This window comes from Burkholderia sp. KBS0801, assembly GCF_005937855.2.
GTDB classification, from domain to species: domain Bacteria; phylum Pseudomonadota; class Gammaproteobacteria; order Burkholderiales; family Burkholderiaceae; genus Burkholderia; species Burkholderia ambifaria.
Genome location: NZ_CP042178.1, coordinates 285,560 through 342,687, shown reverse-complemented (window position 1 = coordinate 342,687; position 57,128 = coordinate 285,560). Strand labels below are relative to the sequence as shown.

Here is a 57,128-nt window from a genome sequence, read left to right as displayed (position 1 = left end):
GTAGAGGCCGGGCACGAGCGCACCGTCCGCATTGTCGAAGCGCGCACGCACGCGGATCGTCCCGGACGACGTGTCGAGCCGGTTGTCGACCGAATCGATCTCGCCGCTGCGCGAGTAGCCGGTTTCGTTCGCGAGACCGAGCTCGACCGGCACCTTGCGGCCGTTGCGCGCGCCGTTGATGTATTGCAGGTAGGTCTGCTCGTCCGCGTCGAACGATGCGTAGATCGGCGACACCGACACCAGCGTCGTCAGCGGCGCGGCCGACGCACCGGCCGACACGACGTTGCCGAGCGTGATTTCCGCGCGCGACACGCGGCCCGAGACCGGTGCCGTGATCCGCGTATAGCCGAGGTTGATGCGTGCCGTTTCGAGCGCGGCTTCGGCGGCCTTCAGGTTCGCGCTCGCCTCGCGCGCGGCGTTTTGCTTCTCGTCGTAGTCGCGCTTGGCGATCGCGTTGTCACCGATCAGCCGCTGCGCGCGCTGCCAGTCGCTCTGCGCGTAGCCGTTGCGGGCCTGCGCACCGGCGAGCTGTGCCGCGGCACGGTCGACTTCCGCCTGGTACGGACGCGGATCGATCACGAACAGCACGTCGCCTTTCTTCACGAGCGCGCCGTCCTTGAAGTTCACCGCGACGATCGTGCCCGACACCTGCGGGCGCACGTCGACTTTCTCGACCGCCTCGAGGCGGCCCGAATAGCTTTGCCAGTCGGTGACGGTCTGCGGCACGACGGTCGCGACATCGACTTCGGGCAGCGGCGCCGCCGCCTTTTCGGGCGCGTTCGCGTTCACGCGCATCGCGCCGAACGTGCCGAGGCCGACGACGGCGAGCGTCACGATCGCCGCGGTGGCGATTCGGGAACGGGAGGTGCGTAGGATGGCCATGTGGATCTCCAGTAAGCGTGGATTGGTCTGGTTATTCGGAACGGTTCGGCTGGCGCGCCTGGAAGCGGCACTGGAAGAAGCGCACGGCTTCCTCGAGCGCGGCTTCGTGCGTCGCGAGCGCCGCGTGCGTGACGTCCGGGTAGCGGATCACCTGCGTGAGCACGCCCGATGAAATCAGGCAGCCCGCATATTTCTCCGCTTCGACGTGCAGCACGTCGTTCTGCGCGGTGACGACGAGCGTCGGCGGCAGGCCCGCGAGGCGCACCGATTCGAGCGGCGCCGCATACGGATGCATGCGCTGCGCCGCCTGCGGCAGATAGGCGCGATAACAGGCCGCGCATTCGCGCGCGGTGATGTCGGATGACAGGCGTTCGGCGTCGCCGATGCGCGTCATGCTCGGGTCGAGCATCGGCCCGAACAGCGCCTGCGCGGCGATCGACACTTCGCCGCGATCGCGCGCGATGAACGTCAGACAGTTCGCGAGCTGGCCGCCCGCGTCGTGGCCCGCGACGCCGATCTTCTTCGGGTTGCCGCCGAACGCGCGGGCGCGGGTCGCGGCCCACACGGCGGCGCGATACGCATCCTCCGGCGCGGCCGGAAAGGGAAAGGCCGGCGCGAGCGAATAATCGACCGACACTACGAGAGCTGGTAAGCGTTCTGCTAAAAAGCGCGCAGCGAAATCGGCGTCGTCGAGCGAGCCGCGCACGAAACCGCCGCCGTGGAAGTAAAGCACTACCGGCAGTCCGGTCTTGTCCGCGCGCCGATAAAGGCGCAGCGAGATGTCCTGCGCGTAGCCGGGGATTTCCACCTCCGCGACCGTCAGTGCCGCGCCGGCTCTGGCTTCGGCGGGCAATGCGGCTTTCAGGAATTTGCTGAATTCAGAAGCGTCCATGACGATGCAGGATCCATTTCGAGATGGAACGAATTCTGGGTCCGGCAGACATCGGGATAAATGCCTATAATCCGGCAACACAATTCAACACCCCCGAACAATCCCAGGCTGCGTTTACCCACGAGGTAGCGCAGCCTTGTTGTTCCGGTCATAAGATTGCGGAGGTTGTGATGGACCGGCTTCAGGCCATGCAGGTGTTTACTCGCGTCGTCGATACAAGCAGCTTCACCAAGGCAGCAGAAACGCTCGGCCTGCCGCGGGCGTCCGTCACGACGATCATCCAGAATCTGGAAGCTTTCCTCGGCGTGCGCCTGATGCACCGGACCACGCGCCGGCTGTCGCTCACGCCGGACGGCGCCGCGTACTACGAAAGGTGCGTGCGGATCCTCGCCGATGTCGAGGAAACCGAAGCGAGCTTCCAGGCGAACAATCGCAAGCCGCACGGAAAGTTGCGTATCGACATGCCGGGCTCGATCGGACGGCTGCTCGTGATCCCGTCCCTATGCGAATTCCATACGCGCTATCCGGACATCGATCTGCAGCTCGGCCTGTCCGACCGGCCGGTCGACCTGCTGCAGGAAGGCGTCGACTGCGTGATCCGCGTCGGTGCGCTGCAGGACTCGTCGCTCGTCGCGCGCCGCGTCGGCCTGTTCGAATGCGTTTCGGTCGCGGCGCCCGCGTATCTGGAGAAGTACGGCGAACCGCAGACGATCGAGGACCTGAGCGATCACAAGGCCGTCAATTACTTCTCGAGCCGCACGGGCCGCACGATCGACTGGACGTTCCTGACCGACGGCAAGGAAGTCGAGGTCAAGATGAACGCGATCGTGTCGGTCAACGACGCCGACGCGTACGTGACCTGCGGGCTCGAAGGCTTCGGGCTGATCCAGCCGCCGCTGTTCATGGTGCTGCCGCACCTGCGCGACGGCCGGCTCAAGGAAGTGCTGCCCGGCCTGAAGCCGCTGCCGATGCCGATCTCGGTCGTGTATCCGCACAGCCGGCACCTGTCGCCGAAGGTGCGCGTGTTCGTCGACTGGATCGCCGAAGTGTTCGACCGCTGCCCGCTGCTGAGCGGCAAGGGCAGCCTCGACGCGACGTGCAGCAAGCGCACGTTCGAGGAAGCCGAGCGCGCGCCGGTGCTCGACACGCCGGTCATCAACGAGTGGGTCGCGTAAAGAGCAACGGTGGGGCAAGCGCTCCGCTTGCCCTCTACGCTTCATCCGCGCGCTCACCGGCCTGACGAGCGCGCGGCGCGGCCGGACCGCCTCACGACCCGCGCGAGCGCCCTCGCCGCGCCGACGCGTTGCCCGCGCACCTGCCGTCCACAGTGACGTTCGACCACGCCGATCTGGCTGCTGAGGAACGCAATGGTCTGCTCGATCCCGCCGCGCACGCTCGGGTGGCATCGAGCCAGAAGCTGGTATTCCGCCATCAGCGTGCGCGCGAGTTGCCGCCGGCGCTGCACCAGCGCCTGGACATGCTGCAGTTGCGGGTCGGCAAGCGGCTCGGCAAACCGGGCGCTCGACGGCTCGTCATCGAGCATGCACGCCAGTTCCGTCATCATGCGCGCATGGGCCCCTTTCCCCTCGAGCGGCAAGTCCAGCGAGCGTGCGATAAACGCGCGGGCCTGATGCAGGTGAACGACCGCCACCGGCAAGCGTGCCGCCTGCAGCGCGCACGCCGCTTCGCACTCGTAGCCGCCGGCCGATTCCACCACCACCAGCGTCGGTGACCACTCGGCAATCGCATCGGTCAACGATTCGATGCCGAACGTCTCGTTCCGGTAGCCGAACACGAGTCGCATCGACGAAGCGCACACTTCGATGATCTCGCGCGTCACGCCGACGCCGACACAAATGCGCTCGGGCATGAGGTCCCCACCGCCCGGCTGGTTCACGTCGCCGATCATCGACGCCCCCTTCCCGTGCGCCGGGAGCAGCAACCGGGGTGACCATTGCGAGAACTGATATAATTAAACCGTAAACTCGAATGGAACCGGTTCCATTTTCGCTTCGGTTCCGTCGATCGTGCGGCCGTTCTCCGCCACCGTGCGTTGGATTGCCGACGATTCGCGGCCGCATCGACCCGGCAAGCGGCGCGGGCACCCTCGATGGCCATTCGATGTTTTTTTATCGACTTCACGATCAGGATTCCTCATCTTCAGGTGGTTCATGCGATTCCGAGTCGATCAGAAACCGGTCTCGATCCTGACCGCGCAACCATACCGGTTCCCGCCCCACTCCCGACCAGGACTGCCCCGTTTCCGGGTTGAAGTATTTCACCCGTCGCCGCTTCCCCGGCGCACCGCTCTGGGCGGGAAACACGTCCTTGACGCCAAATCCGAATTCCTCGATGCACTGCCGGATTTCGAGCAACACCATGGTCGCAATCGCGAGTCGCTCCCGAACCAGTTGCTCCTCGAGCAGCGCCTTCTTTTCCATGAACGACTTGTACACCAGCATGACCATCCTCCCCGAGCAACTCCTCCAGAATCCGATTGATTTGGATTACTAAAATGCTACGACACTCGATCCGAAGCTTCCATGTTCATGGCTGCCGCGTTCAGAATTGTTGACAATTCCCCGAATCGGACCCATGCGAACATGCCCCGCGGATCGCCGGCCGACATCCGGCGCCAAGCTGGGCGCGAATCCGCGCTATCCGCGTTGCGTCCGCCTCGATATCACCACACGCGACAAATAGGTGCACCCACCATGCACGTTCTATATCTCGAGGACGACACGACGTATGTCGAACTCATCAATTCGATACTGGGAGAGGCGGGACACAGCGTGCATTCCGTCGCCAACGGCCATGAGGCGATCCGCCATCTCGAACGCACGGTCGTCGATCTGCTGATCCTGGACTGGGAGGTACCGGGCCTGTCCGGATTCGAAGTGCTCAAATGGGCACGCGAACGGATCGGCGGCACGCTGCCGATCCTGTTCCTGACGATCCGCGCGCACGAAAACGAGGTTTTTTCCGCGATCACGGCGGGCGCCGACGACTACATGATCAAGCCGATCAATCATTTCGAATTGCTGGCGCGCATCAACGCATTGCTGCGCCGCGCCTATCAGGGCGGCGATATCCAGCAGGACGTACTGGACATCGGCATCTACCGGATCGATACGAAGGCGCGCGAGATATGGGTGAACGGCACCCCGGTGAAGCTGACGCCGCGCGAATTCGAACTCGCCGTCCTGCTGTTTCGCCATTTCGGCCGGATCATGCCTCGCGAAGCGCTGATCCGTTCGCTATGGGGACGCGACATGGCCGGCGCGTCCCGCAGCCTCGACACGCACATCTACCGACTGCGCACGAAACTCGCGCTCCAGCCGTCGAACGGCGTGCGTCTCAGCGCGGTCTACACGCTCGGCTACCGGATCGAAGCGGTCTGACGCGCGAGCATTCGATGCGCGGCACAGAAGAGACCTTTGCGCCGGCAAGGACAATCGCATCAGCCAACGCGCGATACGCGTCGCGCCGCTGTCGCCCTTGCGGCATGGGGCCGCGGCGCGGTTCGCCGCCCTGATGGCCGTGTGGAATGCGATTGTTCCGCGCTGACGACAATTCAATTCGCGGCTGTGCCATTTATCGCAACCGAGCGGACACCTAGAGTAAACCCTGTCGCGCACCTCGTTGCGCATCGAACAGCCCCGTTTGACGGGACCGGAGCCAGCGCCCGCGCGCCAACTCCGACCAACACAGGAGTTACGTCATGAACCGCCGCCATCTTCTCTCCGCGCTCGCCCTCGCACTCGCCGTGTCCGCACCGGCCTTCGCCGATACGAACACCCCGCAAGCCGGCGACTACGGCAACGCGTCGTCGTACACGCAACACAACAATGGTCCGCGCACCCGCGCCGAAGTCAGCGCGGAAGTCGCGCAGGCACGCCGCGACGGCACGCTGGCCTGGCTGCGCAAGGCGAATTCGTATCCGCAAGGGCTCGAACTCGCGCAAGGCCCGTATCGCTCGATGCCGGAAAGCAACCAGCTCGCTGGCGGGGGCCGGTAAACGTGCAACGCCGCGCAGCGGATGATCCGGTGCGCGGCGTCGTGACATCGCTGTCGAACACGCGATGAGTCAGTCAATTAGTTAGTCAGTTGCAGGAGCCTGTGATGAACGATCAACTTCCTTCGCCGCTCGATCATTGGGACGACACCACGCCGGTCTGGACGCCGTTCCGTTCGGCGCCGCGGTCGTCGCACTGATCGCCACGTCGACGTCTCGCTGATGCCGTCGTGCTGCCGTCAACGGCGCGGCACGCCGTCACGCCACTCGCCCCAGTGCGTGACGATGTCCTGTGCCAGAGGCAATGTCGCCGGCCAGTACGGCGTATCGTGCGTTAGTTGCAGCAATGGGCGTAGCGACACAATTGGCAACGTTCTCCGAAGTAAATCCGGTGGACGAGTCGCATCAGGGACGGTCACATCGATTGACACCGGCCAATAACTCTGGCGCGTCGCGCTCGCCATCATTCCCGATGTTCCATTGGCCGCCGTGGCCCAAGCTGTTTCAATCCCGATCGTCACGCCGGTTGAGCAGGCGCAAGAACAGGTGTGCGCCACAAGAAACCGCGGCCTTTCCCACCTCTCCTTCACACTTCCCAATATTTGTTCGTTCCGTCGACCGCAATTGGGTGCATCGTCGGTCCGCTTCGGGCACTTAGCATCGGCACTCCAAATGATGTCCCTATGGAGCGTGCCTATGAATGCGTCGCCACAGCTTGATGTATCGCTCGACGAACCGCCAATCTGCCGAACATGACGGATTCTGCGTTCAGGAAACGGATGCTTGAATTGCGGGACGAAGCCGTCGAGATCACACTGCAACGGCACCGGGAACTGATGCGATGGAATCCGGCCACCGAAGCTCGAGTCGTCGAGTGGTTCGGCTCGGCAAACATGGATACACGACGCAAACTCACGACGGGGCTCGACGCCCTTGCCAGAGTAATGGCTCGCCTCGGCCCAAGGAATTTCGTCCGCGTCGGTTCCAATGCCGACCGGGCAACAGAATGTCTGCCGAACATGGAAAATGTCGACATCGAGGTTGCGCATGTCTGTCGCCCCGACACTGCAACTCATACGATCGCCATCAATCTCCCGTTCTGCTCGCTACCAGAGCGATCGGCTGGAAACCTCTCCTCGCAGCAACTAACGATTGTTCACGAATGCGCCCATTTTGCGGACACCTTCGACGCCGGGGACCACCCGGCGGCATACGGTCGCCGGGCCTGCGCCCAGTTCGCCAAACGCTATCCGGGCATGGCAATCGGCAACGCGGACAACATCGCGTGGTTCATTCTGGCGCGGTGAACTGGAGCGACCGATGAGATATGCCCTCGCCGTCATACTCGGCGCCTTCCTGTCACTTCCGATCCAGGCCGATGCATGCAAGGTCTTGTTGACCGACAGCATGGAACTGCCACTGAATTCGGCCGAGATAGCCAATAGCGACAGGCTCGCCGTCGCCAGGCACTACCTGACCGCCCGAGAATGGACTCGCGAAGGGGCGACGGCCTCGATCGACGCGGCCGCCTACGATTGGGAAAACCGGCCCAAGCAGCTCGCGCGACAACGCGGTGCGCAGATGAAAGCCTTTCTCGTGCAACTCGGCATGTCGCCCGATGACATTTATGTCGACGAGCGAATCGTATCTGGCAGGAACGGCAGGCTCGATCCCGACGACAAAAAGCAGCTTTGGATCCAGTTCGTTCCGAAATGCCCGCCAGCAGGCTGTCAATATCTCTGCAACTCGGCAGGTACACCGGGTGTCGCGAGTCATGCACTGACACCCGCGACGCCCGGGCCTGAGCCTCACTCGATCCGCTTTTCGTGCGGCGACATCCGAGAGCCCGCACCGGCACGTTTTGTGACGATGGAACGCTGGACCGCACGCACACGCAATCAGACGTTGCTTTTTCATGATCGAGACCGGAAGCCGTTGATGCACACCTGCTACCGGATCAGCACCAGTGCAACGCAATACATCGGCATGACGGACGAGCACGGCGAAACGGCGACCATGCAGTTATTGGGCCCCGAATACACGCGCATCGAACTCAAGCTGGCCCAACCCGCGCCGTGATCCTCAGCACGGTTCCCACAAGCCTCAATCCGATCGCTCCGGGCAATATCGACGCGCCCGGAGCCCCGCTATGCGTGGATGACGGAATAACTTCGGCGCGTCGCCACACCGTTACCGGCGCGGCACGCCGTCACGCCACTCGCCCCAGTGCGTGACGATGTCCTGGACGAGCGGATTGCCCGCGCGGTACAGGTTCTCGGTCGCCGGCGCGAAGCCGCCCTGGTCCGCGTAGTTCAGCAGGTTGTCCGCGCTCGTCTGCCCCGCATACGGCCGGTCGAAGTCGGACCCCGTGCGCAACACCGCGACGCGCGACAGGTCGACCCGCTTCACGCTCGCCGCACGCTTGAGCGCTTCAAACGTCGCGTTGTCTTCCTGCGCGGTCATGCAGTAGGTGCCCTTGCCGTCGGTCAGGATCTTCGTCCACTGACGCGCGCGCTCGCCGATCAGCGTGCCCGAGAACCACGTGTTGCCCGATGACGTGTCGCACTGGATCACCGTCGGCGGCCGGTTCGCCGGCGCATACGTGAACTTCGCGCGCGCGGCCTGGGCCTGCGCGCTGTCGGCGAGCACGACGTTGCGCGACAGCGCATACGCGGCATCGGTCAGCTGCGGGTTGAGCTGGAACACTTCGGTGCGGTAGTCGAGCGGCGGCTTGTCGTTCGGACTCTTCGTGTTGATGCCGAGAAAGCCCGTGTTCCAGCCGGCCGGAATCTCGCGCGCATCGAGCTCCCACTGCAGGCTGAAATCCACCAGGTATTTCGACCATGCGGCAGAGCCGACGGTGCCTTGTGCGGGGTCGACGCCCGCGATGCCCGAGATCAGGAAATACGTGCGGCGCAGGTCGAAGCGCTGCGAGAACGTGAGCGCCATGATCGTCGCCGACGCATTCGCATAGCCCATGCCGGTCGTGACCACGCACACGTCCTGCTTGTTGCAGTGGACGTTCGGATAGTCGGGCGACAGGCCCGGCACGGCGATGTCGCGCCACGGGCCGATACGGTCGAGCCACGCCTGACCCTCCGGACCGAACATCGTGATGATCATGACCTTGACCGGGCGGCCCTGTGCACCGGTCTCGGCGAATGCGGCGTTGCCCGCGTTGTTGCCGGGGTTGTCCTGCGCGATCGACGGCGCGGTCGCACAGGCCGCGAGCGAGAATGCGGCAGCGGAAAGGATGGAGCGAGTCAGCATCGGCGTTCCTTGTTTCGGGATGTTGGGTGAGAACGACTGTCGGAGACTGCGCGACGAGTATAGAACGCGCGTGCGCGATGCGGAACCCGACTACGAAACGGCGGGCGGTGCGGTGGTGTCGGTGCCACGCGGGTGCCACGCGGGTGCCACGCATGACGGCCATCGTCGGAATTCGCGCGCGATTGCGCTGCAACCGGAGTCCGCTGCGCGAAACAACGTCAGGAATACTATGCGTTTTATCGACACGCCGGCCGTGCTCGCACAACCGCCACGCCAAGCAGCGCAACGGGCCCGACCGACAGCGCGATCGTCAGCCCGAACAGGAAATCGTTCACCGGTCCTCGATGCCTTCGACGGAAGGCATCGATTCTAACCACGTCAAAATGATCCGCGGCGTGAATGCGGCGTCAGGCAACGTCGACGCGTGAAGGCCCGTCCACCATCTCGCCGATCACGGCCGCGCGGTCGAAGCCGTCGGCGCGGAAGCATGCGAGGACTTCGTCGACCGCTTCCGGCGCACACGCGACCAGCAGCCCGCCCGATGTCTGCGGATCGGTCAGCAGCGCCTGCGCGACGGGCGGCAGCCCGTCGGCGAGCCGGACGTCGGTGCCGTACGCGGCCCAGTTGCGGCCCGACGCACCGGTGAACACGCCGTCGGCGACGAACGCCTCGACGCCCGCGAGCCACGGCAGCGACGCATAGTGCACGCGTGCGGTGAGGTTCGCGCCGCGGGCGAGCTCGAGCGTGTGGCCCAGCAGCCCGAAGCCCGTGACGTCGGTCAGCGCATGCACGCCCGGCAGCGCGGCGAGCTCGGCGCCCGGCCGGTTCAGCTTGGTGGTGGTGGCGACCATCTGCGCGTAGCCCGCGGCATCGAGCTGGTTCTTCTTCAGCGCGGCCGACAGCACGCCGACGCCGAGCGGCTTGCCGAGCACGAGCACGTCGCCCGCGCGCGCGGCCGCGTTGCGCTTCACGCGCGACGGATGCACGACGCCGATCGCCGCGAGTCCGTAGATCGGCTCGACCGAATCGATCGAATGGCCGCCCGCGACCGGAATGCCGGCCTCCGCGCACACCGATTCACCGCCGCGCAGGATCGCCGCGATCGTCTCGTGCGGCAGCACGTTGATCGGCATCCCGACCAGCGCGAGCGCGAGAATCGGCTTGCCGCCCATCGCGTAGACGTCCGACAGCGCGTTGGTCGCCGCGATGCGGCCGAAGTCGAACGGATCGTCGACGATCGGCATGAAGAAGTCGGTCGTCGCGACGATCGCCTGCTCGTCGTTCAACCGGTAGACGGCCGCGTCGTCGGAGGTCTCGGTGCCGACCAGCAGATCCGGAAACAGCGCCGGCGGCGTCGCCCGCTTCAACAGCTCGGACAGCACGCCCGGCGCGATCTTGCAGCCGCAGCCGCCCCCGTGCGACAGGCTCGTGAGGCGCGGAACGGCGGGCGGGGTAAGGGTGGCTTCGGTCATCGTCGGCATCCGGTGAATAACAACGTTCCATTATCGACAATTCCGCGCGAGCGCGCCCGATACCCACATAATTGACGGCGCCCGCCGCTCCCGCCCCCATCTTCGTTCATGGATCACCTCTTCATCGGCCTCGTGCTGTGCTCCGCGCTGCTGCACGCGATCTGGAATGCGTTCCTGCACGTCAGCGAGGACCGGCTCGTGCAGCTCGGCACGATGTCGCTGCCGTATCTCGCATTCGGCGCGGCCGGCGCCGCGCTGCTGCCCGCGCCGGCGCCCGCCGCGTGGCCGTACATCGCCGCGTCGGCCGCGCTCGAGGTCGCATACTGTTTCACGCTCGCGCGTGCGTACCGCAACGGCGAGTTCGGCCAGATCTATCCGATCGCGCGCGGTATCTCGCCGCTGCTCGTGTCGGTGCTCGCGCTGGCGGCGCTGCACGAGCAGCCGACCCCGTTCGGCTTCGCGGGTATCGCGCTGGTGTCGTTCGGCATCATGTCGCTCGCGCTGCGGCGCGGCTTCAGGTTCTCCGGGGAAGGCGTGCCGTATGCGCTGCTCACCGGCGTGTTCATCGCCGCGTATTCGATCTGCGACGGGATCGGCTCGCGAGTTTCGGGCAGCGCGCTCGGCTACATCGCGTGGGTGTACCTGCTGTGGAGCGGGCCGCAGCTCGTGCTGGTCTGCGCGGTGCGCGGCGGCCCGCGCGCGGTGCTCGGTTCGCGCACCGCGCTCACGCAGGGCGCGATCGCCGGTACGATCTCGCTCGCCGCGTACGGAATCGTGATCCTCGCGTACCGGCACCTGCCGGTCGCGACCGTGTCGGCGCTGCGCGAGACGAGCTCGATCTTCGCGGTCGCGATCGGCTGGTTCGTGATGCGCGAGCGGCCCGGCGCGCAGCGGCTCGCCGCATGCGCGCTGGTGGTCGCGGGCGCGGCGCTGATCCGGCTTTGAAGTGGGGACCAACGGACCCGCATGACGCTGCCGGGCCCATCGAACCGGCTCCGCACCAATCAGCGGATCGGCAGTCGACACGCGGCGTGACTCATCATGCCCGAAAACGGTTCGGCGGCCGTCGCGAAACGCGCTGGCCGCATCGCGCGCCGCCGCACACGAATATTCTCCGCACTGCGGAGAGCATGATTCGGCCCGGCGGCGGCGCGACTGTGCATCCCCTCACACCGTCGCCACGATCTCGCCGAACGCCCGCTCGTCGATCGCCTGGGCGAGCGTCGCGAACGCAGTCGCGATCTCTTCCTCCGGCACGCATGCATAGCCGAGCAGCAAGCCCGACGCCGCGCGTTCGCGTTCCGCGTAATAGCCGGACAGCGGCCGCACGACGATATTGCGTTCGAGCGCGGCCTGCGCGACCGCGCGATCGTCGACCCCGTCCGGCAGCCGCGTGACGAGATGCAGCCCCGCGTCGCTGCCGAGTGCGTGCAGCGTATCGCCATAGCGACGCGCGACCGCATCGAGCAGCACCTCGCGGCGCTGCCCGTACAGCGTGCGCATCTTGCGGATATGCGACACGAAGTGCCCTTCCGCGATGAACTCGGCGAGCACGGCCTGCTGCAGCAGTTGACCCTCGCGGTACAGCTCGGCGCTCGCGGTCGCAAAGCTTTCCGCGAGCGGCTCCGGTGCGACCAGATAGCCGACCCGCAGCCCCGGGAACAGCGTCTTGCCGAAACTGCCGACGTAGATCACCTGCCCGGCCGTATCGAGCCCCTGCAGCGACGCGAGCGGCCGGCTGCCGTAGCGGAATTCGCTGTCGTAGTCGTCCTCGATGATCCAGCAGCCGTGCTGGCGCGCGTATTCGAGCAGCATCCGCCGCCGCGCGAGGCTCATCACCATCCCGAGCGGATACTGGTGCGACGGCGTGACGAGCATCAGCTTCGGCGGCTCGGCCAGATCGGCGGCCGATGGCGCGATCCCCTCGTCGTCGACCGGAATCGGCCGCGTGGTCAGTCCCGACACGTTCAGCACGCTGCGCACGCCCCAGTAGCACGGATCCTCGGTCCAGATGGCGTCGCCCGGATCGGTCAGGAGCCGCACCGCGAGGTCGATCGACTGGTGGATGCCGGTCGTGATCACGATCTGCTCGGGCGTGCAGCGCACCGAGCGCGACGTGCGCAGGTAGTCGGCCAGCGCCTCGCGCAACAGCGCAAGCCCGCCGCCCGGCGCGTAGGTCAGCAGGTCCGGGCGCAGGCGTCGCCAGTACTTGTTGTGCAGCCGCGTCCACACGCGCGCCGGAAAGCGCGACACATCGGGCACGCCCGGCATGAACGCGCCGCCCTGGCGCTTCGACACGCCCGCGCCTTCGACGAGCCGCGTGCCGCGCACCGACAGCCGCCGCGCCGACGATGGCACCAGCGCCGGGCCCGCGGCCGGATCGGGCGGCGCGCCGACGATTTCGTCGGGCGCGCTGTCGGCGACGAAGGTGCCGCGCCCCGTGGCCGAGTTCACATAGCCTTCGAGCGCAAGCTGTTCGTAAACCTGCGTGACCGTGTTGCGAGCGATCCCGAGCTCGGCCGCGAGCAGCCGCGACGACGGCACGCGCGTGCCGGCCGGCAGTTCGCGCGACAGGATCGCCTGCTGCAGCAGCCGATGCAGCTGTCGGTAGATCGGCTGTTCGCCGCCGCGCACGAGGCGCTGCGCCAGCCAGTCCGACAACACGCTTGCACGCATGATTGGCTCCTGATTATTTATTGAAATGGCTCTGATTGTCAGAGCCAAATGTGATTATAGTCGCCTCCATGGGCTGCCAACGCGGCCGATTTTTATCCCACCGGACAGACATCAAGGAGATGACCGTGAAGAATGCCGACCTGCAGGCCCGCAAGAACGCCGCCACCCCGCGCGGCGTCGGCGTGATGTGTGATTTCTACGCAGCCCGCGCCGAGAATGCGGAGCTGTGGGATGTCGAAGGCCGCCGCTTCATCGATTTCGCCGCCGGCATCGCGGTGCTGAACACGGGCCATCGCCACCCGAAGATCGTCAAGGCGATCGCGGAGCAACTGAACAGCTTCACGCACACCGCTTACCAGATCGTGCCGTACGCGTCGTACGTCGAGCTGGCCGAGAAGATCAACGAACGCGCGCCGGGCGACTTCCCGAAAAAGACGGCCTTCTTCACGACCGGCGCCGAAGCCGTCGAAAACGCGATCAAGATCGCACGCGCCGCGACCGGCCGTCCGGGTGTCATCGCGTTCTCGGGCGGCTTCCACGGCCGCACGATGATGGGCATGGCGCTGACCGGCAAGGTCGCCCCGTACAAGCTGAACTTCGGCCCGTTCCCGGGCGACGTGTTCCACGCCCCGTACCCGAACGCGCTGCACGGCGTGTCGACGGCCGACTCGATCAAGGCGATCGAGATGCTGTTCAAGGCCGACATCGATCCGAAGCGTGTCGCCGCGATCATCTTCGAACCGGTCCAGGGCGAAGGCGGCTTCAACCCGGCGCCGGCCGAGTTCGTGCGCGCGCTGCGCAAGATCTGTAACGAACACGGCATCCTGCTGATCGCCGACGAAGTGCAAACCGGCTTCGCCCGCACCGGCAAGCTGTTCGCGATGCAGCACTACGACGTGCTGGCCGACCTGATCACGATGGCGAAGAGCCTCGCGGGCGGCATGCCGCTGTCGGGCGTCGTCGGCCGTGCCGACGTGATGGACGCGGCGGCGCCCGGCGGCCTCGGCGGCACCTACGCGGGCAACCCGCTGGCGGTCGCATCGGCGCACGCGGTGCTCGAGATCATCGACGAAGAGAAGCTGTGCGAGCGCGCGACGCAACTCGGCGACGTGCTGAAGGCGAAGCTCAATTCGCTGCAGGCCGACGTGCCGCAGATCGCCGACGTGCGCGGCCCGGGCGCGATGATCGCGGTCGAGTTCCTGAAGCCGGGTTCGGGCGAGCCGGACGCCGACTTCACGAAGCGCGTGCAGGCGCGTGCGCTCGAGCGCGGGCTGCTGCTGCTCGTATGCGGCGTGTACTCGAACGTCGTGCGCTTCCTGTTCCCGCTGACGATTCCGCAGGCCGTGTTCGACGAAGCGCTCGTGATCCTCGAGGAAGTGCTGAAGGAGACGGTCGGCGTGCCGGCCTGAGTTCCCGCCCACTTCCACTGATTGCGCCGCCGCCGTCTTCATGACGGCGGCGGCCGTTTCATCCGTCCTTTTTCAAAGCAGGCTATTCATATGAGCACGGTTCAGGAAACCCTGGCACTGAAAGATCCGTCGCTGTTCCGCCAGCAGGCGTACGTCAACGGCGAATGGCAAGGCGCGGCGAACGGCGAGTCGTTCGAAGTCCGCAACCCGGCGACCGGCGGCCTGCTCGGCACCGTGCCGGCGATGGGCACGGCCGAGACGCGTCACGCGATCGAAGCCGCGAACGCCGCATGGCCGGCGTGGCGCAAGAAGACCGCGAAGGAACGCGCGGCGATCCTGCGCAAGTGGCACGACCTGATGATGGAAAACGCCGACGACCTCGCGCTGATCCTCACCACCGAGCAGGGCAAGTCGCTGGCCGAGGCGAAGGGCGAGATCGGCTACGCGGCATCGTTCCTCGAGTGGTTCGCGGAAGAAGGCAAGCGCGTGTACGGCGACACGATCCCGACGCCGGCGAGCGACAAGCGCATCGTCGTGACGAAGGAAGCGATCGGCGTGTGCGCGGCGATCACGCCGTGGAACTTCCCGGCGGCGATGATCACCCGCAAGGTCGGCCCGGCGCTCGCGGCGGGCTGCCCGATCGTCGTGAAGCCGGCCGAGGCGACGCCGTTCTCCGCGCTCGCGATGGCCGTGCTGGCCGAGCGTGCGGGCGTGCCGGCCGGCGTGTTCAGTGTCGTCACGGGCGACCCGAAGGCGATCGGCGGCGAGCTGACGTCGAACCCGATCGTGCGCAAGCTGTCGTTCACCGGCTCGACGCCGGTCGGCCGTCTGCTGATGGCGCAATGCGCGACGACGGTCAAGAAGGTGTCGCTGGAGCTTGGTGGCAACGCGCCGTTCATCGTGTTCGACGATGCCGATCTCGATGCCGCCGTGCAGGGCGCGATCGCGTCGAAGTACCGCAACAGCGGCCAGACGTGCGTGTGCACGAACCGCTTCTACGTGCACGAAGCCGTGTACGACCAGTTCGCGCAGAAGCTCGCGGCGGCGGTCGGCCAGCTGAAGGTCGGTCGCGGCACGGAGCCGGGCGTCACGCAGGGTCCGCTGATCAACGAAGCGGCCGTGCTGAAGGTCGAGGCGCACATCGAGGACGCGCTCGCGAAGGGCGCGACCGTCGTGACGGGCGGCAAGCGCCATGCGCTCGGCCACGGCTTCTTCGAGCCGACCGTGCTGACGGGCGTCACGCCGGCGATGAAGGTCGCTAAGGAAGAGACGTTCGGGCCGCTTGCGCCGCTGTTCAAGTTCAGCAGCGACGACGAGGTGATCCGCCTCGCGAACGACACCGAGTTCGGTCTCGCCGCCTACTTCTTCAGTCGCGACATCGGCCGCGTGTGGAAGGTCGCCGAAGCGCTCGAATACGGGATGGTCGGCGTGAACACGGGCCTGATCTCGAACGAAGTCGCACCGTTCGGCGGCGTCAAGCAGTCGGGCCTCGGCCGCGAAGGCTCACACTACGGCATCGACGACTACGTCGTGATCAAGTACCTCTGCCTGGCTGTTTGATGGTTCAAGGCCTGTCGCGTCCGTGACAGGCCCTGACCGCCCGGCCGGAACCGGGCGGTCACGACGCGGGCCGGTACCCCTCTCCGCCGTGTCCGCGTCACCTCCGCGCCCCGCTTTCACCGAAACACGTTCACCGCATCCACCAGCCGCGTCGCCTGCTGCTTGAGGCTCTCCGACGCCGCCGTGCTTTGCTCGACCAGCGCCGCGTTCTGCTGCGTGATGTTGTCCAGATGCACGACCGCCTGATCGACCTGCGCGACGCCGGTGCTCTGCTCGGCCGTCGACGAGCTGATTTCCGCGATCAGGTCCGACACGCGCTTCACCTGCGTGACGATGTCCTCCATCGTCTTGCCGGCGCCATCAACGATGCGTGCGCCGGATTCGACGCGGTCGACGCTCGCGCCGATCAGCGTCTTGATTTCCTTCGCCGCGTTCGCGCTGCGCTGCGCGAGCGCCCGCACCTCGCCGGCGACCACCGCGAAACCGCGGCCCTGATCGCCCGCGCGCGCCGCTTCGACCGCCGCGTTCAGCGCGAGGATGTTGGTCTGGAACGCGATCCCGTCGATCACGCCGATGATGTCGGCAATCTTGCGCGAACTCGCCGTGATGTCGTTCATCGTCGCGACGACCTCGCTCACCGCCTGCCCGCCGCGCTCGGCCGCGTCGCTCGCGGACACCGACAACTGGTTCGCCTGCAGCGCCGTCTCCGCATTGCTCGACACCGTGGCCGTCATCTCGGCCATCGATGCGGCCGTCTGCTGCACGCTGGTGGACGCCTGCTCGGTACGCGCGCTCAGGTCGTTGTTGCCTTGCGCGATCTCGTTGCTCGCGCGCTGCACGTTGTGCACCTGCTCGCTGACGTCGTCGACGAGCCAGCGGAACATCAGCCCGAGCTGGTTGATCGTGCGCAGCGTCATGCCGATCTCGTCGACGCGATCCATCGCGACGCCGGTGCGGCTCTCGCCGGTCGCGACGCGCAACGCCTGATCGCGCAACTGCATCAGCGGCCGTGCGATCTGTGCGTCGAGCCACAGCCCGGCGGCAACCGACACGCCGGCCGTCGCCGCCGCGAACGCCGCGAGCCCACCACCAGTCAGCCCGCAGGCCCAGCCCGCGCCGACGACGGCCGGCACGAGCACGCACAGCGTCGAATGCAGCCGCGCCCGTACCGACATCGTCTGGAGCAGTGACGCAATGCGCATCAGCCCGGTCCGGACGATCAGCCCCTTGTGGAAACGGCGGTTACCCGCCTTGCCTTCGCGGAACGCGCGATACAGCGCGTCGGCCGCCGCGATCTCGTCGCGCGACGCCTTCGTGCGCACCGACATGTAGCCGGTCGGCTGCCCGTTGCGCATCACCGGCACCGTATTCGAGCGCACCCAGTAGTGATCGCCGTTCTTGCGGCGGTTCTTCACGAGTGCGGTCCACGGCTCACCGTTCTTCAGCGTCGCCCACATGTCGGCGAACGCCTCTTTCGGCATATCGGGATGCCGCACGACGTTGTGCGGCTGACCTTCGATCTCTTCGGGAGAAAATCCGCTGACCTGGATGAACGCGGCATTCGCGTACTTGATGTAACTGTCCGCGTCGGTGGTCGACATCAGCGTCGCGTCGTCGGGAAATTCGAATTCGCGTTGCGTGACAGGCTGGTTATTGCGCATGGTGTGGAGTTCCGGGTTGCGGATCTTGCGTCCGCTTGTGGATGGGATCGAGACCGTACGCAGCGCGGTCGGCCCGCGTGCGTTCGGTCACACTCCTGCGCTTTCGGCAAATCTGACGAAAACCTTATGCCGGGCCCGGGTAAATATGCATTAGATTTGCATCATCTTGATTCAGCCGAACATTTGGTTTATACGTGAATCAAAAAATCCATTTTTATCCGATACCCATTCGAATCTCGTCGAATCGGAAACCCGAGATTCGCCGCCGACGATTACCGAAACACGTTCACCGCATCGACGAGCCGCGTCGCCTGCTGCTTGAGGCTTTCCGACGCCGCCGCGCTTTGCTCGACCAGCGCGGCGTTCTGCTGCGTGATGTTGTCCAGATGCACGACCGCCTGGTCGACCTGCGCGACGCCGGTGCTCTGCTCGGCCGTCGACGAGCTGATCTCCGCGATCAGGTCCGACACGCGCTTCACCTGCGTGACGATGTCCTCCATCGTCCTGCCGGCATCGTCGACCCGCCGGGCACCCGACTCGACCCGGTCGACGCTCGCGCCGATCAGCGTCTTGATTTCCTTCGCCGCGTTCGCGCTGCGCTGTGCGAGCGCCCGTACCTCGCCGGCAACCACTGCGAAACCACGCCCCTGTTCGCCCGCGCGCGCCGCTTCGACTGCCGCGTTCAGCGCGAGGATGTTGGTCTGGAACGCGATCCCGTCGATCACGCCGATGATGTCGGCGATCTTGCGCGAGCTCTCAGTGATGTCGCGCATCGTCGTGACGACCTCGCTCACCGCCTGGCCGCCGCGTTCGGCCGCATCGCTCGCGGACACCGCAAAGCGATTCGCCTGCAGCGCAGTCTCCGCATTGCTGTCGACGGTGGCCGTCATCTCGGCCATCGACGCGGCCGTCTGCTGCACGCTCGACGCGGCCTGTTCGGTGCGCGCGCTCAGGTCGTTGTTGCCCTGCGCGATCTCGTTGCTCGCGCGCTGCACGTTGTGCACCTGCTCGCTGACGTCGTCGACGAGCCAGCGGAACATCAATCCGAGCTGGTTGATCGTGCGCAGCGTCATGCCGATCTCGTCGACGCGGTTCATCCGCACGCCACGCCGGCTTTCGCCGGTCGCGACGTTCAGCGCCTGGTCGTGCAGCTGCTTCAGCGGACGCACGATCTGCGCATCGAGCCACAGCCCGGCGGCAACCGACACACCGGCCGTCGCCGCCGCGAACGCCGCGAGCCCGCCACCGGTCAGCCCGCAGGCCCAGCCTGCGCCGACGACGGCCGGCGCCAGCACGCACAGCGCCGCATGAACGCGCGCGCGCACCGACATCGTTTGCGGCAGCGACGCGATGCGCAGCAGCCCGGTCCGGACGATCAAGCCCTTGTGGAAGCGGCGCTGGCCCGCCTTGCCCTCGCTGAACGCGCGATACAGCGGGTCGACGGCCGCGACCTCGTCGCGCGGCGCGCGGGTGCGCACCGACATGTAGCCGTGCGGCGCGCCGTTGCGCATCACGGGCACCGCGTTCGCGCGCACCCAGTAATGGTCGCCGTTCTTGCGGCGGTTCTTCACGAGCGCGGTCCACGGTTCGCCGTTCTTCAGCGTCGCCCACATGTCGGCGAACGCCTCCTTCGGCATGTCCGGGTGCCGCACGACGTTGTGCGGCTGGCCGACGAGTTCGTCGGTCGAGAAGCCGCTCACGTGCGCGAACGTCGTGTTCGCGTAGGTGATGATGCTGTCGGCATCGGTGGTCGACATCAGCGTGACGTCGTCGGGGAATTCGAATTCTTGCTGGGTGACAGGCTGGTTGTTGCGCATGCAGGGCTCCGAAAGGCGGATCCGGCACAGGATCCGCGCGGCGCGAAAATCACGCTCAGTAGCCGAAAAACGGTTTATCGCTTCACGACGGTCTCCTCCAACTGTCGGCAATTTCCGGAAAAACCTTAATCCGGATGCGCGTAAAATTTCGAATTCGGCCTTCAGGATGATTTCGATCAAATAATCCCGTGATAAACACGCCCGGCGCTTTGCGGGATGCAATTCGATTGCGTTATGGGATAGCGTCAAGCGACGCACCAATTCAGGCAATCGTTGCGCGTAACGAAACGACTCAGCCTGATCGGCTTCATTCAACCGGCATTCTCGAACGTATTTCCGTTCGCCCGATACCACCCACACGGAGAACGACATTGCAGAGCCCGCCGCAGCCGCCAGCCGCGCCGAAGATCCTCGTCAGCATGTGCGTGCTCGGTCACCCCGTCCGATACAACGGCTCGGCGAAGACCGCCGCGCACGAAACGCTCGCACGGTGGCAGCGTGAAGGGCGTCTGGTGCCCGTGTGTCCCGAACTCGCCGGGGGCATGAGCGTGCCGCGTCCACCCGCCGAAATCGCGAACGGCGAATCGGGGCAACGCGTTCTGGCGGGTGCCGCGCGCATCGTCGACGTGCACGGTACCGACGTGACAGCGCAGTTCGTCGACGGTGCGCAAACCGCACTTGCGCTGGCACGCGCGCACGATTGCCGCTTCGCGATCCTGGCGGACGGGAGTCCGTCGTGCGGAAGCCGTTTCATTTACGACGGGAGTTTTGCGGGCCGGCGGCTTGCCGGCGCCGGCGTGACGGCGGCGCTGCTGCGCCAGCATGGCGTGGAGGTATTCGCGGACACCGAGATCGACGCGCTCGCCGCGCGCCTCGCGCAATCATCGTCCGCTGAATGACGATGTGGCCGGCACGAAGATCGGGCGCGGCCACATCGTTCGAAAAGGAAACACGGTAAAGCAGCGCGCATGCCGCGCGCGCTTCACCGCATCACGGGATCACACGCGTTCGATCGCGATGGCGATGCCCTGGCCGACGCCGATGCACATCGTGCACAGCGCGAAGCGGCCGTTGGTGCGATGCAGTTGGTACATCGCGGTCGTGACCAGACGCGCGCCCGACGCGCCGAGCGGATGGCCGAGCGCGATCGCGCCGCCGTTCGGGTTCACGCGGGGATCGTCGTCGGCGACGCCGAGCATGCGCAGCACCGCCAGCCCCTGCGACGCGAACGCTTCGTTCAGCTCGATCACGTCGAACTGGTCGATCGTCATCCCGAGCCGCGCGAGCAGCTTCTGCGTGGCCGGCGCGGGGCCGATGCCCATCACGCGCGGCGCGACGCCGGCCGTCGCGATGCCGAGCACGCGTGCGCGCGGCGTCAGGCCGAAGCGCTTCGCGGTAGCCTCGTTCGCGAGCAGCAGCGCCGCGGCGCCGTCGTTGACGCCCGACGCGTTGCCGGCCGTCACCGAGCCGTCCGGACGCACGACGCCCTTCAGTTTCGCGAGCGCTTCGAGCGACGTTTCGCGCGGATGCTCGTCACGCGAAAAGACGACCGGATCGCCCTTCTTCTGCGGAATCGTAACCGACACGATTTCCTCGGCGAGCGTGCCGTCCTGTTGCGCTCGCGCGGCCTTCTGCTGGCTGCGCAGCGCGAACAGATCCTGATCGGCGCGGCTGATGTGGTAGTCGACCGCGACGTTCTCGCCCGTCTCCGGCATCGAATCCACGCCATGCAGCTGTTTCATCAGCGGATTGACGAAACGCCAGCCGATCGTCGTGTCGTAGATGTCGGCCTGGCGCGCGAACGCGCTGGCGGCCTTGCCCATCACGAACGGCGCGCGCGTCATGCTTTCGACGCCGCCGGCCACCATCAGCGCGGCCTCGCCCGACTTGATCGCGCGCGCGGCCACGCCGACCGCGTCCATCCCGGAACCGCACAGCCGGTTGATCGTCGAACCCGGCACACCCTGCGGCAGGCCCGCGAGCAGCGCGGACATGCGCGCGACGTTGCGGTTGTCCTCGCCGGCCTGGTTCGCGCAGCCGTAGATCACGTCGTCGATCGCCGTCCAGTCGACGTCGCGGTTGCGCTCGACGAGCGCCTTGAGCGGCACCGCGCCGAGGTCGTCGGCGCGCACGCCGGACAGCGCGCCGCCGTAACGGCCGATCGGGGTACGAATCGCATCACACAGAAAAGCTTCGGTCATCAGTGTCTCCGGTCTCATGCAAGGCTGGGAAATGAAGGAAACGCGCCCCTTGCATTGCCCGCCGGGATGCGCTTAAATGTTCTATATACGAACATAAGATCGTGTATCGAACGTTCAACGCATCATAGGGAGTGCGGGGACGACCTGTCAAGCGCCCGGTCGGCGGGGCGGTTGGCGTGTCAGGCCCCATGCGCTATCTTCTCGGCTGCACGACAATCCGACCGTTCATGACAACCGAAGACATCCAGACGAAACCCGGCGACTCCTATGTGCAGTCGTTCGCGCGCGGCCTCGCGGTGATCCGCGCGTTCGACGCCCAGCGCCCGGAGCAGACGCTCACCGAGGTCGCCTCGGCCACCGGGCTGACCCGCGCGGGCGCGCGCCGGATCCTGCTGACGCTGCAGACGCTCGGCTACGTCGAAGCGGACGGCCGGCTGTTCCGGCTCACGCCGAAGATCCTCGAGCTCGGCTTCGCGTATCTCACGTCGATGCCGTTCTGGAATCTCGCCGATCCGGTGATGGAGCAATTGTCCGCGCAGATCCACGAAAGCTGCTCGGCCGCCGTGCTCGACCGCACCGAGATCGTCTACGTGCTGCGCGTGCCGACCCGCAAGATCATGACGATCAACCTGTCGATCGGCAGCCGCCTGCCCGCGTACTGCACGTCGATGGGCCGCGTGCTGCTGTCCGCGCTCGACGACGCGACGCTCGACGAAACGCTCGCGCAGAGCAACATCCGCGCGCACACGCCCCGCACGATCACCGACATCGGCGAGCTGAAGGCGACGATCGCGCAGGCGCGCCAGCAAGGCTGGGCCGTGGTCGACCAGGAACTGGAAGTGGGCCTGATGTCGATTTCCGCGCCGATCCGCAACCGGCGCGGGCAGGTGATCGCCGCGATGAACATCAGCGGCAACGCGCAGCGGCATACCGCGAAGCAGATGGTGAAGGAGTTTCTCGGGCCGCTGCAGCAGGCCGCGCAGACGGTGTCGGAGCTGGTGGCACGGCGCGGGTGAGTCGGCCTGGCGGACCGGCACGCGCGTGCGGGACGTTCCCCCGCTCCGGGGCGCCGCGGTGGGCTGCCTCGATTGTCGTGTCGCGATACGACAATTCGCGCATAAAAAGACGGGCGGCATGCGCCGCCCGCTCAACTCTCTGACTCTATTGCAACGTCCTTCTCACGGAGGGCGGAGCGAACTCCGCACCACCAATTTAGTGACGCGGCAAAGCCTGGTCAATTTGACTAGAACGAAATTGCACGGCCCCTTTCGGTCAGCGTGCCGCCCGGCCGCTCACGCGCCCAGCAACATCCCGTTGCGCACCGGCACCGCCCCCGTCACGCGGCCGAGCGACGCGCCGGCCGTCACGAAGCGGATCGCGCGCCGCACGTAGAACACGCCGTCGGTGCTGCTCGATACCGTCGTGATCGCGTCGGTTAGCGGATCGACGATGTCGAACAGCGGATCGCCCGTACGAATCGTCGCGCCGATCGCCGACCGGCGAACGCGAAATCCTCGCCCGCCAGCCGGCGCGGATCACCGCCCCCGGCGCGGCACGTCAGTCCATCGACTCGCGCGCGGTCTCGCGCAGCATCGCCACCGCGATCAGCGACAGCACCACGCAGGCGGCCACATAGCCGGCCGGCGCGAGCTTGCTGCCGGTCGTCTTCACGAGCCAGGTCGCGACCAGCTGCGCGGTGCCGCCGAAAATCGTCACCGCGAGCGCATACGCGATCGAGATCCCCGTCGCGCGCACATGGCGCGGCAGCGATTCGCACATCAGCGCCATTTCGGATGCCGACCCGAGCGAATAGAACAGGAGCATCAGCGCGGTCAGCGGCAGGATCACGGACAGCGTCGGATGATGGTTCATCAGCCAGAACGCCGGGAACAGCAGCAGAACCAGCACGCCGCGCCCGATGAAAATCGGCATGCGCCGGCTGCCGAGACGGTCCGACAGCCAGCCGAACAACGGACACGTCACCAGCATCACGCAGCCCGACGCGACGCCGACGAACATCGACAGCTTCATCGGCAGCCCCAGCGTATGGATTGCGTAGGTCGGCATGTAGAAGGTCAGGATGTAGGTCGACACCGTGCCGCCCATCACCGTCAGCATCAACAGCAGCACCGTGCGCGTGTGCCGCGAGAACAGCTCGCGCAGCACGCCGCGTTCGATGCCGTGATGGCTGTCGCCGGGCGCATCGTCCGCGAGCCGGCGGCGCAGGTACATACCGACCGGGGCGATCAGCACGCCCACGAAGAACGGCAGGCGCCAGCCCCAGCCCTCGAGCGCATCCTTCGTCAGCGTGTTCGACAGCAGCGCCGCGAAACCCGACCCCATCAGCGCGGCGCCGCCCTGCGTCGCGAGCTGCCAGCTCGCGCGGAACGCACGGTGCGACGTGCCGCCCTGCTCGATCAGCGTGGATGTCGCGGCGCCGAATTCGCCGCCCTGCGAGAAGCCCTGCATCAGCCGCGCGCATACGACCAGCAGCGGCGCGGCCACGCCGGCCTGTGCGTAGGTCGGCGCGATCGCGATCAGGCCGGTGCCGAGCGCCATCAGCATGATCGTCAGGTTCAGCGCGGCCTTGCGGCCGCGGCGGTCCGCATAGACGCCGAGCACGACGCTGCCGAGCGGCCGCGTGAAGAAGCCGGCTGCAAACGTCGCGACCGACAGCAGCAGCGACGTGGTCGGGTCGCTCGACGGGAAGAACAGCTTGCCGATCAGTACTGCGAAAAAGCCGTACACGGTGAAATCGAAGAACTCCAGCCAGTTGCCGATCACGGCCGCCGCGATCGCGCCGCGCTTCGTGACGGCCGGTGCGCCGCGCGTATCGGTTCCGGCGGCGCCCGTCGACGCGGGGTGCAGCGCGAGATGGTCTTTCTGCATCGTTCGTCTCTCCTCTCAATGCGGCCGGAAGCGCCGGCCACGCGCCGCCGCCGGGATTACTGCCCGAGGTAACGCTCCACGAGGCGCGTCCAGAACGCCGCGCCGATCGGCAGATTGCGATCGTTGAAGTCGTACTTCGGGTTGTGCACCATGCAGCCGTCTTCCCCTTCGCCGTTGCCGAGCCGCACGAACGAGCCGGGCCGCTGCTGCAGCATGAACGCGAAATCCTCGCTGCCCATCAGCAGGTCGGCCTGCTCGACGACGTGCGCGTCGCCGACCAGCTCGCGCGCGACCTGCGCGGCGAAATCCGTTTCGGCATCCGAATTGACGACGACCGGATAGCCTTCGATGTACTCGACGTGTGCGGTCGCGCCGTAGCTCGCGGCCTGCGATTCGGCGAGCTCGACGATGCGGCGCTTCAGCAGCGCGCGCACTTCCGGGCTGAACGAACGCACGCTGAGTTCGAGGCGCGCGCCGTTCGGGATTACGTTGTTCGCGGTGCCGGCGTGCATCGAGCCGACCGTGACGACCGCCGGCTGCGACGGGTCGACGTTGCGCGCGACGATCGTCTGCAGCGCCATCACGATGCTCGCCGCGACGACCACCGGGTCGACCGTCAGGTGCGGCCGCGCCGCGTGGCCGCCGACGCCCTCGATCGAGATGATCGCCTTGTCGCCGGCCGACATGAACGGGCCGCGCCGCGTGAGGAACACGCCGGGCGCCGCGCCCGGATGGTTGTGCATGCCGAACACCGCATCGCACGGAAAGCGCTCGAACAGGCCGTCGTCGATCATCTTCTTCGCGCCGCTGTCGACGCCGTGCTCTTCGGCCGGCTGGAAATACAGGTGCACGGTGCCGGAGAAGTTGCGCGTCTTCGCGAGGTGCTGCGCGGCGCCGAGCAGCATCGTCGTGTGGCCGTCGTGGCCGCACGCGTGCATCTTGCCGTGCGTGCCGCTCGCATACGGCAGGCCGGTTGCCTCGAGGATCGGCAGCGCATCCATGTCCGCGCGGATGCCAATGCTGCGCGTGCCGTCGCCGACCCGCAGCGTGCCGACCACACCCGTCTGCCCGACCCCGCGCGTCACCTGCCAGCCCCATTGCTCGAGCTTGTCCGCGACGAGCGCGGCCGTTTCATGCTCCTCGTACGCGAGTTCCGGGTGATGGTGAATGTGATGGCGGATCTCGCGCAGCCCGCCGGCGGCGGGCATCAGATCCTCGATTTCGGTGAATCGGACGTCGGTGGTCATCAAGCGGCTCCTGCTGATGGGAAAGCGAGCCACTATATCGAGCCGATATCGGCTCAATAAGATGCGGAATTTTTCACCGCGATAAGATTTTTTAATCAGGGTTAGTACGGAGGCGTTCATGCGCGTGTAGCTTTCGATTAGATGCGGATACGACTTTCGATTAGATGTGGATATGGGCACGTGATGCATCGCTGGAACGCCCATAGCGCAAGGCGTATCCATATCTAACCGAAAGTGCCTTCCGGAGCCCTCCAAGGAGCACCCGCGCATTGCCGTGCGCGCGCCAATGGTCGATTCCAGAGCGCCCGGCCGCAAGCGTTCCGAAAGCAGACCAAGCTCCGCAAGGCGAGTGAGGCCACGGACTGGCGTCCTTCTTCGCCGATCCAATGGCCTACAACTTCGGGAGAGGCCCACCGCCGCTAGACTGTATGGCCGACAAATGTGGAGCAAAAACCGACGCAGGCCATTGCTGCTCGCACTCCGGCGCAGGCGAATTTGGGCACGGCCGAGGTCCGGCCACGAGCCCATACCGGTCAGAGCGCAGTGATTCACGGTCCATCGATTCATGCGAGCCGGACCTTCGCGCGGATACACATCGACGGGGAGCGTCCCATCACATTTGGCGCCATGGCCCTTTCACTGAGCTATACCTAGCTTCGGCACAGACCGCATTCAACGAACATGATCGATTACACGGAAGAGCAGATAGCTGCCAGAGAACTCCGAAACACCGCATACCACGAAGCGGGCCACAAGTTGCTCTACGAGCGCTTCGGCGGCGCTGGCGACGCAGTCGTGTGGAAAAACGAGAGTGGCAATTCCGAAGAGTGCGCGTGGCTCGGCCAGTTCCGTCCTCGCACCTGCCCCGAGGAGATGCACAAGGTGGCGTTGAAACATGGGTTTGCGGTTCCCGAGCTACCTGCGAACTGGAAAATGCTCGTCGGCATGTCTGGCCTGTTGGCCGAAGAAATCCTGAGCGGTGAGACGGAGGATACCGGCGCTATGCGCGGATTCCCTGTTCCTCAAAATTTCCTTTGGAGAAGCATCGGCCTCCGATCTCGCGCTCATGGGCGTCACGGACATCGAGGGCTGCGGACTGAGCTATGACGTGGTCGACGAAGTCGTGCGGATGCTGCGCGAGGGATGGTCCGTCGTGCAGGAAGAAGCCGAGTATCTGATAGCGTCCGCCGCAGCTGATCCTGCTTGCTGCAGAATGGTATGAGAGATTACCCGTCTGCGGCATGTGATGCGGCGATTTTTCCGGCAGGCTGCTGATGTGATCGGAGCCGACCATCCCGTGTCGTCGGGCCAACGGTGTGATTTTCGACCCGCCCCGAACACGAAGTGTCTGACAACCCCTTTTCTGCTGACCGTCTGGATGAACGGGTTACCAGTAATATTCGCCGTCGTCACGTTGACCTTCGATCCATGTGTCGCCGAGGTCGAGCTCGTAGTATGAATAGGCTGATTCGCCTCGCTTGCCGGCGACTTCGAGAGTAGTTTGCCCCGATACGGTACACACTGATCAGGTTTCTGGAATTCCGAGCGACAGCTACGCTTCCATCGACTGTCGGCATAACGAAGCTGCCTTCATCTATCCCGGAATCCACGACCGCCAGATGCTGGACGCAGCTTCGCGGGCTTCGGTTTTGCTGGATGCTCCCAGATTGGCCGCAATCAATCCCCTAAGGCTTCGGAAATGCGATTTTGTTGAAAGCCGAAATCCTTGAAAATACGTCGGAAATGAATTCAATAAACACTATGGCCCGTGTTGGAAGCAACCTGTTTGCAACATAGACAATCTGAACAGGGACGGCCGGAGCAAAGTGCCCGGTCAGAATTAACTGCAAACGACCGCTTTTTAACCCTTCCTCGAACAGCCATTCCGGCCCATGCCCGACCCCTAACCCTGCTGTGACCGCTGCTCGAACGGCCTCGGGTGAGTTGACCCGCAATCTCCCAGAGACCGGAATATCGGCGTCACGAAAGCGCCATGTCGCACCGGACGACAGCAAAGTATAGACCACGCAATCATGTTCGCGCAGGTCATCAGGTGTGTCCGGAACTCCGCGTTTCGCCAGATAGTCCTTGCTGGCCACGGCCACACGCTCGTACATTCCCATGCGCCTGGCGCGTAGCGCACTGTCCTCCAGATGTCCAATGCGAATCGCGAGCTCGACTCCCTCGTCTACAAGGTTCACGTAGCGATCGCTGATCTGAAGATCCAGCGTCAATCTGGGATACCGCTCCAGAAAGACCGGGACCTGAGGCAACACATATGCATGCGCTAACGCCGTGGGACAGGCCACGCGCAAGAGTCCCGATGGATCGACACTGTTCCTGAAAGACGATTCAGATTCGTCCACCGCGTCAAGAATCCGGCGGATATCTGCATAGTAGCGTTCACCCTCGGGCGTCAGGGCAAGCTTTCGTGTGGATCGGTGCAGCAGCCGCGTTTGGAGATGGTCCTCCAGCGCGGCTACATAGCGGCTGACGTTGGGTTGGCCCAATCCCAAATCTCGCCCTGCAGCAGAAAAACTCCCCGTCTCGACGGCCCGTGCGAAGCACGTCATCAAGAGAAATCGGTCCACGCGGCCCCCAATTCATGCAACGGAAGCATGAAATATATTCAAAGCAGACATCTTATCGCCACATCGGCATAAGTGCACATTTCTCCCTGTCGACCACGGTTGGTTGTCACTTACAGGAGAAGTCAATGTCGCGCTTGCAAGGTAAACGCACCCTTATCACCGGCGGCACCAGCGGCATCGGTCTGGAAACCGCGAAGCAGTTTTTGGCCGAGGGCGCCCGCGTCGTCGTCACGGGAGTCAATCCCGATTCGATCGCCAAGGCGCAAGCCGAACTTGGACCCGAGGTTCCGGTTCTACGGGCCGACTCGGCCAGCGTCGCTGCCCAAAAGGAACTGGCACAAGCCGTCAAGGACCACTATGGCCAACTAGACGTTGCCTTTCTCAATGCTGGTGTATCCGTCTGGTTGCCGATCGAGGAATGGACGGAAGAGATGTTCGATCGCTCGTTCGATGTCAATGTCAAGGGACCGTACTTCTTGCTCCAGGCGTTGCTGCCGGTGTTCGCTCGCCCGGCGTCGGTCGTGCTCAACACGTCCGTCAGTGCGCATGTTGGCGCAGAGCGCTCCTCCGTTTATGCGGCCACCAAGGCTGCGGTGCTGAATATGTCGAAGACGCTTTCGGCGGAACTGCTTGGACGCGGCGTCCGCGTCAATGCGGTCAGCCCCGGCCCGGTCGACACGCCGCTGTACGACAAGCTCGGCATCCCCGACGCCTACCGCGAACAAGTCAACAGGGATATTGCCGCCACCATCCCACTCGGCCGCTTCGGTACTCCGGAGGAGGTGGCCAAAGCCGTGCTGTACCTGGCCTCCGACGAGTCCCGTTGGACGGTCGGATCGGAAATCGTCGTGGATGGCGGTCGCATGCTCAACCGCTGATCGAGCAACGCCGGAGCCCGGGAAAAGCGTCTTCTGTTCGCGCACGAGTGGCAGGCGCTGCGTTCGGCATCACGCTTTCCCCTCCCGCGAAGCAAAAAGAGCAGAGACACGGAAAACATCCTGGTGCACTGCCGCTGCATACAGACCATTCGAGCCTTACATGACAATGCCCTCGCTTACTCTGATCAGTCACCCTCTGTGCCCGTTCGTCCAGCGGGCCGCCATCGTTTTGCTTGAAAAGCAACTTGCGTTCGAGCGTATCAACGTGGATCTCGACGCCAAGCCGGCTTGGTTTTTGGCACTGTCACCGACTGCCAAGGTCCCTTTGCTCCAAATCCAGCAGCCCGACGGCGAAGAAGAGATCTTGTTTGAAAGTATGGCGATTTGCGAATATCTGGACGAAACGCAACCCGGCCCACATCTCTACCCGGCCAATCCATTGGCACGCGCCAAGCATCGAGCCTGGATTGAATTTGGCTCAGCGACCCTGGGCGAGGCGTGGGGGTACTTGAACGCCAAGGACCATGCCAGCGCCGAAGTAAAAGCCACGTCGTTCAAAGAACGGCTGGTCCAACTCGAAAACGTCCCAGGCCTCGGTCCGTACTTCGACGGTGAGACCTTTGGCATGGTAGACGCGGTCTTTGCCCCCATCTTCCGCTACTTCGACACCTTAGAGATAGATGGTGTCGCGTCAATTTTCGCGGACGTTCCCAAAATCAACGCCTGGCGTAGAAATCTCCGAGGAAGAGCTAGTGTGATCGGCGCCGTTTCTGTAGATTATCAGGCCCTTTTTCTAGCGCACTTGCGACGGCAAAAGGCCGTGCTGGCCGAGAAAATGTAGGACGCGTCCTCATCGCCTCACGTGCTCTATTGGAACGCGCTCCTCCGTTACAAATCCATCCCGAGACCTTATAGCCGCAACCGGAAGCTAACAAAGGTTCTTCTCGGGAACCACGGCTAAAAGATGCCACCGCCTCGCGTGCTCGGAAAGACGATTGTCGAATGATCGTCATCGAGCATTCGTTCGGTGGGCAAATTATTCACAGAGCCTTGATATCGGAGACGGCTGAAGGTGATTGGCGAGCGACAACCACGTCACAACCAGCAGATTGTTCTGACGCGCTTCGAGCCAGCGTCGTCATGTCCCGTTCAAACCGCACCCGCTCCCCACGCAAGGAATCCGCCGTCCACCGGAAGCACAATTCCGTTCGTATACCCCGCCTCCTCCGACGCCAGATAGCACACCGCCGCAGCGATTTCCGACGTCGTGCCGTAGCGCTTCATAGGAATCGCATTTGAATATTCGGCGCGGAACTCTTCACTATGCAGCGCCTTGGTCATCGGCGTATCGACTGGGCCTGGCGCGATTGCGTTAGCTGTAATGCCGTAATCGCAGAGCTCCACTGCCATCTGGCGGGTTAAAGCAATAACGGCCCCTTTCGAGGTGCCGTATGCCGTGCGGCCTTTACCGACCGCTCGCATGCCTGCCACCGAGGCGATATTGATTATGCGGCCCCAGCGATTCTTTACCATCAGACGTGCGGCGTGCTGGGAGCATAAGAACGCCCCCGTTACATTGACCTGCATCGTTTTAAGAAACGTGTCCAGTGGGTAGTCGATGAACGGCACCAGCTTCGCAATACCGGCGCCGTTGACCAACACGTCGCAACGCCCATGTCTTTTGTCAAGTTCACCGAACGCAGCGGCAATCGACTCTGAATTTGAAACGTCCATCTCAATGGCCGACACTGACAGGCCCGCGCGCTGAAATCTCGACGCCGCCTCTTCAGCCGCGCTCTTATTGATATCGGCAAGAACAACGTGATAGCCACGTTTCGCGAGCTGTTCCGCCGAATCGGCCCCGATGCCCATCGCGCCACCTGTAACCACTGCAACGCGGCTCGCGTCGCTTTGCTTCATCTGCTCCACGCTGTCTCCTTTAGCGTAAGACCGCTGCAGGCTTCGATTCCGATGCCTGGAAGCGGATCGAATGATGGCGCTACGCGCCATCTCATGAGCAGATTATTGAAGCCGCAGCGGGCTAGGTCAAAGGATAATAAAGCAGCAGGCAGTGAGAAAAAGTCACAGCCAGGATGCAGAGATTTTGTCTACAAGAAAGCACGCCGCAGTTGGCTTCATGTCTCCATCTCACGCAGCTCGTTCCTCAGCCATTCAACTAGGGCGACTGTCTTCGGCTGATTTTCGGCATGAGGAGCAACCCAGAGCACAAGGTGCACCGGTCCCGGGACGAAACCGAACGGCGCGACAAGACCAGCTGAGTCCAGTTCGTCTCGGACGAGCATTCTCGGCACTGCCGCAACTCCCAACCCGCACTTGGCGGCCTGAATCTGAAGATAGAAATGATCAAACGATTCAGCAATATCGGGCGGAGGCTCGAGTACGGTCGAGGTCGCTTTGTACCAGTCAGCCCACGCGGACGGTCGTGTATTGGTTGCCAAAAGCCGCGCGCGCGCTAGGTCGCCCGGTTTTTCGATCCGGTTCGTGCGCATGTATTCCGGGGAGCAAACCGCGCCGATCCATTCCTCAATCAACGGAACAGGGGTTACGCCTTTGGGTACAGGGATGGAGGACAGCCGTATCGCTACCGTTATCTTGTCCCGCGTGAAGTCGATTTCACCATGACCGGTGTTGAAACTCAGGTCAAGCGACGGGATCGCATTCTTCAGCTTTGAGAGGCGTGGCAGCAACCAGTACATCATGATCGAAGCCGAGCACGAGAGCGTCAACGGACCCGGCTTCAACTGATCGACGGTCTTTTGGATGAGGTTGAACGCCACGCTCAGGCCTTCCGCCATCTGGGCACCTTCGGGCGTCGGCTCCGTCGAGTGTGCATTGCGTGACAGCAGCAGGACACCCAGTTGGTCTTCAAGTGCGCGTATATGTCTGCTCACCGCGCCGTGAGTCACGTTGAGTTCTTCAGCGGCAGCACCGAAACTTCGCAGGCGCGCCGTGGCTTCAAAAGCTCGCAGCGCATTCAATGAAAGACGAGGCACCTGGACTCCTGTTGGGCCCGAAGCCCACTGCTTGCGGAAGCTGCCTATTGTGAGTTTTTCGCTCAGGGTCAAGAAATCATATCGTTTGATGTCGCGAGACGTCAAATCTATATTCTGCTCATCCCCCGGCTAAAGCGCACGCGGCCACGCAGGCCTCATGTGCCCGGTTTCAGCTCGAATACCTAGTACGAAGAGACAAACATGGTCGAAATCCCCCATCGAAGATCCGAATTCACTGCGCGCTATTTCGTCGAGAGTTCAGTACCGATTGCAAAAGCCGCAGAGGTAATCGCAGGCGAACAGTCCAGCGGGACGTTTCTTGCGCTGCCCGGGGAGACTGATGCGCTGAAGAACCGTGCCAGGGCCCGTGTAGTGAAGGTGGATTCGCACTCTCCTGTTCTGGAGCCCTCCCTGTACAGTGCTCATGTCGAACGCAAGGGATCCCCGAGTGTCTATTTCCGGGGTGAGATCGAGATCGCCTTTCCGGTCGACAACATTGGTCCTAACTTGCCGACCCTCCTGTCAACGGTCGCGGGTAATCTGTTTGAGTTGGGAGAAGTGACAGGGCTACGCTTGCTCGATATCGATCTGCCAGCAACCTACGCCGCCCAGTTCCCCGGCCCTCAATTCGGCATTAGCGGAACCCGCGACTTCGCTAAGGTCTACGACAGACCAATGATCGGCACCATCATTAAGCCGAGCATTGGCTTGCTTCCCGCACAGACGGCAGAGATCGTCGACAGTCTCTGTGCCGCAGACATCGATTTCATCAAGGACGACGAGCTTCTCGCTGATCCCACATACGCGAGCTTCGACGAGCGTCTCGCAGCCGTCATGCCCGTCCTGCATCGGCACGCCGACCGCATGGGACGTATGCCCATGTACGCAATCAACATCTCGGGCACAATCGACGAGATGCTCCAGCGACACGATGCGGTGGTACGGGCGGGCGGTACTTGCGTGATGATTTGCATTAATTGGGTCGGCTTTGCTGGCGTCGAGCACCTTCGCAAGCATGCCCAGCTGCCCATCCACGGTCACCGCAATGGTTGGGGCGCACTCACCCGCTATCCGCAACTCGGGTTCTCCTTTAAGGCGTATCAGAAGCTGTGGCGACTTGCTGGGGTGGATCAACTGCACGTCAACGGCATTCGCAGCAAGTTCTGGGAACCAGACGCGTCCGTCATCGAATCGGCCCGTGCCTGCCTGACACCATTCGCGGGCGTGCAGCCGTTGATGCCCGTTTTTTCATCTGGCCAGTGGGCGTCGCAAGCCCCTGATCTTTATGCTCAGTTGGGTTCCGTAGACCTGATGCATTTGGCGGGCGGCGGAATCATCGGACATCCGCATGGAATTGCCGCGGGCGTTGCAAGTATGCGGGAAGGGTGGGAAGCAGCTGTCGAAGGGATCGACCTGAACACCTTCGCGGAGTCCCGACCTGCGCTGCGTGCTGCGCTGTCTCACTTTCAATCGGCGTGACCCGGATGAGCGCAAAATCCGAACAATCAGCTGCGGCACTGAGGCTGGCTTTCTACGGCGACGACTTTACCGGATCGACGGACGCTCTCGAGGTCCTGGCCTTCGCGGGGCTTAGGTGCGCGCTTTTTTTGAAAGCGCCTTCGTCCCAAAAACTATCGCAACTCGGCGGGTTCGACGCCATCGGTGTCGCAGGCGACAGCCGAGGCATGAGTCCGTCCGAAATGGATCGGTCTCTTCCACCGCTGTTCGAAGCTCTGCACGCCCTCGATGCGCCGATCCTTCACTACAAAGTCTGTTCGACTTTCGATAGCGGCCCGGCGATAGGAAGCATCGGCAGAGTCTTGGAGATAGCCCGGGCGGGCATCACTCGGAATCCAGTTCCGGTTGTTGCCGGTACGCCGGCATTGAAGCGCTACTGCGCATTTGGCAATTTGTTCGCTCGGTCTGGTACCGACAACAAGACTTATCGAATCGATCGCCATCCAATTATGAGCGCCCACCCGGTCACACCGATGGCCGAGGGAGATCTTCTGCGTCATCTAGCTCTGCAGACCGCTTTGCCTCTCTCCGGCTTCCAGCTGCCGAATCTGGAAGGTACTCGCGAAGAAGTCGACCTGGCATGGTCGAAAGCAATTTCAACGGGCGACTCGGGAATCTTGCTCGATTCAGTGACTCCACGTCATCTAACCGAAGTCGGCCGGCTCCTCGACAACTACGCTACGGCGGTCGGCTCCGTATTTACAATCGGCTCGTCTGGCGTCGAATACGCGCTGACTCAATGGTGGCGAGAACTCGGTAGCCTTCCCGAAACGCAGCGGTCTTATGACCGTATTGCGCCGACGACTCAGATCCTTGCCATCTCCGGAAGCGCCTCACCGCTGTCGTCGGCACAGATCGACGCAGCGATCACTGCAGGCTTCGCCGAAATCGCCATCGACGCAAAAGCGCTCGTTCGAGAAGATTCTTGGCAACGGACCGCTCAAAATATCGCCGTCCGCACGATTGCGCTGCTCAGTGAAGGGCGCAGCGTCATTATGCATACCGCCCGTGGCCCGAGCGATACACGCATCGCCGAAATGCTCGAGTACTTTACCGCTCGCGGACTGACCCATGACGACGCTCGGCATCAAGGTGGTCGATTGCTTGGGCAACGGCTTGGCGCAATTGCGAATGATGTCCTCGAAGCCACTCACCTGCAACGACTGGTTCTCTCAGGCGGAGATACGTCCAGCCAAGTCACACAAGTCCTTGGCCCTGACGCACTTGAGATTGACGGTCGCCTGGCCGTGGGCGCACCGCTGTGCCGTGTAATTTCCGAAAAGCCTCATTTGCGAAACCTTCAGCTTGCTCTGAAAGGTGGGCAAATGGGCGACCAAAACTTTTTTGTCATCGCACGCGATGGCATCACGAGATGACTCCGGCGCGATGCTGCAACATTGCTTGCTCCGTAAAGTGGAGCCTCACATCGGGAACCGCCACGGAAAGCATGCCCCCCACTACATCACCCAGAAATGTGGGAAGACGGTCGACCTTACGGTGATTGAAAGCAGCAGGACCTAGGCGCTGCACCACGTCGGTCAGCCCTCTTACCGTACGGATATGGACCAGTTGCAATATCGCGTCGCATCTCGAAGTTAGAAGGCTGCTCGCAATGCCGAGTAGCCTCATCTCTGCTTGCGCGAACATCTCGTCTCGCCTCTCCCGCAGGAAGTCTCACCTCAACGCGACGCTCGGACCGTCTAGCTCGTCCGAAAGCTTGATTGAGAGCCTCTATATCTCCGGCGCCGATGTCTTCCGGTTGAACATGAGTCACGGCAGCCACGCGGAGCAGGCTCAACGACTGCTTGCAATTCGACGCATCGAGGCCCGACATGGGCGGCCGGTCGGCGTACTGCTCGATCTGCAAGGACCAAAGCTACGTGTGGCGCGATTCAAAGATGGGAAAGTCGAGCTGCGGCCAGGACAGACTTTCAGCTTCGACCTTGATAGCGCCTCAGGCGACGCGTCGCGGGTCTGCCTGCCGCACCCGGAAATCTTCGCAGTCGCCGCGAATGGCGATACTCTACTCGACAACGACGGCCTGCTGACGTTCAGGATTGTCGACACGTCGCTCACCCGCATTACGACCGAAGTCGTTGTCGGTGGAGTCCTCTCGGACCGAAAAGGAGTCAATGTTCCGAGCGTCGTCCTCCCCATTCCGGCACTGACCGATAAGGACAGGCAAGATCTGCAATTTGGCCTTGAGCAAGGCGTAGAGTGGATCGCACTGTCATTTGTACAGCGGCCTGACGATGTGCGCGATGCGCGTAATCTGATTAGAGGCCGGGCGAAGATCATGGCGAAAATCGAGAAGCCATCCGCTGTCGATTCGATCGAAGAGATTATCGAGGCCTCCGACGGAATCATGATCGCGCGTGGCGATATGGGTGTTGAGTTGCCACCGGAGGAAGTCCCTGTCATCCAGAAGCGGATCGTGAGTCTATGTCGGGAGGCAGGAAAACCAGTCGTTGTGGCGACGCAAATGCTGGAGTCGATGGTTAGTTCTGCCATGCCCACCCGAGCAGAGACGTCCGATGTCGCGACCGCCGTTTTTGACGGTGCCGATGCCGTCATGCTGTCCGCAGAGTCGGCGTGCGGTGCCTTTCCCCTTGAAGCGGTTTCGATGATGAATAGAATCATCGAGCACACGGAGAATGCACCGACATATCGTCAACTGCTAAAAGCGGTGGCACCGCCTACCACCGCCGACACACCAGAAGCGATCAGTGCAGCGATTTTCACCATTACCTCGATGTTGTCGGTTTCAGCGATCGTTGCCTATACCACTTCCGGCGCAACCGCAGCGAGAATTGCTCGCGAGCGTCCCGGCTGCCGCATTCTGTCACTCACACCTGATGAGGTCGTTGCGCGTCAACTTGCGTTGACGTGGGGCACCTGTCCTCTGCGTGTCGACGACGCGGATAACATCGAAGATATGGTCACGAAAGCTATAGCTGCGGCGCATCGGATCGGTGTCGCCCGCCACAAACCGCTATTGATCGCCGCAGGTGTCCCGTTTGGCACGCCCGGCGTCAGCAATCTTCTCAGAATCGTCTACCCCTCCTGACAGTCATGGACTCACAGCGTATGTCTCGATGAAATTCGACGGGCGTTGGTAATCGTGATGGTAACGACAAAACGGAATCTCAAAAAAACACGACACGGGCCAACGCAGTCGCGACAGATGCTTCTCCCGCTTCCGTTATCGTTCGTCAAAGAGCGGTCACTGGTTTCGCACCTCGCCCTCGCTTCGTTTCAATCCGGTCATGGTAGCCAGCATCTGGTATATCAACTGATCCGAACGACGTATCTCTCATATTTGATGTGGAACGAAGGATTGGACGGCGGCAACTATCAGCTTTACTGTGACGCTGAGCGCGAGATAGAGGCTATCGCGGCTGGATAGTCGCGGCCCTGACGGCGACGGTCGCCGCACCAGCATTCGCTGCCGACGTCGGCGTGTCGGTCAGCCCAGCTTTTATGGCCGTATCGACATCGGCAATGCGCCACCTCCGCAACTCATCTACTCTCAGCCGGTCGTGATCGAGCCGGCGCCGGCGAACGCGGCACCCGTCTATCTGTTTGTGCCGGCCTATCAGGCAAAAGAATGGCGCAAATATTGCCGCAAATATGCCGCGTGTGCCGAACCCGTCTATTTTGTACAGCAGACTTGGTACGAGGACGTCTATGCGCCCCGCTACCGCCACGCTCGTCCGCAACCGCAAATTCTCTATGCCCACGACATTCACAGCGATGTCGTGCGGGCCGGTGTGATTCGTGCGCATGACGCTCACGCCGAGAACGTGCATGCGCGTGTGGTTTACAGGGTTGATGGCGAACCCGGCGGCTCACATGGGGAAGACATTCATGCCCCAGCGGTACAGGCCGGCGAGATCGATGCTCACGATATTCATGCGAGGGTGGTCGAGGCGGACACCCTCTACGTCCACGACCTTCATTCGGACCGCTAGACTTCGACGAACAGTAGGCCGCTGTCCGTCTCTTGCAGGCCAAATACCGGTCGGTTGTAGTTGTTCAGCGAATGGCTCGAACGGGTTGGCAAGCGACGTCCACGGAAATCCACGAAGAACCAAAAAAGAGGCGGGGCTTGCACCCCGCCTCTTCGGCTCCGTCATGATGCCCCGACTCTTAACCCTTCAAAAAGCCGGTGGAAATCCAAGGCACTGCGGCGATCATCGTGATCCCAATAAACAACGCGGCCATATAACCCATGATGGGTCGGATGCCCAGATTCGGCGAGATCTTGCTGACTGCACACGCCCCATAGTAGCCGACTCCGAACGGCGGCGAGAACAGCCCCAGTCCCATCGAGAGAATCACGACCATTGCATATTGAACTTCGTGGATGCCAACAGCTCGAGCAATCGGGAACAGTAACGGGCCGAAGAGCACGATTGCAGGGATTCCTTCAAGGACGCTACCCAATATGATGAACATGAAGATTGACACGACCATGAAGGAGAATGCGCCGCCAGGCAGATGCTGCATGAAGTCGGCCAGTCCATGGGAGAAGCCAGACTGGGTGAGCGCCCACGCCATCGCGGTAGCCGTACCAATGATGATAAGGATAGCTCCCGAAAGAGCAGCCGTCTCCACGAGCATGGGGCCGATTCGCTTCCAATTAAAGCATCGATACACCAAGAGTCCGGCGACGACGGCATAGGCGATTCCAACCGTTGAGACCTCCGTTGCCGTTGCCACTCCCTCCACCACCGCCAAACGGATGACAACCGGAAGTGCGAGTGCCGGGATCGATATCACAAACGCTTTCCCGACAAAGGACCACGCGGGTCTCCCGGACGACGTGGGTTCAGTCTTTCGAGCCCGCCACCAGACGAGCATGCATAACATGAACGCCAGTACAAGGCCCGGCAACAGACCGCCCGTAAAGAGCGCAGAGATTGATACCCCCGTAACCGATCCGATCGTGATGAGCACAATGCTTGGTGGGACCGTCTCAGTTTGCGCGCCGGTAGCCGATAGCAACGCCACGAGCTCGCCGGGATTCTCGCCACGCTTCTTCATCTCAGGGAACAGAATCGGAGCAACAGCTGCCATATCGGCTGCCTTCGAGCCGGAGATCCCCGAAATCAGATACATCGCACCGACCAAGACATAGTAAAGACCACCGCGCACATGGCCCAGCAACGATGCCAGGAAGTTGATCATCGCCCGTGCCATCCCTGTCATCTCAATGAGAAGCCCGAGGAAAATAAACATCGGCACCGCCAACAGAAGGATTTGCGACATTCCTTCGTCCATGCGGCTGACGACGATTTCCAGCGGCATGGAGGTTGACATTGAAAGGTAAGCAAACACGGAAAGACCGAAGGAGAATGCGATGGGCATGCCGCTCAAGACCGTGAAGCCGACCACTCCAACGAAGAAAATCACCAGGTTAAGGTTTCCAAGCGATTGCAAAACGGGTCCGGCATGTTCCAACGCAAACACACTTACTAGCGACACCGCAACCCCAGCGATAGCGGTCCTCCAGCCGATTGCTAACAACTTGACCACGCAGATCAGCAGCATCGACACAACCCCGAAGATGATAGCCGCAACGCGTACGCCGTCATTGATCTCCATTGTCGGGGTCAAAATGTCCCACTGCTGCTTGATGTAAGCGATCGATGGAACAAGTATGAGCCCGAGAAAAAGCATGCTCGCCACCGTCGAAATGGTGTCCCAGAACGGATCCCAGTGCTCGCCCATGCGGTTGACAAGTGCCGTCATGCGCATGTGGCTGCCTCGGTGCAACGCCGTAGCGGCACCTGTCATTGCTAGCCAGAGAAACAGGATGGCAGCGAGTTCGTCGCTCCAGATTAACGGGTGGTGCAGGACATAACGAGCAACAACGCCGCTGAAAAGCAGGATAACTTCTGCTAGCACCAGCAGTGCCGCAGGCACAGAGACGATTACGCCAAGCGCAAAGTCCACACGGGACAGCCAGCGTGGCATAGTCTTCGTTGCGTGATGGACTGTTGCGCTGGTCTGTTGTTCGAGTGCGTCATCCACGTCTTTCAGCATTTGCGTTCTCATGCGAGCTTCCCCGTGTATTTCTCCATGAGACTCCATTCTTCGTCTCCGAAGAATTGCTTCTGCTCCGTGTAGAAGTTCGCGGATTTCAGGGTTTGGCGGAACGCGTTCGTGTCAGCGGTGTTAAACGCAAGCCCTCTGCCCGCAAGCGTCTTTTGCAGGGAGGCGTTCAACTGGATCACGTCTTGTCGTTGCTTCAGTGCCCCCGCATTGAGGTGCTTTGAGACGATGTCACGGACGGTGGGCGGCATTTTTTCCCACGCTGTCTTGTTACCCAAGAACCAGTAGCCGTCCCACATGTGGTTTGTCATCGAGCAGTATTTCTGGACTTCATAAAGCTTCGCGGCGTCTACTACAGCCAGCGCGTTCTCCTGTCCGTCGACGACCTTTGTCTGCAATGAGGAATAGACTTCGTTGAAGCTGATCGACGCCGGGGCGGCGGAAAGCGCCTTGAACAGCGAGATCCAGAGACGACCACCCGGCACCCGGATTTTCATGCCCTGCAGGTCAGCAGGAGTCTTGATGGGCTTCGTACTGGTCGTGATCTGGCGGAACCCATTGTTCCAGATTTTGTCCTGAACAACCAGATTCGCCTTTCCAATAAGCCCGCGAATATGGGCGCCAAGGTCGCCATCGAATGCCGCGAATACCTGGTCATAGTCTTTATACGCGAAGCCGACGCCAGAAATGGATGCCTTCGGAACCAGAGTCGACAAGGTATTTGCGCCCGAAACCGTATAGAACTCCAGTGCCCCAGCTCGCAACTGCGAGAACATGTCCGGGTCGCCACCGAGCTGATTATTCGGAAACACCCGAAGTTCGACTCGACCATCTGTCTCCTTTTTGATCGCATCCGATGCCTCTTGGATGCGCACGTTCAGAGGGTGAGTTGCCGGTAGGTTCGTCCCGACCTTATAGGAAAATTCTGCAGCATTGGCGCGCCGAATCCACGGACCATCCAGGAGGCCTGTCGCCGCAACAACGACTGCTCCGGTTCCGGTGATGAGAAAGTTTCTACGGGTGAATCCCATGTTCGTCTCCAACAATTTTGATAATCGTCCGTCAAGGACTTGCGCTTTATATGCTTGCTCGCCCTTCCCCGACGCGATGGGTCGAACGAGCGGTATGGTGCGCTTTTGATTTGACGCGCCTGTCAGGTTGGTGCGCGTATTTAGAGTAGCGGACGTGTCGCCTGACAACAAACGACTTTATTTCGACCTATGGTGAGAAAAAATCGCTGGCTCGAATTCGAGGGGCGACGGGTTCAACAGATATACTTCCCCGCGAGGCAGCAACCGCGGACTGTGAACACCGTGGCGTGCAGTGTTGGTGACCGCGTATTGGGGAATTCCCGCTCTGGCTTCGCCGCAGGGCGGCGGCCTGGACGCGCAGTCTTCTTCGCTTGCGCGAACCGCACTCACAACCAGTCGCGGCCCCAAAAGTCGGGGACTACGCCGGAATTAGCGATCTGCTTAAAAACCGCTTCTACGGTGAAAAAAAATCGGCACGTGGACGGAGCTGCCTAGCGCCATCGCCACTGATCGCAGTGATAGGTCCGATAGCCTTTGGCTTCGCGACATCGCTGAGCGCTACTGGTGAGCGCAAGGATTGAGCGTGTCCGCTCCTCAAGCCACGCGCCGCTAGATCATTTTGCGCTGCTATCGATGCCGCTTGCCGCGATTGACGGACGTAAACGAACGAAAGAAGCCGGGGGCCTATAACGGGCGCGTCGACTCGCTCTCGACGCCTGGCGAAAAGTCTTCGGCTTCACGCACGGCATTGTGCTCGTCGACACCTTCTTCGAGAACGTCCAGCTTGATGGTCAGCGCGTGGGGCTGCGCTTCGACCGAGCGCCCCCACAGCCTATGCAGGTTGCGTGCTTGTGGACGCGCACCGAGATCCCGGACGCGGACGATCTGTGGTCGTTCGCGGTGGTCACCGATGATCCGCCGCAAGCGCATCGTCGAGGAGGCCAGGCTCGTTCATGAGCAACTCGGAGAAATGCTCGCCCAGCCCAGCGGGCTGTTGCGCGCCTCGTTCCCCGAAGGCTTCGCCAACATCTTCCTGGCTCCGTTGGTGGCCGAGTTTGCCCGGCGCTTTCCCGGCATACGCTTCGAGTTCGATTTATCACCTCGCTTGGCAGATCTGGTGAGCGACCCGGTGGATGTCGCCATTCGCATGGGTGAGCCCGCCAATTCCAACCTGATCGCTCGCCAGCTTGCGCGATTGCCGAGACATCTCTACGCCTCACCTCGCTATCTCGATATGTTGGGCGAACCTCAGCATCCCGACGAGCTTGTCCAGCATGAATGTTTGCGGCTGCGCGGATCAAAGTCCGATATCTGGACCGTGCAAAACAGAGATGAAACGGTGGACGTCGCAGTTGGAGGACGGTTTCTGCTCAACAGCGTCGGCATGATCCAACGCCTGGCAGCCCTGGACATGGGGATTGCCATATTGGCGGAGGGCATCGTCACCGATGACGTAGCCCAGGGGCGGTTACGTCGTGTGTTGCCACAGTGGCAGGCCACCCCGGTACCCGTCTATGCATTGACCGAAACCCGTCTCTTGCCGGCGAAGACCCAGCGGTTCATCGACTTCCTGCGAGAGCATCTCTCAAGCATGTGACCCATCCACATTGATCAGAGTGACGGTCGGACGATGACTGAATCGCTCAGATGCGCGCCCAAGCGTCGGCATTTCTGGGCCCTCCGGGTTTTTCTACCTTTAGAACCCGAACTATTTCTTGGGTCAGGGCCAATTGGCACCTTTGTTTCGCAAATAGCGACGCCATTATTCTTCCGTCAATCAAGTCGTTCATTTCGCATTTTTATACAATAAATTCGTTGTCGCACACGCCCTCAACGGAAAAGTAAATTTCTCATTTTTAAAAAATTAAATCGTTTGTTATCGGAAGCTCTGCCGATATTGAGTATTTCTCTGGATTAACCCAGATTGATATGAAATTTTGCGAGACGTGCCACCGCGAACACTGCTATGGTGCGTCGGTGCGGCTACGCGCATGGTCCGGCGAGCCTCGACAAGCCCTTGCGCGGTGTGCCGCCGCTGCAATGGGCGCCTTGCATTATTCGATTGTGCTTCTCTATTTGAATTGAAAGCGGAACAGCCTCGGACGAAATTCCGGGACTGCGGCCAATGATGTCCGGATTTTGCGCGGAGGGGCCTCCCTTGCCGCGATTTCACCACGCCTTCCCGGTGTCATTTATCGCGATGAATCAGACACGTTATGACGCGTTACCGGACGAGTTGCGCGTTCAACTCGACAAGGCGTCACTATCCATTGAGGTTTTAAATCCTATGGGAAAGGTGGCATGAGCAATCCGATCAAGAATATCGTTATCGTGGGCGGCGGCACCGCGGGGTGGATGACCGCCTCGTACCTCGTCCGGGCGCTCCAGCAGCAGGCGAACATTACGCTCATCGAGTCCGCGGCGATCCCGCGGATCGGCGTGGGCGAGGCAACCATCCCGAGTTTGCAGAAGGTGTTCTTCGACTTCCTCGGGATACCGGAGCGGGAGTGGATGCCCCAGGTGAACGGCGCGTTCAAGGCCGCGATCAAGTTCGTGAACTGGAGGAAGGCTCCCGACTCCTCGCGCGACGATCACTTCTACCATTTGTTCGGCAACGTGCCGAACTGCGACGGCGTGCCGCTTACCCACTACTGGCTGCGCAAGCGCGAGCAGGGCTTCCAGCAGCCGATGGAGTACGCGTGCTACCCGCAGCCCGGCGCGCTCGACGGCAAGCTGGCACCGTGCCTGGCCGACGGCACGCGCCAGATGTCCCACGCGTGGCACTTCGACGCGCACCTGGTGGCCGACTTCCTGAAGCGCTGGGCCGTCGAACGCGGGGTGAAGCGCGTGGTCGACGAGGTCGTGGACGTTCACCTGGACGAGCGCGGCTACATCTCCAGCCTGTCCACCAAGGAGGGGCGCACGCTGGAGGCGGACCTGTTCATCGACTGCTCCGGCATGCGCGGGCTCCTGATCAATCAGGCCCTGAAGGAACCCTTCATCGACATGTCCGACCACCTGCTGTGCGACAGCGCGGTCGCCAGCGCCGTGCCCAGCGACGACACGCGCGACGGGATCGAGCCGTACACCTCCGCGATCGCGATGAACTCCGGGTGGACCTGGAAGATTCCGATGCTCGGCCGGTTCGGCAGCGGCTACGTCTTCTCGAGCAAGTTCACGTCGCGCGACCAGGCCACCGCCGACTTCCTCAAACTCTGGGGCCTCTCGGACAATCAGCCGCTCAACCAGATCAAGTTCCGTGTCGGGCGCAACAGGCGCGCGTGGGTCAACAACTGCGTGTCGATCGGGCTGTCGTCGTGCTTTCTGGAGCCGCTGGAATCGACGGGCATCTACTTCATCTACGCGGCGCTTTACCAGCTCGTGAAGCACTTTCCCGACACGTCGTTCGACCCGCGGTTGAGCGACGCCTTCAACGCCGAGATCGTCTACATGTTCGACGACTGCCGGGATTTCGTCCAGGCGCACTACTTCACCACGTCGCGCGACGACACGCCGTTCTGGCTCGCGAACCGGCACGACCTGCGGCTCTCGGATGCGATCAAGGAGAAGGTTCAGCGCTACAAGGCGGGACTGCCGCTGACCACCACGTCGTTCGACGATTCGATGTACTACGAAACCTTCGACTACGAATTCAAGAACTTCTGGTTGAACGGCAACTACTACTGCATCTTTGCCGGCTTGGGGCTGCTGCCCGACCGGTCGCTGCCGCTCCTGCAGCACCGACCGGAGTCGATCGAGAAGGCCGAGGCGATGTTCGCCAGCATCCGGCGCGAGGCCGAGCGTCTGCGCACGAGCCTGCCGACGAACTACGACTACCTGCGCTCGCTGCGTGACGGCGACGCGGGGCTGTCGCGCAGCCAGCGCGGGTCGGCGCTCGCGACGCAGGAAATCCTGTAGTGGAGCGCACCCTGGACCGGGTAGGTGCATTCTCGGCCACGCACGCTGCGGTGGCGGCCTGCGATCCGCTGCAGGCGCGCGCGCTCGTTCTGCGGCTGCCGGGCCTGAACCGTAAAAAGGACGTGCCCGGCATCGTCGGCCTGCTGCGCGAGTTCCTCCCGGCGCGCGGCGTGCCCGCCGGCTGGGGCTTCGTCGAAGCCGCCGCCGCGATGCGGGACATCGGGTTCTTCCTCGGGTCGCTCAAGCGGCACGGGCACGAGCCCGCGGACGCGGTGCCCGGGCTCGAGCCGGTGCTGCTCGACCTGGCGCGCGCGACCGACCTGCCGCCGCGCGAGACGCTCCTGCATGTGACGGTCTGGAACCCCGCGGCGGCCGACGCGCAGCGCAGCTACACCGGCCTCCCCGACGAAGCGCACCTGCTCGAGAGCGTGCGCATCTCGATGGCGGCCCTCGAGGCGGCCATCGCGGTGACCGTCGAGCTGTCCGACGTGTCGCTGCGCTCGCCCGCGTTCGCGCACGGGTGCGACGAGCTGGCAGCCTATCTGCAGAAAATGGTCGAGTCGATCGTGTACGCGTACCGCTTCATCTCGCTGCAGGTTTTCTACGACGAGCTGCGGCCCTACTACGAACCGATTCGAATCGGAGGCCAGAGCTACCTCGGCCCCGGTGCCGTGGAAATGCCCCTCTTCGTGCTGGAGCACGTGCTGTGGGGCTCGCAATCGGACCACCAGGCCTACCGAGAATTCAAGGAGACGTACCTGCCCTACGTGCTTCCCGCATTCCGGGCGGTCTACGCCCGGTTTGCCGGCGAGCCTGCGCTCGTCGACCGCGCGCTCGGCGAGGCGCATGCGATCGGCACGCGGAGCGAGCCCGTGCGGGCCGGGCTGGCGGCCCTCGACCGGGTCTTCGAGGTTCTGCTGCGCTTCCGGGCGCCTCACGTCAAATTGGCGGAACGGGCGTACGAAGTCGGGCGAAGCGGCCCAAGCATCGGCAGCGGCGGGTACGCGCCCAGCATGCTCGGCGATCTACTCACGCTCACGCGCGCCGCGCGGTCTCGAATCCGCGCCGCGCTCGACGAATCCTGACGCACGCGGCCATGTGTTCCATCTCACAAGGAGAGTTTGCCCCCATGACTCAGATGAGCCCCGCGAACGGGCGCGATAGCAACCACTTCGACGTGATCATCCTCGGCTCGGGCATGTCCGGCACCCAGATGGGGGCCATCCTGGCCAAACAACAGTTTCGGGTGCTGATCATCGAGGAGTCGTCGCACCCGCGGTTCACGATCGGCGAATCGTCGATCCCCGAGACGTCCCTCATGAACCGCATCATCGCCGATCGCTACGGCATTCCGGAGCTCGACCACATCACGTCGTTCTATGCGACGCAGCGTTACGTCGCGTCGAGCACGGGCATCAAGCGCAACTTCGGCTTCGTGTTCCACAAGCCCGGCCAGGAGCACGACCCGAAGGAGTTCACGCAGTGCGTGATTCCCGAGCTGCCGTGGGGGCCGGAGAGCCATTATTACCGGCAAGACGTCGACGCCTACCTGTTGCAAGCCGCCATCAAATACGGCTGCACGGTCCGCCAGAAGACGAGCGTGACCGAATACCACGCCGACAAAGACGGCGTCGCGGTAACCACCGCCCAGGGCGACCGGTTCACCGGCCGGTACATGATCGACTGCGGAGGACCCCGCGCGCCGCTCGCGACCAAGTTCGGGCTCCGCGAAGAGCCGTGTCGCTTCAAGACGCACTCGCGCAGCCTCTACACGCACATGCTCGGCGTCAAGCCGTTCGACGACATCTTCAAGGTCAAGGGGCAGCGCTGGCGCTGGCACGAAGGAACCTTGCACCACATGTTCGACGGCGGCTGGCTGTGGGTGATTCCGTTCAACAACCACCCGCGCTCGACCAACAACCTGGTGAGCGTCGGCCTGCAGCTCGACCCGCGCGTCTACCCGAAAACGGACATCTCCGCGCAGCAGGAATTCGACGAGTTCCTCGCTCGCTTCCCGAGCATCGGCGCGCAGTTCCGGGACGCCGTGCCGGTGCGCGACTGGGTCAGGACCGACCGCCTGCAATTCTCGTCGAGCGCCTGCGTCGGCGACCGCTACTGCCTGATGCTGCACGCGAACGGGTTCATCGACCCGCTGTTCTCCCGCGGGCTCGAGAACACCGCGGTGACGATCCACGCGCTCGCGGCGCGCCTCATCAAGGCGCTGCGCGACGACGACTTCGCGCCCGAGCGCTTCGAGTACATCGAGCGCCTGCAGCAGAAGCTGCTGGACCACAACGACGACTTCGTCAGCTGCTGCTACACGGCGTTCAAGGACTTCCGGCTGTGGGACGCGTTCCACAGGCTGTGGGCGGTCGGCACGATCCTCGGGCAGTTCCGGCTCGTGCAAGCCCACGCGAGATTCCGCGCGTCGCGCGACGAGGGCGACCTCGATCACCTCGACAACGATCCGCCCTACCTCGGCTACCTGTGCGCGGACATGGAGGAGTACTACCAGTTGTTCAACGACGCCAAGGCCGAGGTCGAGGCCGTGAGCGCCGGGCTAAAGCCGGCCGAGGAAGCGGCGGCGCGGATTCACGCGCTCATCGACGAACGAGAGTTCGCCAAGCCGATGTTCGGCTTCGGATACTGCATCACGGGGGACAAGCCGCAGCTCAACAACTCGAAGTACAGCCTGCTGCCGGCGATGAAGCTGATGTACTGGACGCAAACCAGCGCGCCGGCAGAGGTGAAAAAGTACTTCGACTACAACCCGATGTTCGCGTTGCTCAAGGCGTACATCACGACCCGCATCGGCCTGGCGCTGAAGTAATCGACCGACGACCACACAAAACACGATGGACGACATTCAATTCGATCAACCGAGCGTCAAGGAGCCTCCCCAGGCAGCGTACGACGCGACCACGCGCGTGGCCGCGAGCTGGTACGTCGCGATGCGCTCGGACGCCCTCAAGGACAAGCCGACGGAGCTGACGCTCTTCGGCCGTCCGTGCGTGGCGTGGCGCGGCACGACGGGGCGGGCCGTGGTGATGGACCGCCACTGCGCGCACCTCGGCGCGAACCTGGCCGACGGGCAGATCAAGGACGGGTGCATCCAGTGCCCGTTTCACCACTGGCGCTACGACGAGCAGGGCCAGTGCGTTCACATCCCCGGCCACAGCGAGGCGGTGAGCCGGCTGGAGCCCGTGCCGCGCGGGGCGCGCCAGCCGACGTTGGTCACCGCCGAGCGATACGGCTACGTGTGGGTCTGGTACGGCTCGCCGCAGCCGCTGCACCCGCTGCCCGAAATCGCCGCGGCCGACGTCGATAACAGCGGCTTCATGCACGTGCACTTCGCGTTCGAGACGACGACGGCGGTCTTGCGAATCGTAGAAAACTTCTACGACGCGCAGCACGCGACTCCCGTGCACGCGCTCCCGATCTCGGCCTTCGAGCTCAAGCTCTTCGACGATTGGCGCCCGTGGCCGGAGGTCGAGTCGCTGGCCCGGGCGGGCGCGTGGTTCGGTGCCGGGATCGACTTCACCGTGAACCGGTACTTCGGGCCCCTCGGCATGCTGTCGCGCGCGCTCGGCATGGACATGTCGCAGATGAACCTGCACTTCGATGGCTACCCGGGCGGGTGCGTCATGACGGTCGCGCTGGACGGCGACGTCAAATACAAGCTGCTCCAGTGCGTGACGCCGGTGAGCGACGGCAAGAACATCATGCACATGCTCATCTCGATCAAGAAGGTGGGCGGCATCCTGCGCCGCGCGACCGACTTCGTGCTGTTCGGGCTGCAGACCAAGCAGGCCGCGGGTTACGACGTCAAGATCTGGAATGGGATGAAGCCGGACGGTGGTGGCGCGTACAGCAAGTACGACAAGCTCGTGCTCAAGTACCGCGCGTTCTACCGGGGCTGGGTCGACCGTGTCGCGGAGCCAGCCACTCGACCGGGCCGCCGCGAGTGAGCGGCGATGAGTCGGTCGTCGGCGCTGGACACGCTTCACCACCGATGAACGCCGAGACATGCGCCGTTCCAAGCCTCGGGCGGCGTTCCTCGCAATCCTTCACTTGACCCTGACGACGACCTTGCCCTTGGCGCGTCCTTGGGCCAGGTATTCAAGTGCGTCCTTTGCTTGTTCAAACGGAAATACCTTGTCGATGACGGGATGGATACGTTCGGATTCGAGCAGTTGGCCGATCTCGGCGAGTTGAGCACCGTCGGGGCGTACGAAGAGAAACGAGTAGGTGACGCCTCGCTTTTTCGCAAGACGCATGATCTTGCGGCTCATCAGGCTGAATACGAACTTCAGGACGAAGTTCAGCCCGCGAGCACGGGCGAACGCTACGTCGAGCGGCCCGATAAGAGAGACGATCTTCCCGCCCGGCTTCAGGATTCCTACCGACTTTTCAACCGCATCGCCCCTGATCGTGCCAAGCACCACATCGTAGTCGCGCAGCACTTTCTCGAACGCTTGCTTCTTGTAGTCGATTACTTCGTCCGCGCCCAGGCTTGTCACCAACGGGATATTGCCCGTGCTGGTATTGGTTCCCACCTTGGCACCGAAATATTTGGCCAGCTGGATCGCGAATGTTCCAATACCGCCGGACCCCGCAGGAATGAACACCTTCTGACCCGGCTGAAGATTGGCACGCTCCTTCAGTGCTTGCCATGAAGTGAGCCCGACCATTGGGACCGAAGCGGCCTGCACGAAGTCCAGATTGACCGGTTTCGGCGCTGCAGCGCTCTCCGGTACCACGGCATATTCGGCGATGGATCCTCTTCCAAGGTCGAACAGACTTGCAAAGATGGCGTCGCCTTTCTTGAAGCGAGTGACGCGGCTGCCGACATCGATCACGATACCGGCCAGATCGCTACCCATGGTCGCGGGCAACTGGAACTTCAAGACGGGTTTGAACATTCCCGTTGGAATCACGTTGTCGATCGGGTTCACCCCCGCGGCGTGAACCTCAACCAGCAGTTCGTCGGGCTCGAGCGTGGGGCGCGGCACTTCGGCGAACCCGACCTCGGGTGATTTGCCATAGCGTTTGAATGTGAGTGCTTTCATGTTGCGCTTGCTCCGATGCTGCGTTGTATTCGCGAGAAACTTCATACGCCTCTGGTCCACAAAGTACTCATTGCGACAGAAATTCCAGTGCCGTGGGTACGAAGTTGGGGTGATGCTGGAAGATTCCACCGTGGCCGGCGTCCTGATAAATGACGAGCTGCGCCTGCGGGATGCGGCGGGCCATATCGCGGCTGAGCGCGGTGGGCACCATGATGTCGTTATCCCCATTGGCGATCAGGACAGGCATGGGCAGACTCGCGAGGTCCTGGGGCGCCTGCTGGCCCCACGCCTTGATCGCCTTGAGTTGACGAAGGAAGGCGCGAGGTGTCGGACCCTTGTCGCGGCCAGCCTTGCGTTCCTTCAACCGTTTCAAGAACGCGCTTGCCGCCCGCTGGCCATTGGTTGTGGAGGTGAAGAACAGATACGCCTTCGGATCGCGCAGCGTGAGCAGGCCTTTGAGCATGAGTGGCCAGGACACGGCGCCGACACGATCGATACCGTGACCACCGGCGGGGCCCGTGCCAGTGAGAATGAGCTTGCGCACCAGACCCGGCGCCTTGAGCGCCACGTCCTGCGCGACGAAACCGCCAAGCGAGAAGCCGAGCAAATCCACTTGATCGATACCCATTGCGCGAATCAGCTCGATGGTGTCGCGCGCCATCTCGTCCACGATCACGGGCGCGATGCCACCGGATAAGCCGATTCCTCGATAGTCAATCGCGATGACGCGACGTTTTTGCGCCAAGCCATCGACGATGCGCGGGTCGAAGTTGTCCAGCACGGCTCCCCAGTGATTCAGTAAAACCAAAGGAACGCCGCCGTGCGGACCCAGTTCACGGTAGGCGAAGCGGGTTCCCGCCGCGTTGACGAACTTGTTCGGTGCCCGTGCATACGACGTTGTCGATTGGGTGTCCGGGTTGATGCTCTTCATCATTCACTCCCTGGGTGCTGCTTTCACATGTCGAGCATCATGCTGACGGGGAAAAAGGTAGGACTTCAATCCGCGCCGCAAACCGATGCTCAAGCGTGGCCTCAAGCATCGATTCGGACAACGGCTCTTCTTCGACTGCGCGCGCCAGCATCGGCGATGCGCTCGTGCGTGGCTGACTTCGCGGCTTTGGGCAAGCCCATCCGTCATCCGTGGATCCCCAGTTGTCCATCCCACCGCGGAAGTGCTGCAGGAACAGTAACGGCGGCTGCGAAGAATCCGCGTTACCCCAGCGGCGATAGGCGAATCGAGTATCGTTGACATTCACGAAGCGCGGGGTGTAGTGATATGGTTGTCGGTCATCGTGGTATCCATCGTTCCGCCGTTCGCTGCAATTGAATAGTCAGGCGCGAAGCTGATAGCGCTCGGCCGCGTGTGCCTGTCGAATGTCCGACAACAGTCCCTGGCGAGCGCCATCCAGCGCGTCCCACCGCCCGGCTACGTGCAGCGGCGGGATCGTGACCAGTTCGCGACGGTCGAACCCGATCAGTGCCGCATCAACCAGCTCGCCCACTTCCATCACCTCGGGCAGCGTGTTCACGTCGACCCCGGCGCGCTCCCAGATCTCCGTGCGCGTCGCCGCCGGCAGGACGGCTTGCACGTAAACCCCCTTGGGCGACAACTCGAGGTTCAGGCCCTGCGACAGGAACAGCACGAATGCCTTGGTCGCGCCGTAGATCGACATGCCGAACTCGGGCGCGAAACCCACCACCGAGCCGATGTTGACGATCGAGCCATTACCGGACTGCACAAAGCGTGGCGCGATCGCGGCTGCAAGCCTCGTCAGCGCCGTCGTGTTGAGCGTGATCAGGCGTTCGATGCTTTCAGAGGTTTGCTGCAGGAAGCCGCCCGACTGAGCCACGCCGGCATTATTGATCAGAATTCCTATTCGATTGTCATCGCGCAGACGGGCCTCGAGCGCGGACAGATCGGCAGACTGGGTCAGGTCGGCCTGCAGCACTTCCACGGCCACGCCGCTTTCCTCACGCAGGCGCGCTGCCAACGCATCGAGTCGCGCCTTGTCACGGGCGACGAGGATGAGGTCATGGCCACGCCGGGCGAAGCGCTCGGCGTAGGTGGCACCGATGCCGCTGGAGGCGCCGGTGATGAGGACTGTCGGAAGCGTGGTCATGGGTACTTTCCTTTGCAAGGGTTCTTCTGGCGGAGACTCAGTCAAGGGCACGAAGCCTTAGCCGGAAATCGTCGGGTAATCGATGTAACCCGCAGCGCCGCCGCCATAGAGCGTCGCCGGGTTGAGTTGCGTCAGGGGTGCGCCGTGCTTCAGGCGTTCGACCAGGTCCGGGTTGCTGATGAACGGACGGCCGAACGCGAACAAGTCGGCTCTGCCCTCATTGAGTTGAGTGGTGGCGAATTCCACGTCGTATCCGTTGTTGGCCAGATAGGTCTGCTTGAAACGGAGGCGCAGCGCGTCGTAGTCGAATGCCGCCACATCGCGTGGGCCACCGGTCGCGCCTTCGACCACGTGCAGATAGACGATCCCCCGCGCGCTGAGCTGTTCGGCGATGTAGTCGTACTGCGCTTGCGGATCGCTGCAGGAAATGCCGTTTGCCGGCGAAACCGGCGAGATGCGCACGCCCGTGCGCTCTGCGCCGATTTCCTCGACCACTGCGGCGACGACTTCCAGCAACAGGCGCGCACGGTTCTCGATCGAGCCGCCGTAGTCGTCGGTGCGCTGGTTGGCGCCGTCCTTGATGAACTGCTCCAGCAGATATCCGTTGGCGCCGTGAATTTCCACGCCGTCGAAACCCGCGGCAATCGCGTTGGCCGCAGCCTGTCGAAAGTCGTTCACGATGCCCGGCAGCTCGGCGAGTTCCAGCGCGCGCGGCTCGGACACGTCGATAAAGCCGTTGTTGACGAAGGTTTTCGTCTCGGCGCGGATCGCGGAAGGCGCGACCGGCGCCGTGCCGCCAGGTTGGAGGTCAGTGTGCGAGACGCGGCCCACATGCCAGAGCTGCACGAAGATGCGTCCGCCCTTCGCATGGACGGCGTCCGTGACCTTGCGCCAGCCGGCGATCTGCTCGGGCGTGTACAGGCCTGGCGTGTCCTGATAGCCCTGGGCCTGGGCCGAAACCTGAGTGGCCTCGGTGATGATCAGGCCGGCCGACGCGCGCTGCGCGTAGTAGGTCGCGGCAAGCTCGCTGGGCACCAGCCCGGCGCCGGCACGGTTGCGCGTCAGCGGTGCCATGACGATGCGATTGGCGAGCGTCAGGCCACCGAGGGCGTACGGCTCGAAAAGGGTTTTCTCTGACATGTCGTTCCAGCGTCGGGTGGTGGGATTGGCCCAATGATGACGACCATAATCTAACGTGTCAATACTTTGATGACGACCAACATCAATGTATAGTCAGGCCATCAGACAGGGAATGCGCCCACACGGAGAGGAAAAGTGAAAGTCACCAAGGCACAGGCCCAGGCCAACCGCGCCCACGTTGTCGAAACAGCGTCGACGCTATTCAGGGAGCGCGGTTTTGATGGGGTCGGAGTTGCTGATCTGATGAGCGCAGCCGGGTTCACCCACGGCGGCTTCTACAAGCACTTCCGCTCAAAGGCCGATCTGATGGCGGAATCGGCGGCCTGCGGCATGGCGCAGACCGTTGCGCTGTCGGCCGGGGTGGACGCAGCGGAATTCGTGCGACAGTATCTCGCGCGCGAGCACCGCGACGCGCGCGCAACCGGCTGCACGATGGCCGCGCTGGGTGGGGATGCCGCGCGTCAACCCGAAGCGGTCCGGGCCACATTCGCGGACGGCATCGAAAGACTGCTGGCGGCGTTGGTCCAGGAACATGATTCGTCAGACGGTGCAGACTCGGTGGAGGCCCGAGCCGACTGCCTCGACATCATGGCGCATGCGGTCGGCGCCGTTGTGTTGTCGCGCGCGTGCCCGGATGATTCTCCACTGGCCGACGAAATCCTCACCGTGTGCCGCGACAAGATTCTCGCGACACTGGGCCCATCGGCGACAGCGCGCGAACCGGGTCGCAAGCAGGGTAACGACAGCTCGGCCAAGTCGAAGTGACGCCGGGCGGCGATGGCCGCCTGGAAAGGGTTGACGACGACCCCCGCCCCTCTCAATCCCCAGCCGTTACAGTGAAATCGCCGAGCGGTAGCGGGCGATTCGCGATGGCGTGCGCCTCGGCGCGCGCAATGCCAAGCGTCTGCAGCACGACCGCGGCGGTCCGTTCCGGGAAATCGCCGACGCCGGCCGCCCGTCTCCGCGCCCCGCCCTCGACCGTCCCGGCGATGTGAAGCTGCGCGGCGATTGCCGCGAGAATCGTCCCTGTCGACGCCAGCACGCTGACGAACGGATCGCCGACGATGAAGCGGCGCGCCGCGATGCCGCGCGCGCTGTCCCGCCGCAAGCGCTGCCCAAGCCCGCGGTCGAGCGCGCGTACCGAAAGACCTTCGAGCATCAGGAACCGACCCCACATCCACTCCTGATGCGCTTGCATCAGCGTATGGCGCACGCAGACCGACACGACCTCCGCCGGATCTGACAAGCCGCCGGTCACGCGCTCGAGCCGATCCGCGAAATCGTCGAACACCCACTCGATCAACGCGGCAAAGAGTCCGTCTTTCGATGCGAAGTGGTTGTAGAACGAGCCGAACCCGACGTCGGCCGCCTCGGTGATCTCGCTGATCGCCACGTTGTCCATCCCCTTTTCCGCCATCAGCATGAACGCCGCCCGCAGCAGACGCATGCGCGTCGCCTGCTTGCGCCGCGCGCCCCGCGGCACCCGATGCTCGGTCGCGACGGCGGCCCCGATGGGCCGCGGCGGCTCGGACGTTTGATCCATCACAGCGTCTCCCCCCTTCGAAATTTCTTGCATTCCGCAATCTTAGATTATTGGCTCATACTTGACAATATTATCAGTTATGAGTCTAATCTCGGAAATCGCTGCGCCGAGCGTGTCTGCCGGAAGGGTCCTCGACGGGCGGTAACGGCCAGCACGGGCATTCGATGCCCGTGCGGTAGCCCGCCCCACCGCTCCGTGCGGCGGGCGCAGGCTGCGTGATCTAGCGTGCCGGCATCGGACGCTGCCACGCAAACATCGGAGTACTGATTTAACACGTGGATGCGCCGTCGGCAGCGAAGCCGGCTCGCGCCCCACCCCAGTCGGCCGGCCCGCCGAGGTCGCCGGATTTTTTAGTTGGCCCTTCATTCGTCTTGGAAACATCGTGAAATCACCAGGTCTTGATGCGCGCACTTCGATGCGCCGGCTCCTGACACGCATCGCGCCGCCGGTTCAGCGGGCGCCGATCGCGCTCGCATGCTGTGCAATTCTTCTGACGGCTTGTCATTCGCATGAGGCCCCCGCGCCCGAACCGCGGTCGGTGGTCGCGCTGCCGGCTCATGCAGACAGCGGCGCATCGCAGCGCGTGCTGCCGGCGCAGGTCCAGGCGCGCTATTCGACGGCGCTGTCGTTCCGGGTCGGCGGCAAGATCGTCGAGCGGCGCGTGCGCATCGGCGACATCGTCAAGGCCGGACAGACGCTCGCGGCCCTGGATCCCGCCGATCTGCACAACACGCTGCTCAATGCCCGCGCACAGCTCGACGCCGCCGAGCATCGGGTCGTCTACGCGAAGCAGCAACTCGAGCGCGACCGCGCGCAGGCACAGGCGGCGCTGATCGCGCCCGCGCAGCTCGAGACAACGCAGGATGCCTATACGTCAGCGGTCGCGCAGCGCGATGCCGCCCTCGCGCAGATGGCGCTCGCCGGAGATCACCTGCGCTACGCGACGCTCGTCGCGGATCATGACGGCGTCGTGACGTCCGAGGATGCCGATACCGGGCAGAACGTCGAGGCCGGGCAGGCGGTGTTTCATCTGGACTGGAGCGGCGAGCTCGACATCGTGTGCGACGCCTCGGAGCGCGACCTGCGCGATCTCGCGATTGGCCGCGGCGCGCGCGTCAGCCTGACGGCGCTGCCGGGCAAAGTGTTCGATGCGCGCGTGCGCGAGGTCGCGGCCGCCGCGGATCCGCAAAGCCGCACGTGGCGGGTCAAACTGACGCTGATCGCGCCGAGCCCGGACGTGCGCTCCGGGATGACGGCCAACGTCGCGTTCGACGGCAGCACCGACGCCGCCGCGGACCATACGATCACGCTGCCGGCCACCGCGCTCTTTCACCGCGGCGAAGCGCCGGCGGTCTGGGTCGTCCGCAAGGGCAGCGACACGCTGGAACTGCGCACGGTGTCGATCGGACGCTACGACGAACGCACGGTGTCCATCACGTCGGGGCTCGCGAGCGACGAGCGCGTCGTGATGCAAGGTGTCCATACCGTCACCGCCGGCGAACGCGTGCGCGTCGTGCCGCCGCTGCATCCGGAGGACTTCCCGTCATGAACGCCCCCGAACATCATCTGCCGGACGACGCGCGAACCGATGCCGGCCAGTCCGACGACCGTCGCTTCAATCTGTCCTCATGGGCGCTCAAGCATCAGCAGCTGGTGATCTTCCTGATCGGCCTTGCGACGATCTTCGGCGTGATCGGCTATACGCGCCTCGCGCAGTCCGAGGATCCGCCGTTCACGTTCCGCACGATGGTGATCCAGACCTACTGGCCGGGCGCCACCGCCCGCGAAGTCCAGGAGCAGGTCACCGACCGGATCGGCCGCCAGCTTCAGGCCGCGCCGTACGTCGACAACATCAAGAGCTACTCTCGCCCCGGCGAGTCGATGATCTTCTTCGCGATGAAGGATTCGGCACCGGTCAATCAGGTGCCGGAAACCTGGTATCAGGTGCGCAAGAAGGTCGGCGACATCCGCGCGACGCTGCCGAAGGGCACGGTCGGCCCGTTCTTCAACGACGAATTCGGCGACGTCTACACGAACATTTACGCGCTCGAAGGCGACGGCTACTCGCCGGCGCAACTGCACGATTACGCGGACAAGCTGCGCGCGGTGCTACTGCGCGTGCCCGGCGTCGCAAAGGTCGACTACTTCGGCGACCCCGATCAGCACGTGTTCGTCGAGATCTCGAACGCGCAGCTGACCCGGCTCGCGATCACGCCGCAACAGCTCGCGCAGGCGATCGACGCGCAGAATGCCGTCGC

The 57,128-nt window shown here is 63.3% G+C and carries 51 protein-coding genes (2 of these 51 running past the window's edge); 28 read left to right on the top strand and 23 right to left on the bottom strand.

Features of this window, described 5'->3' with window-relative positions; genetic code table 11:
• Together ceoA and FFI87_RS18375 are read right to left on the bottom strand one after the other, a co-directional pair.
• Nucleotides 1–882, bottom strand: the 5' portion of a protein-coding gene (ceoA, locus tag FFI87_RS18380; RefSeq protein WP_138849571.1) for a multidrug efflux RND transporter periplasmic adaptor subunit CeoA. Its footprint begins 336 nt before the window's first position; 882 of the gene's 1,218 nt are visible here — the first part of the coding sequence; its start codon is at nt 880–882; its stop codon lies beyond the left edge, outside the window.
• 31 nt (nt 883–913) lie between these two features.
• Complete coding sequence (locus tag FFI87_RS18375; RefSeq protein ID WP_006750355.1) at nt 914–1,774, bottom strand: alpha/beta hydrolase; 861 nt, start codon at nt 1,772–1,774, stop codon at nt 914–916.
• 170 nt (nt 1,775–1,944) lie between these two features.
• Between FFI87_RS18375 and ceoR the strand changes: the two genes are divergently transcribed.
• Nucleotides 1,945–2,949: a putative multidrug efflux transcriptional regulator CeoR gene (gene ceoR / locus FFI87_RS18370; RefSeq protein ID WP_006750356.1), complete on the top strand. Its 1,005-nt coding sequence runs from the start codon at nt 1,945–1,947 to the stop codon at nt 2,947–2,949.
• Nucleotides 2,950–3,002: 53 nt separating this feature from the next.
• Here the strand turns inward: ceoR and FFI87_RS18365 are convergent, their stop codons facing one another.
• The 3 genes from FFI87_RS18365 to FFI87_RS18355 all read right to left on the bottom strand — a co-directional run bounded on the left by FFI87_RS18365 (nt 3,003) and on the right by FFI87_RS18355 (nt 4,236).
• A complete protein-coding gene (locus tag FFI87_RS18365; RefSeq protein ID WP_138849572.1) occupies nt 3,003–3,683 on the bottom strand; it encodes a hypothetical protein in 681 nt (226 codons plus the stop codon).
• Nucleotides 3,684–3,746: 63 nt separating this feature from the next.
• The gene (locus FFI87_RS18360) at nt 3,747–3,947 is read right to left on the bottom strand and encodes a hypothetical protein (RefSeq protein ID WP_138849573.1); all 201 of its coding nucleotides are present in this window, start codon (nt 3,945–3,947) and stop codon (nt 3,747–3,749) included.
• A complete protein-coding gene (locus tag FFI87_RS18355) occupies nt 3,919–4,236 on the bottom strand; it encodes an H-NS family nucleoid-associated regulatory protein (RefSeq protein WP_012366913.1) in 318 nt (105 codons plus the stop codon). Before FFI87_RS18355 ends, FFI87_RS18360 begins: the two co-directional genes overlap by 29 nt.
• Nucleotides 4,237–4,488: 252 nt before the next feature.
• Here FFI87_RS18355 and FFI87_RS18350 point away from each other — a divergent pair, with 252 nt between their 5' ends.
• The 4 genes from FFI87_RS18350 (at nt 4,489) to FFI87_RS18335 (ending at nt 7,868) form a co-directional block, all read left to right on the top strand.
• Nucleotides 4,489–5,175: a response regulator transcription factor gene (locus FFI87_RS18350; protein ID WP_138849574.1), complete on the top strand. Its 687-nt coding sequence runs from the start codon at nt 4,489–4,491 to the stop codon at nt 5,173–5,175.
• A gap of 320 nt (nt 5,176–5,495) precedes the next feature.
• On the top strand, nt 5,496–5,792 hold the full coding sequence (locus FFI87_RS18345) for a DUF4148 domain-containing protein (protein WP_011659660.1): 297 nt from the start codon (nt 5,496–5,498) through the stop codon (nt 5,790–5,792).
• A 776-nt stretch (nt 5,793–6,568) separates the two neighbouring features.
• Entirely contained in the window at nt 6,569–7,096 is a 528-nt protein-coding gene (locus tag FFI87_RS18340; protein ID WP_186381745.1) for a M35 family metallo-endopeptidase, read from the top strand.
• Between the two features lie 13 nt (nt 7,097–7,109).
• Nucleotides 7,110–7,868, top strand: coding sequence for a hypothetical protein (locus FFI87_RS18335; protein ID WP_138849576.1), 759 nt, complete (start codon nt 7,110–7,112; stop codon nt 7,866–7,868).
• 111 nt (nt 7,869–7,979) lie between these two features.
• Here FFI87_RS18335 and FFI87_RS18330 read toward each other — a convergent pair whose 3' ends face one another.
• Nucleotides 7,980–9,059 (bottom strand): purine-nucleoside phosphorylase, encoded by a 1,080-nt coding sequence (locus FFI87_RS18330; RefSeq protein WP_011659661.1) that lies wholly within the window; start codon nt 9,057–9,059, stop codon nt 7,980–7,982.
• Between the two features lie 152 nt (nt 9,060–9,211).
• Between FFI87_RS18330 and FFI87_RS18325 the strand changes: the two genes are divergently transcribed.
• Nucleotides 9,212–9,487 carry a hypothetical protein gene (locus FFI87_RS18325; RefSeq protein WP_138849577.1) on the top strand — a complete coding sequence of 92 codons (276 nt, stop codon included), beginning with the start codon at nt 9,212–9,214 and terminating at the stop codon, nt 9,485–9,487.
• On the opposite strand, the gene selD is transcribed toward FFI87_RS18325, so the two are convergent.
• On the bottom strand, nt 9,467–10,531 hold the full coding sequence (gene selD / locus FFI87_RS18320; RefSeq protein WP_138849578.1) for a selenide, water dikinase SelD: 1,065 nt from the start codon (nt 10,529–10,531) through the stop codon (nt 9,467–9,469). The two genes, FFI87_RS18325 and selD, sit on opposite strands and share 21 nt — an antisense overlap.
• 108 nt (nt 10,532–10,639) lie before the next feature.
• On the opposite strand from selD, the gene FFI87_RS18315 reads away from it, so the two are divergent.
• The gene (locus FFI87_RS18315; RefSeq protein ID WP_138849579.1) at nt 10,640–11,476 is read left to right on the top strand and encodes a DMT family transporter; all 837 of its coding nucleotides are present in this window, start codon (nt 10,640–10,642) and stop codon (nt 11,474–11,476) included.
• 222 nt (nt 11,477–11,698) lie between these two features.
• Here FFI87_RS18315 and FFI87_RS18310 read toward each other — a convergent pair whose 3' ends face one another.
• Nucleotides 11,699–13,207, bottom strand: a complete 1,509-nt coding sequence (locus FFI87_RS18310; protein WP_012366918.1) for a PLP-dependent aminotransferase family protein — start codon at nt 13,205–13,207, stop codon at nt 11,699–11,701.
• A 119-nt stretch (nt 13,208–13,326) separates the two neighbouring features.
• Here FFI87_RS18310 and FFI87_RS18305 point away from each other — a divergent pair, with 119 nt between their 5' ends.
• Together FFI87_RS18305 and gabD are read left to right on the top strand one after the other, a co-directional pair.
• Nucleotides 13,327–14,616 (top strand): 4-aminobutyrate--2-oxoglutarate transaminase, encoded by a 1,290-nt coding sequence (locus FFI87_RS18305; protein WP_041490102.1) that lies wholly within the window; start codon nt 13,327–13,329, stop codon nt 14,614–14,616.
• Nucleotides 14,617–14,706: 90 nt separating this feature from the next.
• A complete protein-coding gene (gabD, locus tag FFI87_RS18300; RefSeq protein ID WP_012366920.1) occupies nt 14,707–16,176 on the top strand; it encodes an NADP-dependent succinate-semialdehyde dehydrogenase in 1,470 nt (489 codons plus the stop codon).
• A gap of 116 nt (nt 16,177–16,292) precedes the next feature.
• On the opposite strand, the gene FFI87_RS18295 is transcribed toward gabD, so the two are convergent.
• The gene (locus tag FFI87_RS18295; protein ID WP_138849580.1) at nt 16,293–17,837 is read right to left on the bottom strand and encodes a PAS domain-containing methyl-accepting chemotaxis protein; all 1,545 of its coding nucleotides are present in this window, start codon (nt 17,835–17,837) and stop codon (nt 16,293–16,295) included.
• A gap of 272 nt (nt 17,838–18,109) precedes the next feature.
• Nucleotides 18,110–19,654: a PAS domain-containing methyl-accepting chemotaxis protein gene (locus FFI87_RS18285; RefSeq protein ID WP_138850234.1), complete on the bottom strand. Its 1,545-nt coding sequence runs from the start codon at nt 19,652–19,654 to the stop codon at nt 18,110–18,112.
• A gap of 419 nt (nt 19,655–20,073) precedes the next feature.
• Here FFI87_RS18285 and FFI87_RS18280 point away from each other — a divergent pair, with 419 nt between their 5' ends.
• A complete protein-coding gene (locus FFI87_RS18280) occupies nt 20,074–20,553 on the top strand; it encodes a DUF523 domain-containing protein (protein ID WP_175709658.1) in 480 nt (159 codons plus the stop codon).
• A gap of 99 nt (nt 20,554–20,652) precedes the next feature.
• Here the strand turns inward: FFI87_RS18280 and pcaF are convergent, their stop codons facing one another.
• Nucleotides 20,653–21,855, bottom strand: coding sequence for a 3-oxoadipyl-CoA thiolase (gene pcaF / locus FFI87_RS18275; RefSeq protein WP_012366924.1), 1,203 nt, complete (start codon nt 21,853–21,855; stop codon nt 20,653–20,655).
• A 227-nt stretch (nt 21,856–22,082) separates the two neighbouring features.
• Between pcaF and FFI87_RS18270 the strand changes: the two genes are divergently transcribed.
• On the top strand, nt 22,083–22,871 hold the full coding sequence (locus FFI87_RS18270; protein ID WP_006750374.1) for an IclR family transcriptional regulator: 789 nt from the start codon (nt 22,083–22,085) through the stop codon (nt 22,869–22,871).
• A gap of 541 nt (nt 22,872–23,412) precedes the next feature.
• Here FFI87_RS18270 and FFI87_RS18260 read toward each other — a convergent pair.
• The gene (locus tag FFI87_RS18260) at nt 23,413–24,744 is read right to left on the bottom strand and encodes an MFS transporter (RefSeq protein ID WP_138849583.1); all 1,332 of its coding nucleotides are present in this window, start codon (nt 24,742–24,744) and stop codon (nt 23,413–23,415) included.
• 56 nt (nt 24,745–24,800) lie between these two features.
• Nucleotides 24,801–25,991, bottom strand: a complete 1,191-nt coding sequence (locus tag FFI87_RS18255; protein WP_138849584.1) for a M20 aminoacylase family protein — start codon at nt 25,989–25,991, stop codon at nt 24,801–24,803.
• Nucleotides 25,992–26,672: 681 nt separating this feature from the next.
• On the opposite strand from FFI87_RS18255, the gene FFI87_RS18250 reads away from it, so the two are divergent.
• Nucleotides 26,673–27,098: a hypothetical protein gene (locus FFI87_RS18250; protein ID WP_012366929.1), complete on the top strand. Its 426-nt coding sequence runs from the start codon at nt 26,673–26,675 to the stop codon at nt 27,096–27,098.
• A 578-nt stretch (nt 27,099–27,676) separates the two neighbouring features.
• Here the strand turns inward: FFI87_RS18250 and FFI87_RS18245 are convergent.
• The gene (locus FFI87_RS18245; protein ID WP_212061469.1) at nt 27,677–28,564 is read right to left on the bottom strand and encodes a LysR family transcriptional regulator; all 888 of its coding nucleotides are present in this window, start codon (nt 28,562–28,564) and stop codon (nt 27,677–27,679) included.
• 143 nt (nt 28,565–28,707) lie between these two features.
• Here FFI87_RS18245 and FFI87_RS18240 point away from each other — a divergent pair, with 143 nt between their 5' ends.
• Both FFI87_RS18240 and FFI87_RS18235 read left to right on the top strand, forming a co-directional pair.
• Entirely contained in the window at nt 28,708–29,460 is a 753-nt protein-coding gene (locus FFI87_RS18240; protein WP_124904967.1) for an SDR family oxidoreductase, read from the top strand.
• Between the two features lie 160 nt (nt 29,461–29,620).
• Nucleotides 29,621–30,301, top strand: coding sequence for a glutathione S-transferase family protein (locus FFI87_RS18235; protein ID WP_138849586.1), 681 nt, complete (start codon nt 29,621–29,623; stop codon nt 30,299–30,301).
• A 308-nt stretch (nt 30,302–30,609) separates the two neighbouring features.
• On the opposite strand, the gene FFI87_RS18230 is transcribed toward FFI87_RS18235, so the two are convergent.
• Entirely contained in the window at nt 30,610–31,380 is a 771-nt protein-coding gene (locus tag FFI87_RS18230; RefSeq protein ID WP_041490210.1) for an SDR family NAD(P)-dependent oxidoreductase, read from the bottom strand.
• 215 nt (nt 31,381–31,595) lie between these two features.
• Nucleotides 31,596–32,546: a LysR substrate-binding domain-containing protein gene (locus tag FFI87_RS18225; RefSeq protein ID WP_012366934.1), complete on the bottom strand. Its 951-nt coding sequence runs from the start codon at nt 32,544–32,546 to the stop codon at nt 31,596–31,598.
• Nucleotides 32,547–32,675: 129 nt separating this feature from the next.
• Here FFI87_RS18225 and FFI87_RS18220 point away from each other — a divergent pair, with 129 nt between their 5' ends.
• The 4 genes from FFI87_RS18220 (at nt 32,676) to FFI87_RS18205 (ending at nt 37,963) form a co-directional block, all read left to right on the top strand.
• The gene (locus FFI87_RS18220) at nt 32,676–33,953 is read left to right on the top strand and encodes a ribulose-bisphosphate carboxylase large subunit family protein (protein ID WP_012366935.1); all 1,278 of its coding nucleotides are present in this window, start codon (nt 32,676–32,678) and stop codon (nt 33,951–33,953) included.
• A gap of 5 nt (nt 33,954–33,958) precedes the next feature.
• On the top strand, nt 33,959–35,368 hold the full coding sequence (locus FFI87_RS18215) for a four-carbon acid sugar kinase family protein (RefSeq protein WP_138849587.1): 1,410 nt from the start codon (nt 33,959–33,961) through the stop codon (nt 35,366–35,368).
• Nucleotides 35,369–35,604: 236 nt separating this feature from the next.
• Nucleotides 35,605–37,059, top strand: a complete 1,455-nt coding sequence (gene pyk, locus FFI87_RS18210) for a pyruvate kinase (RefSeq protein WP_138849588.1) — start codon at nt 35,605–35,607, stop codon at nt 37,057–37,059.
• A gap of 472 nt (nt 37,060–37,531) precedes the next feature.
• Entirely contained in the window at nt 37,532–37,963 is a 432-nt protein-coding gene (locus FFI87_RS18205; protein WP_138849589.1) for a hypothetical protein, read from the top strand.
• 178 nt (nt 37,964–38,141) lie between these two features.
• Here FFI87_RS18205 and FFI87_RS18200 read toward each other — a convergent pair whose 3' ends face one another.
• Nucleotides 38,142–39,971, bottom strand: coding sequence for a TRAP transporter large permease subunit (locus tag FFI87_RS18200; protein ID WP_041490213.1), 1,830 nt, complete (start codon nt 39,969–39,971; stop codon nt 38,142–38,144).
• Nucleotides 39,972–40,048: 77 nt separating this feature from the next.
• A complete protein-coding gene (locus tag FFI87_RS18195; protein ID WP_012366939.1) occupies nt 40,049–41,080 on the bottom strand; it encodes a TRAP transporter substrate-binding protein in 1,032 nt (343 codons plus the stop codon).
• Nucleotides 41,081–41,830: 750 nt separating this feature from the next.
• On the opposite strand from FFI87_RS18195, the gene FFI87_RS35365 reads away from it, so the two are divergent.
• The 7 genes from FFI87_RS35365 to FFI87_RS18160 all read left to right on the top strand — a co-directional run bounded on the left by FFI87_RS35365 (nt 41,831) and on the right by FFI87_RS18160 (nt 48,966).
• Nucleotides 41,831–42,037, top strand: coding sequence for a hypothetical protein (locus FFI87_RS35365; protein WP_324287483.1), 207 nt, complete (start codon nt 41,831–41,833; stop codon nt 42,035–42,037).
• Nucleotides 41,991–42,677: a substrate binding domain-containing protein gene (locus FFI87_RS18185; protein ID WP_138849590.1), complete on the top strand. Its 687-nt coding sequence runs from the start codon at nt 41,991–41,993 to the stop codon at nt 42,675–42,677. The genes FFI87_RS35365 and FFI87_RS18185 overlap by 47 nt, the downstream gene beginning before the upstream one ends.
• A gap of 528 nt (nt 42,678–43,205) precedes the next feature.
• Nucleotides 43,206–43,385, top strand: a complete 180-nt coding sequence (locus FFI87_RS35225) for a hypothetical protein (RefSeq protein WP_138849591.1) — start codon at nt 43,206–43,208, stop codon at nt 43,383–43,385.
• Nucleotides 43,382–44,998 carry a tryptophan halogenase family protein gene (locus FFI87_RS18175; protein ID WP_138849592.1) on the top strand — a complete coding sequence of 539 codons (1,617 nt, stop codon included), beginning with the start codon at nt 43,382–43,384 and terminating at the stop codon, nt 44,996–44,998. The genes FFI87_RS35225 and FFI87_RS18175 overlap by 4 nt, the downstream gene beginning before the upstream one ends.
• Complete coding sequence (locus FFI87_RS18170) at nt 44,998–46,083, top strand: monodechloroaminopyrrolnitrin synthase PrnB family protein (RefSeq protein ID WP_138849593.1); 1,086 nt, start codon at nt 44,998–45,000, stop codon at nt 46,081–46,083. Before FFI87_RS18175 ends, FFI87_RS18170 begins: the two co-directional genes overlap by 1 nt.
• Before the next feature lie 44 nt (nt 46,084–46,127).
• Entirely contained in the window at nt 46,128–47,828 is a 1,701-nt protein-coding gene (locus FFI87_RS18165) for an NAD(P)/FAD-dependent oxidoreductase (RefSeq protein ID WP_012366943.1), read from the top strand.
• A 25-nt stretch (nt 47,829–47,853) separates the two neighbouring features.
• A complete protein-coding gene (locus FFI87_RS18160; protein ID WP_138849594.1) occupies nt 47,854–48,966 on the top strand; it encodes a Rieske 2Fe-2S domain-containing protein in 1,113 nt (370 codons plus the stop codon).
• 99 nt (nt 48,967–49,065) lie between these two features.
• Here the strand turns inward: FFI87_RS18160 and FFI87_RS18155 are convergent, their stop codons facing one another.
• From FFI87_RS18155 to FFI87_RS18135, 4 genes are all read right to left on the bottom strand, one after another.
• A complete protein-coding gene (locus tag FFI87_RS18155) occupies nt 49,066–50,067 on the bottom strand; it encodes an NADP-dependent oxidoreductase (RefSeq protein ID WP_012366945.1) in 1,002 nt (333 codons plus the stop codon).
• Between the two features lie 67 nt (nt 50,068–50,134).
• Nucleotides 50,135–50,998 carry an alpha/beta fold hydrolase gene (locus FFI87_RS18150; RefSeq protein WP_138849595.1) on the bottom strand — a complete coding sequence of 288 codons (864 nt, stop codon included), beginning with the start codon at nt 50,996–50,998 and terminating at the stop codon, nt 50,135–50,137.
• Between the two features lie 400 nt (nt 50,999–51,398).
• The gene (locus FFI87_RS18140; RefSeq protein ID WP_138849596.1) at nt 51,399–52,187 is read right to left on the bottom strand and encodes an SDR family NAD(P)-dependent oxidoreductase; all 789 of its coding nucleotides are present in this window, start codon (nt 52,185–52,187) and stop codon (nt 51,399–51,401) included.
• 57 nt (nt 52,188–52,244) lie between these two features.
• The gene (locus tag FFI87_RS18135; protein ID WP_138849597.1) at nt 52,245–53,327 is read right to left on the bottom strand and encodes an alkene reductase; all 1,083 of its coding nucleotides are present in this window, start codon (nt 53,325–53,327) and stop codon (nt 52,245–52,247) included.
• 135 nt (nt 53,328–53,462) lie between these two features.
• On the opposite strand from FFI87_RS18135, the gene FFI87_RS18130 reads away from it, so the two are divergent.
• Complete coding sequence (locus FFI87_RS18130) at nt 53,463–54,092, top strand: TetR/AcrR family transcriptional regulator (protein ID WP_138849598.1); 630 nt, start codon at nt 53,463–53,465, stop codon at nt 54,090–54,092.
• Between the two features lie 52 nt (nt 54,093–54,144).
• Here the strand turns inward: FFI87_RS18130 and FFI87_RS18125 are convergent, their stop codons facing one another.
• Nucleotides 54,145–54,870 (bottom strand): TetR/AcrR family transcriptional regulator, encoded by a 726-nt coding sequence (locus FFI87_RS18125; RefSeq protein ID WP_138850235.1) that lies wholly within the window; start codon nt 54,868–54,870, stop codon nt 54,145–54,147.
• A 415-nt stretch (nt 54,871–55,285) separates the two neighbouring features.
• Between FFI87_RS18125 and FFI87_RS18120 the strand changes: the two genes are divergently transcribed.
• On the top strand, nt 55,286–56,419 hold the full coding sequence (locus tag FFI87_RS18120; protein ID WP_138850236.1) for an efflux RND transporter periplasmic adaptor subunit: 1,134 nt from the start codon (nt 55,286–55,288) through the stop codon (nt 56,417–56,419).
• Nucleotides 56,416–57,128, top strand: partial view of an efflux RND transporter permease subunit gene (locus FFI87_RS18115; RefSeq protein ID WP_138849599.1) — the 5' end (the start) only. 2,449 nt of this gene lie beyond the right edge of the window; 713 of the gene's 3,162 nt are visible here — the first part of the coding sequence; its start codon is at nt 56,416–56,418; the stop codon falls past the right edge of the window. The genes FFI87_RS18120 and FFI87_RS18115 overlap by 4 nt, the downstream gene beginning before the upstream one ends.

Excerpts from the sequence above, each read along its gene's own strand:
- FFI87_RS18375 (WP_006750355.1), bottom strand. The coding sequence starts at position 1,774 with ATGGACGCTTCTGAATTCAGCAAATTCCTGAAAGCCGCATTGCCCGCC.
- ceoR (WP_006750356.1), top strand. The coding sequence starts at position 1,945 with ATGGACCGGCTTCAGGCCATGCAGGTGTTTACTCGCGTCGTCGATACA.
- FFI87_RS18365 (WP_138849572.1), bottom strand. The coding sequence starts at position 3,683 with ATGATCGGCGACGTGAACCAGCCGGGCGGTGGGGACCTCATGCCCGAG.
- FFI87_RS18360 (WP_138849573.1), bottom strand. The coding sequence starts at position 3,947 with ATGAACCACCTGAAGATGAGGAATCCTGATCGTGAAGTCGATAAAAAA.
- FFI87_RS18355 (WP_012366913.1), bottom strand. The coding sequence starts at position 4,236 with ATGCTGGTGTACAAGTCGTTCATGGAAAAGAAGGCGCTGCTCGAGGAG.
- FFI87_RS18350 (WP_138849574.1), top strand. The coding sequence starts at position 4,489 with ATGCACGTTCTATATCTCGAGGACGACACGACGTATGTCGAACTCATC.
- FFI87_RS18345 (WP_011659660.1), top strand. The coding sequence starts at position 5,496 with ATGAACCGCCGCCATCTTCTCTCCGCGCTCGCCCTCGCACTCGCCGTG.
- FFI87_RS18340 (WP_186381745.1), top strand. The coding sequence starts at position 6,569 with ATGCTTGAATTGCGGGACGAAGCCGTCGAGATCACACTGCAACGGCAC.
- FFI87_RS18335 (WP_138849576.1), top strand. The coding sequence starts at position 7,110 with ATGAGATATGCCCTCGCCGTCATACTCGGCGCCTTCCTGTCACTTCCG.
- FFI87_RS18330 (WP_011659661.1), bottom strand. The coding sequence starts at position 9,059 with ATGCTGACTCGCTCCATCCTTTCCGCTGCCGCATTCTCGCTCGCGGCC.
- FFI87_RS18325 (WP_138849577.1), top strand. The coding sequence starts at position 9,212 with ATGACGGCCATCGTCGGAATTCGCGCGCGATTGCGCTGCAACCGGAGT.
- selD (WP_138849578.1), bottom strand. The coding sequence starts at position 10,531 with ATGACCGAAGCCACCCTTACCCCGCCCGCCGTTCCGCGCCTCACGAGC.
- FFI87_RS18315 (WP_138849579.1), top strand. The coding sequence starts at position 10,640 with ATGGATCACCTCTTCATCGGCCTCGTGCTGTGCTCCGCGCTGCTGCAC.
- FFI87_RS18310 (WP_012366918.1), bottom strand. The coding sequence starts at position 13,207 with ATGCGTGCAAGCGTGTTGTCGGACTGGCTGGCGCAGCGCCTCGTGCGC.
- FFI87_RS18305 (WP_041490102.1), top strand. The coding sequence starts at position 13,327 with ATGACCGTGAAGAATGCCGACCTGCAGGCCCGCAAGAACGCCGCCACC.
- gabD (WP_012366920.1), top strand. The coding sequence starts at position 14,707 with ATGAGCACGGTTCAGGAAACCCTGGCACTGAAAGATCCGTCGCTGTTC.
- FFI87_RS18295 (WP_138849580.1), bottom strand. The coding sequence starts at position 17,837 with ATGCGCAATAACCAGCCTGTCACGCAACGCGAATTCGAATTTCCCGAC.
- FFI87_RS18285 (WP_138850234.1), bottom strand. The coding sequence starts at position 19,654 with ATGCGCAACAACCAGCCTGTCACCCAGCAAGAATTCGAATTCCCCGAC.
- FFI87_RS18280 (WP_175709658.1), top strand. The coding sequence starts at position 20,074 with ATGTGCGTGCTCGGTCACCCCGTCCGATACAACGGCTCGGCGAAGACC.
- pcaF (WP_012366924.1), bottom strand. The coding sequence starts at position 21,855 with ATGACCGAAGCTTTTCTGTGTGATGCGATTCGTACCCCGATCGGCCGT.
- FFI87_RS18270 (WP_006750374.1), top strand. The coding sequence starts at position 22,083 with ATGACAACCGAAGACATCCAGACGAAACCCGGCGACTCCTATGTGCAG.
- FFI87_RS18260 (WP_138849583.1), bottom strand. The coding sequence starts at position 24,744 with ATGCAGAAAGACCATCTCGCGCTGCACCCCGCGTCGACGGGCGCCGCC.
- FFI87_RS18255 (WP_138849584.1), bottom strand. The coding sequence starts at position 25,991 with ATGACCACCGACGTCCGATTCACCGAAATCGAGGATCTGATGCCCGCC.
- FFI87_RS18250 (WP_012366929.1), top strand. The coding sequence starts at position 26,673 with ATGATCGATTACACGGAAGAGCAGATAGCTGCCAGAGAACTCCGAAAC.
- FFI87_RS18245 (WP_212061469.1), bottom strand. The coding sequence starts at position 28,564 with ATGACGTGCTTCGCACGGGCCGTCGAGACGGGGAGTTTTTCTGCTGCA.
- FFI87_RS18240 (WP_124904967.1), top strand. The coding sequence starts at position 28,708 with ATGTCGCGCTTGCAAGGTAAACGCACCCTTATCACCGGCGGCACCAGC.
- FFI87_RS18235 (WP_138849586.1), top strand. The coding sequence starts at position 29,621 with ATGACAATGCCCTCGCTTACTCTGATCAGTCACCCTCTGTGCCCGTTC.
- FFI87_RS18230 (WP_041490210.1), bottom strand. The coding sequence starts at position 31,380 with ATGAAGCAAAGCGACGCGAGCCGCGTTGCAGTGGTTACAGGTGGCGCG.
- FFI87_RS18220 (WP_012366935.1), top strand. The coding sequence starts at position 32,676 with ATGGTCGAAATCCCCCATCGAAGATCCGAATTCACTGCGCGCTATTTC.
- FFI87_RS18215 (WP_138849587.1), top strand. The coding sequence starts at position 33,959 with ATGAGCGCAAAATCCGAACAATCAGCTGCGGCACTGAGGCTGGCTTTC.
- pyk (WP_138849588.1), top strand. The coding sequence starts at position 35,605 with ATGCCGAGTAGCCTCATCTCTGCTTGCGCGAACATCTCGTCTCGCCTC.
- FFI87_RS18200 (WP_041490213.1), bottom strand. The coding sequence starts at position 39,971 with ATGCCACGCTGGCTGTCCCGTGTGGACTTTGCGCTTGGCGTAATCGTC.
- FFI87_RS18195 (WP_012366939.1), bottom strand. The coding sequence starts at position 41,080 with ATGGGATTCACCCGTAGAAACTTTCTCATCACCGGAACCGGAGCAGTC.
- FFI87_RS18185 (WP_138849590.1), top strand. The coding sequence starts at position 41,991 with ATGATCCGCCGCAAGCGCATCGTCGAGGAGGCCAGGCTCGTTCATGAG.
- FFI87_RS35225 (WP_138849591.1), top strand. The coding sequence starts at position 43,206 with ATGATGTCCGGATTTTGCGCGGAGGGGCCTCCCTTGCCGCGATTTCAC.
- FFI87_RS18175 (WP_138849592.1), top strand. The coding sequence starts at position 43,382 with ATGAGCAATCCGATCAAGAATATCGTTATCGTGGGCGGCGGCACCGCG.
- FFI87_RS18165 (WP_012366943.1), top strand. The coding sequence starts at position 46,128 with ATGACTCAGATGAGCCCCGCGAACGGGCGCGATAGCAACCACTTCGAC.
- FFI87_RS18160 (WP_138849594.1), top strand. The coding sequence starts at position 47,854 with ATGGACGACATTCAATTCGATCAACCGAGCGTCAAGGAGCCTCCCCAG.
- FFI87_RS18155 (WP_012366945.1), bottom strand. The coding sequence starts at position 50,067 with ATGAAAGCACTCACATTCAAACGCTATGGCAAATCACCCGAGGTCGGG.
- FFI87_RS18150 (WP_138849595.1), bottom strand. The coding sequence starts at position 50,998 with ATGAAGAGCATCAACCCGGACACCCAATCGACAACGTCGTATGCACGG.
- FFI87_RS18140 (WP_138849596.1), bottom strand. The coding sequence starts at position 52,187 with ATGACCACGCTTCCGACAGTCCTCATCACCGGCGCCTCCAGCGGCATC.
- FFI87_RS18135 (WP_138849597.1), bottom strand. The coding sequence starts at position 53,327 with ATGTCAGAGAAAACCCTTTTCGAGCCGTACGCCCTCGGTGGCCTGACG.
- FFI87_RS18125 (WP_138850235.1), bottom strand. The coding sequence starts at position 54,870 with ATGGATCAAACGTCCGAGCCGCCGCGGCCCATCGGGGCCGCCGTCGCG.
- FFI87_RS18120 (WP_138850236.1), top strand. The coding sequence starts at position 55,286 with ATGCGCCGGCTCCTGACACGCATCGCGCCGCCGGTTCAGCGGGCGCCG.